The following is a 56,020-nucleotide window of genomic DNA, read 5'->3' on the forward strand; positions in this document are numbered from 1 at the left end:
AAAGGCTGAAGACTCACCTTAGCGACATTTGATGAGTCGGTAAACTATCTCAAAAGAAAAACAATGCTTGGCGCATAAGTGTGAAGGCGAATCGAGAATACACCACTCGTTCTGTTTGAGAGCGTATATACTGTTTTTAGAATCAATAATTTAAATGCAGTGGAAAATATGAAAGAACTCATTGTTCATACAGTTACGGTGTTTATGGGCTTCTTTGCCATCATGAACCCTATCGCCAATATTCCCATCTTTTTGAGTTTAACTGCTGATGAAGATAAAGAAACCATCCGTTCCATTGCGCTTCGCTCGGTTTTTATTGCATTTATTATCATCGCGATATTTTCTATTGCCGGTAAGTTAATTTTTGATTTGTTTGGTATCACGCTTTATGCATTGCGAATAACAGGCGGTATTTTGGTGTTTTTGATAGGTTTTAACATGCTTCAAGGTGATTCGACGCATCAGAAAACCAAAGAGAAGGCGTATTCACCAGCTCAGCAACGGGCGGCATTGAGTATTGCAGTGTCTCCACTGGCGATGCCAATATTAGCTGGGCCTGGAACGATTGCTACCGCGATGAACTTTGCGACAGCGGGTGGTTTCGATCAAACCATTATTACTATCGTTTCTTTCGCTGTCCTCTGTGTGATCACCTATGTACTGTTTTTATTTGGAGACAAATTGGTCAAAGCGGTTGGACCAAGTGCTCTAAATGTTGTGACTAAAATGATGGGCTTAATTCTAGCGGTTATTGGTACTCAAATGTTCATTGATGGCGCGGGCGAAGCCTATAAAACGGTTTTCTCCTAGATTTCTCTTAGACCTTGCCACCTTGGTTAAGCCCGCAATTACATTTCTAACGGGTACGGATTTTTTGAACTTTAGTTTTCATTTTCTAAGAGAGAAATAAATAGACTTCACCTATTTCAATAATCAGAATATTCAATTGTTGTGATTGCACGAATTTCATTACTCTTTTGGCAAGGAGAATGGGGGAAATATGGCAACAAAAGCAATTGTAGTAGAAGGTGGCGCGATGCGAGGCGTCTTCGCAAGCGGAGTGTTAGATGCGTTTTTAGAGCAGAGTTATAAACCGTTTGATTTTGCAATCGGTGTATCTGCTGGTGCATCAAATTTGATTGGGTATTTGACCGACTACCCGCATCGCAGTATTAACGTCATTACTAAGCTGGCCACAAGTAAACGCTTTTTTGACCCGACTCGCTTCGTTAAAGGTGGGGACCTCATCGATGTGAAGTGGTTGTTTGAAGAATCTAATCGCTTGTATCCCGTCGATGAAAATAAACTGTTTAATGGCGTTCCTTTTCTCGCAGCGACAACAAATGTAGATACAGGGCAGGCAGATTACTATCGCGTGACACGTGATAATTTTCACCATGCGATTGAAGCGACAACAGCATTACCGATTGCCTACAAGCATACCCCTTGTTTTTCTGGCGGTTGTTATACCGATGGTGGGGTCGCTGACTCTATACCAGTGCGTGAGGCTTATCGTCGAGGGGCTCGCGACATAACCGTAGTACTCTCTCACCCGCTGAATTATGCCAAAAAGCCAGTTAAGACCACATGGCTGATGAAGAAACTGTTTGCGGAGCACCCCAAAATGGCGGGTGCGATGTTAAGACGTGCAGATAACTATAATCAATCATTAGAGTTTATTCGTAACCCTCCACCAGGAACACATGTTAGGGTAATTGCCCCACCAGATAATTTTCATGTTCAGCGCTTATCAATGCGACAATCCGTTTTACTAGAAGGGTATGAAATGGGGCTGATTGAGGGGCGAGCGCATCTCACTAGTTTATCTGGTGTTCATGGTTTAGACCGGGAAAATTGTCATTTTTGCGTTTGATTATAAAAGAGCCTCATAGTGAGGCTCTTTTTACTTAACGTTCGAAGGGTGATTTAGTTGACTTTATCCCAAGCCATCTCCCAGTGTGAACCTATTCCAGGCTCGTAATGGTTTGCGCTTTCTTTCCACTGCATACAGTAACCAGAGTATGGGAAAGGTTTACATTGATAAATGCCCCCGTCGCTGGCAAGCACTTTTGTGCCCGCAGTGTAGCTAGATAGTCCTTCAGGGAAGACAAAATCGTACTCACCAGATGGTGGTGGAGTAACTGACTCTTCTTTTAAGTGAAAGTCGAGTGTTTGCTGATCCACCAAGTTGCCATCTTTGTCCTTAATACGTGTCACGAGCATATGGTGACCCGGCTCTGATTTACTTAAAGCGAGCGATATCGCCTCTACCGAGCCGTCTTTCATTTCGTTTGCCCAACTTGCAAGTGGTTCGCGATGGTGATTGTAAACGGTGAGTTCTGCATTTAAATCGCCTTCAGCAGTTAGTGTCAGATCCAACGTTGTCGGTGTTGACTCAATGATATACTCGTCTGCTAAGCCATCTACTGTGAGTGAGTATTCTGGGACAGGAGTTTCAATGTTATAACCGATCTCTACTCGCTCAAGGCCGCTATTTGCTTGCAGATACACCGGATTAGTACCATAAACAGGAGTGAATTTATCCTCTGCATACTGCCCGGCTTGCAGTTTTGCTTGTTCTTGGTTTAGCTTAGTCGCGAGTGCGTAAGACCAGTTTTTCGCTTGGCCCATTGCTGCATCGGTAATTTCTAGTTCAGTTCTATACGCCACGTTTTCACCTGCTTGATCAAATACGCGCGTATAAACCGAATCCCCAATATTTAAATCCATTGTAGGAATAATTTGACCGCCTTGCTTCCAATCTGGAATTACGGGACTGTCACCATCAAATTTCACATCGATCACGTTATAAAATGAGGCTGCAGTGTCGCCAACATCCCATACTGCCAGGATGACATGGTATCCCTCGCGAGTAGGCACATTACATTGATGGCTTACCTGTTTCGGGGGTTGAACCATATTGCCGTCGACGACACAGAAAGGAGTTAAATCAAAAGAGTCTCGTGATAGTGAAGCGTTTGGGTTCCAATCAGGCTTGGTGATGTAATATTTCCAGTCGCGCGTCACGTGGTTAGCGGTAAATGTCCATTCAAAAGTTTGTGTACCTGCTTGAATAGGGCGTTTTACCCAACGGTCGGCAGTTTGCTCATCAAGGGCAGCTGCTAAAGCGGTTTCGGCACTCGCTATTTTACCATCGCGAGGCCCTGTTTCGGGAAAGCCATCAGGGCCTTCAACGCTTTGCGGTTCATATTGAATCGCACCGCAGTTATTATTTTTTTCGTTAGTATCTGGCGTTGGATACTTACATAGTGCCGAGCGACTTGCAGCGACACCACCATTGGTTTCTGATACATAACCGTGAGCCGCAGTACCTGAGCTAATGCTTGCAAGTGCTAACGCGAGTACGGATTTGGTTGGAAATGATTTCATCACATGTCCTCTGTTATGGCTGACAAACTAGTGTCACACCCCGGCGCATGCTGAGCATAAAGCAACGCTACAGAAATTGGACTTCTGTAACACTGCGTCATGGTAACCCCGCTATCATGAGCATTCTTTTAGATTTTTAAATGCTGACAGACCGGAAGCTTTGCGTCCCACCCTTTCGAATGGTTTGCCGAAATGTGATTGAGCAGCCAAAATTTAGCTTAAGAATTTACATGTGGAAAAGTAAACGTCACTGACATGGAATCCTGTTCTCAAATTGAAAGATAACGATATCTTAACCTCGTCAATATTGTGCAGTGTCGTCTTGCAAGGTATTGATTTTAATTTTGTTTTTATCTTTTTTATAGTCATGGTGAATGTGTGGAGGTTTGTTGGGGATAAGTGGAGAGGAATCGTGCTAAGGGTGGAAGAAGTTCTGTCTAAAGGGCGGAGTGTACCGCCCTTTGAATGGTGTTATTTCGGCATGATGACAGTATCAATCACGTGAATGACACCGTTTTTAGCTTTCACATCGGTTGCAATGACATTTGCATCGTTAACCATGACTTTATCCCCCATGGTTTTAATCATCACATCTTGCCCCTGAACCGTAGTCGCTTTGTCTAGCTTAACAACATCGGCAGCCATCACTTTCCCCGGGACGACGTGATAAGTCAAAACAGATACTAACTTGTCTTTGTTTTCCGGCATTAAGAGCATGTCGACTGTGCCGTCTGGCAGTTTTGCAAAAGCGTCATCCGTTGGTGCAAAAACAGTAAATGGGCCTTCCCCTTTGAGAGTGTCAACCAAGCCCGCTGCTTTCACCGCAGCAACAAGCGTATTGAAAGAGCCGTCGTCAGCGGCAACGTCGACAATATCGGCTTTCATCATGCCATGCTCATGAGCCTTGACGGGAAGCATAAAAGATAATGTCGCCATCAGTGTCGCCGCGATAACTAAGATACGTTTGAACATAGTGTGTTCCTTACTAGTTGAGGGTACAGCGGGTTCCCTTGAGTGTGTTTGCATTTGTACGCATCGTGATTGAAAGATGATCATCGCGTCCTACTTTCTTTTGAGGGCCTAACATGTCGCGCAAGAATTCGTCTGCCTTCTTGTTTCACATCGGCTCGTTTCCGCCACGCCCATAAGCGCTCTCTTGCTGCCTTAGCTGTGTTGTCTGGTGCGATAATAGGTGCAAGGTAACGGCTATCTGGCTGCAACTGATACATGACAGCTTCCATCTGGGTCATTGTCCAGGGCTCGAATAAAAGAGGGGGAGGAACCATTTGTAACTCAGGCACCCACTTGTAGATGAACGTACCGTTAGGATCATGTTCTTGGGCTTGCTTGATCGGATTATAAATACGGATTGTGTTAGTCCCGGTTACTCCTGCTTGCATTTGGAATTGTGGGTAATGAATTCCAGGCTCAAAGTCGAGAAACAGTTGCGCTAAATGCGTTACACCTACTCGCCAATCCATGTTCATGTGGTGAGTAAGAAAGCTAACCAGCATGGCACGCATGCGAAAGTTAATGTAACCAGTGTGGTGCAAACAGCGCATGCAGGCATCAATCAAAGGTACGCCAGTATGCCCGGATTTCCATGCTGCTAACTTTTCTTCATCGAAAGTACTACTTTGTTTAATCAATGGTTCGTAAGCCCGATTAACGCAGTAAAACTCCATGTCGTATTCCGATTCGAATTTTTGGATGAAGTGACAGTGCCAATGAAGCCGTGAAGACAATGCAATTAAGCTGCGACGAAACCCAGCGACTTGCCAGTGTTTCAAAAGGTATTGATACACTTCACGCAAGGATATGTTACCCCAAGCGAGATATGGAGAAAGTCGAGTACAGGCTGTGCGTGAGGCTGTGGGACTAGAAATGCTTCGATAGTAATCACGACCTCGACGATGGAAAAAGTCCTCTAGTGTTTTCCAAGCGAGCCGGCTTCCTCCCGTTTGCATTCCTTTGCATTTTGATAGCCAGGATGATGGTGGCGAAAACGAACAGCCGAGAGCTTCTGCATCCAATGAATGCAATAAGTCGGTTTGGAGCTCAATAGGGCTTATTGAGGCTCTCATGACAGAGTCCCAATGTTTGTCCCAACCTTGCCGGTTTATTGCACCTCTGATTACAGCACCGTGTTCGAATTCAAACCAGTCGATGTTATGCTCATACAGCCAAGCGGCAACTTGTCGGTCTCGTTCAAAGGTGCAGTTGAGTCCTATTTCTTGGTGAGAAAAAACAGCGTTGATTTGATATTGCGCTTGAATTGATTGGAAACATGCTAAGGCATCGTCAAACAGCACCGTGATTCGATGCCCATACGCTTTGAGCGTTTCATCCATGTCTTGCAGTGATTGCCAAACAAATCGCCAGTGGCGCTCAGAATAGTGTGGGTTGTTCAATAGCAATGGTTCAACAATATACAAAAGCACAGTTGGGTGCTTTGTTGATAATGCTTGAGTTAGTGGTTGATGGTCAGTCAGCCTTAAATCTCGCTTTAACCACACGACATTGATTGTTTGCATCGGAATCCTCTTTGTTTCCGATGTTGTACGCAAGTAAACCGAAGAAATCTCATCCAATGATCGGTTTTATTCTACAAAACGTAGAGGTAACTTTCAGGGAGGTGACACATGGCAATACCATTGAGTAAGTTACAAAAATACTTCTATGTAGACAAATTGGTCATTCATTCGCTTGATCTCGCATTGTACCAGGCATCTGTCGTGATTGATGGAGAAGCGCAATTTATCACTGATGACAACGGTATCTTTTTGAGGGCTCATTCCCTGATCGAGATGCAAAAGAAGTGCAGGAATATCAAAGCAAATAAGCAGGTTCTAGTGCATCAAAGTGCTTATGATGAAATGGTGGGGCTACCCGAAGGCAAAAGAGACAATCAACTAGAGGTATTGGTGAGGGATACAAAATTGTATTGAAAGAGTATTGGTGCGTAGTAAAAGCGAGCCACCTTACGGCAGCTCGCTAAATATAAGGAGAGTTGGGCTTAGTCTTGTTTACGCTGCGCTTCTTTTTGCGCGTACTTAGCGGCACGTCGGGCTTCTCTTTGCTTGGCACTTTCACCACCAACATGCTGCTCGCCTCGCTGCTCTGCAAGAACAACTTGTTTTTCACGCTCGCGGAATCGAGCAATTTGTTCTTCTGAGTGTGTGCCGTGACATTTTGGACAGCTCACGCCTTGCTCGAACAATTCTGACTGTTTGTCTTCTTCAGTGATCGGTAGACGACAAGCGTTACATAAATCGTAATCTGCTTTTTCTAGCTGGTGGTTCACTGCAACACGACCGTCAAATACGTAACAATCGCCTTCCCACATGCTCTCTTCTTGAGGAACTTCTTCAAGATATTTAAGAATGCCGCCTTCTAGGTGGTAGACCTCATCAAAGCCCTGTTCTTTCATGTAAGCCGTTGATTTTTCGCAGCGGATACCACCGGTACAGAACATCGCAACTTTCTTGTGTTTTGCCGGGTCCATGTTTTCTTTTACATAGTCTGGGAATTCACGAAAGGTTTCAGTATTTGGGTTTACAGCGCCTTTGAATGTCCCGATCTCGATTTCGTAATCATTACGTGTATCGACAACAAACACTTCAGGATCAGCAATAAGATCGTTCCACTCTTGAGGTTTCACGTAAGTACCCACTACGTGGCGAGGGTCTATACCTTCAACACCTAATGTTACGATCTCTTTTTTCAGTTTCACTTTGGTGCGATTGAATGGCTGGGTCTCAGAATACGACTCTTTGTATACGGTGCCAGTCAAACGAGGTTCGTTGTTTAGCCACTCCAGTAGCGTATCAATACCTGCACGATCAGATGCAACAGTACCGTTGATACCTTCACTTGCCAGTAGTAATGTTCCGCGAATATGGTGTTTTTCCATCAACGCAAATAATGGCTCGCGTAGCTCTTGATAGTTATTCAGCTCAACAAACTTGTACAGCGCACAAACTACATACTGACTCATGAGGTTTCCTTTAAAAATACAGGTGGTCAACGACCTTAAAATTTTAGCGGCACGAAGTATACCTGACTAAACCAGTCGGAAATACGGACAAATTATACGGATATTATGAGTAGGCGGGGCCTGGCGGTCTTTGATAGGGGGAGCATGTCCGCAGGTGAAGCCGCTATGTGTTCAAATTATAAGCATTAATTATAGTGGGTTAGGTAGGTTGGGGCCGATACTTTTGGTTTAAATTTATGCTGTTATTCTGTTTTAGGCCCTTCAAAAAAGTTAGGCGCAAGAAGCACCAAATAATCACCGGAGTCATTGACAAGGAAAGGACATGTCGCAGTTTTATACATGAGGTGGTGAGGGATAAAGGTTTAGGGACAAAGAGTGAATGACTGATCGCCATTGTTCATAAACTGCTATAAACGCCTTTTCACCAAATACTGAAAAGGCGTTTTTCTAACGTCTGCCGTGCTTATTTCAACGTAGCTGCGGTCTGTTTGCCCATGGCTATGAGCCTGTCGAGAATACGTTCACCGTCGGCACGCAAACCGTTGTGCTCGTACTCGTTGGTGATCCACGCTTTTGAATTTGGGATTAACGCGAGCGTCTCTCGGCTGATATCCATTTCAACAAACATATCATCGGCGTAAACGGCGCAACTGACAGGCACTTTATTTTGAGCCAATTGTGTTTGATCGTACAGCGCAGCCCAATCTTCTTTCGCGGCCAATATTTCTGCGGCGTCTTTTAGTGGCTTGAGGTTAACGTATTGGTCGAACATCCATGGGAAGACCATTTCCCCCGTAAAGTAAAATGGCTTGCCAGATTCATAATTAAACTCTGATCGGGTTTGGCGAACGCGGTGCGCACTCCAATTCGACGCGAAGCTTTGACAGTAAATCGATTCATGCAAAATGGCGTAGATCGGGTTGGTTTGGAAGTTTTGCTGCGCCAACATATCGTTTAAGAACTCATAACGAAGTTGTGGTTTGCCGTTCACTTCAATCAACGCGCTTTCTAGCCAATAGTAAGTTGGTAAGAAAGTATCACTCACACCAAAGTTGATGCCGATTTGTTGAAATTGCTCCACCGTGAAGCGTTGACCATTTGGTAGGTACTCTTCATTTTCCAGCAAGTGATTCGCAATGTTTTGGCAAAGTTGTTGCGCACTTGGAAATTGTTGGAAGAACGCTTGGTTTTTCTCCATGGTGCGTTTGAAAGTGGCTTCATACACATCGTCGGCATGACGTGAGACTGATGGCACGCCACCTGTGATGTAGCTTTGTAGCAAGCTATCTGGGAACAAAGACAAATAGGTGAGGGAGCAAAACCCACCAAAGCTTTGACCTAAGATCGCCCATTTTTCGACGCCAAATTGCTCACGAATGTATTCCGCGTCGCGCACGATGTTATCCGCTCGGAAGTGGCTCAAGTAGTCTGCTTGTTGCTCTGGCGTGAGGTGAGCAAGCGTCTGGTGATTAATTACGCTGCTGTTGCCCGTACCGCGCTGGTCGAGAAGTAAAACTCGGTACTCTTGCAGGGCGCGTTTTACCCAGCCGTTATTGCCGTTTTGACGTGGAGAAGGAAAGCCAGGCCCGCCCTGAAAGTAAACCAACCAAGGTTTGGTCGATTCTTCATCGCCAACTAGGCAAACCGAACGGGCGAAGACTTCAATGGTGCCTTTGCTCGCGTCTTGGTAATCCAGAGGAACGGTAAAACTGTGGGGAGTGTAATGCAATCCTGCGTCGATAAATGATTGAGCGTTCATTGTTATCTTTATTTCCTTATTGAGGGGTAGCGCTACTTTACTGCGAATGGCGCGAAGAACCAATGCTATTTCCCAATTGCCTCTTCAGTTCTATACCTTGGTCAAATCAATGTAAGTTCAAGAAAATGAAACGATTAGCGACTGGTGCAACTGATTGAGTGAGCTATGCTCAATAGAGTTGCGACAAAGTAAGAGCATGGAGGAAGTCGGATGAAAGTGTCACTGGCTCGATGGACAATTGTGACTTGTTTAATAAGCGTACCTACTTTTGCCGTTGTTACGCCTAACCCACCTCAGTTACAGGCAAAAGGCTACGTATTAATGGACTTTCAATCCGGTGCCATTATTGCCGAGCATAACGGGCGAGCAGGCCTTGCTCCGGCGAGTTTAACCAAGTTGATGACCGCTTATGTAGTTGGACAAGAAATCAAAGCGGGGCGTTTGAATTGGGATGATGTTGTCACCGTGAGCGAAAACGCGTGGTCGGCCAAGTTTCCCGGTTCTTCTAAAATGTTCATCAAACCGAAAGATGAAATTAGTGTTGCGAACTTAATGCGCGGCGTGATCATCCAATCAGGAAATGACGCGTGCGTTGCACTGGCTGAGCACGTTGCAGGTAGTGAACGCGGCTTTGTCGCCTTGATGAATGGTTGGGCGGAGAAATTAGGACTTCAAGACACCTATTTTGTGAACTCTCATGGTCTTGATAGTGATGGCATCCAAACCTCACCAACCGATATGGCAAAACTCATGCAGTCGATCATCAGCGATGTTCCTGATGTGTACGCGCTATACAGCGAGAAAGTCTTCAAGTGGAACGACATTACGCAGTACAACCGCAATAAGTTGTTGTGGGACAATTCCATTGATGTCGACGGGGGCAAAACCGGCTACACCAGCAATGCCGGATACAGCTTGGTGAGCTCGGCCAAAGAAGGAAGAATGCGCCTTATTTCGGTGGTGATGGGCACGCCAAGTAAACAGGCTCGGATCAGCCAATCGAAGAATCTACTCAGCTATGGTTTTCGCTTTTATGACACCAAGCAAGTTGCTAAACAGGGAGAAGTTGAGTCTAAAGTTCGCGTTTGGAAGGGAAATGCTAATCAAGTTGAAGCGATCTTCGCTAAAGATGCCTATCTCACTCTACCTCGTTCAATGACGGCTGGGCTTGATAAGAGTGTGGTGTTAAATGAACCGTTGATTGCGCCGATCGCGCAAGGAGATGAGATTGGTAAGGTCGTTTGGAAAAGCGATGACAGTACCGTGGCGAGTTATCCCTTGGTCAGCAGCCAAGCGGTAGAAGAGGGCTCGTGGTTCGGTCAGCTTTGGGACAGTCTGGTGCTGTGGGTGAAATCGTTCTTTAACTAGAATAAAAACGAGCAGAAGTGTCTTTCTGCATTCTTTTGTTGATGGCCGCCCAGCTAAACGCTGGGCGGTGTCTTTTTTAACGGTTTATTCCGACAAGGTGATGATTGGTAAATCGTCCCAAATCTTACTTTCATCCGATGCGCCACCGGAGAAGTTCCAAGGGCCTTTGTCTTGCTCTAGCGGACGGTAAGTTGCTGAAAGACCGTCTAAGTCCCAAGTCGTCACATAGAAACGGATACCATCGAGCGAATCTGGGCGGCCTAGTGCATCGCTAGCAAAGTCCATTGAAATGGTGTTGTTGGCTTTGTCTACTGTCACTGTTGGTGCTGGCGTTACGGCTTCTCCCCATGTCGTCGCATTTGCTCCTTTGGTGTTGTAAATAGAGCTTTGCCAGCCAAAAACAACCGCATTGCGACTCCAGGTTCCGCTTGGCATAGAAGCGTTGATCTTCGGTAGCTCAGACAAGTTGGTTGCGGCTTCTTCAGGTAAATCAATGAAGATGGTGAAACCTACGTGGTCGAAGCCGTTTGGTGGTAACCAAGTGTCGGTGATTTTGTCCATAGTGAAGGTCAAACGTACGTTACTGCCAACGGTAAACACTTCTGCTTTATTGATTGCGAGTTGGCTGTTGTCTTTGTCGAACGTTGGATCAGTTGGTAGCGAGTAGTTACCATTAGGGCCGCCCATGCCGTCTTGTGCATCGCCTGCATCATCAATGGTGTCATCCGGTGTGTTTGACCAGCTTAGGTTAGAGACAAAATTCACGTCCTCGATGCCTGCTTTTTTCTCGGTGGAGTAAATCGCGAAGCGGTGTTGCTGTTCGCCAATTGCAAAGTGACGAGTCGACAGCGTGACGCTAAACTGACCATCAGCGCCTACAGTAATGGTTTGTGCTGTTTCCAAGTTACCATCGACGACAAGGTTCAACTTCTCGTTGGCGTTCGCACTACCCGCGATAACAATATCACCAGTGATGGTTTGTCCTTCCCAATCTTGCGCCAATTGGATGTTGAGGTCTGGGGTATCTACAGATTGATTGCTGCTTGTTTTTGAGTAAATCACTGCTGACTTGGCTGGCAACTCAAGGGTTACGTGACCATTTTCATCTGCGATTAACTGTTGTGGAGCTTCTGCCCAGTTCGACATGATTTGTTGTTGGAAGACGGTGCCGCCAACTTGTTCTACATCGAGTTGGTTCATCAACATCGGCGAGTTGGATGTATTCATCACAACCAAGACTTCGTCGTTATCCAACGTTCGGGTAAAGGCGAAGACGCCCGCGCCCGCTTTATCGCTGCCAATCACTTTTATTTCGCCACGTGTCATGACTTTGTTTTCAGTGCGTAGCTTAGCAAGCTCTTGGATGAACAAGTACATATCGCTGTTTTGGTCGAATGAGTCTACGTAGTTGCCATCTTCACGATACCCTCCGGCGAACATCGCATCACGCGCCGCTGACATTGCTTGCTCTGTACCTTGGTAAATCACAGGAATACCCGGAACGCTCATCATGGTGATCAGTGCTTGTTTCATGTCATTCACTCTACCTTGCGACAGAAAGCGCGGCATGTCGTGATTATCAATGAAGTTCGGCATGATGTATGGATTCGGGAACATCTCCATCATTTTCTCAAGACGGAAACGCAAATAGTCGGTCGGTTGCCCTGATGCAAATACGCGCGTCATGGTCGCTTGCAATGGGAAGTTCAGTACCGAGGTTAGCTGTTTCGGCGAGCCACTTTCACCGATGTAAGTCAACATCTTCTCTTCGCCTTCGGTGTGGTAAGGCGTCGATGTTTCGAATACTTCACCAAAAGTGAGGAAGTTGTCACGACCGGTATCAACCGCTTGCGTCATCACACCATCGTCGGCGTGTAGGAAGTCATTCCAGAAATCGTGTTCAACAAACTTCACCGTATCGATACGGAATCCGTCGACGCCGACTTCGCGAATCCATTTTCGGTAGCTCTCTTTTACGTAAGCGCGCACTTCGGGATCGGACGTATTAAGGTCATCCAAATCAGAGAGTTGCCAGGTTTTTTCTTGTACCGGATCGTTGTGGTCGGTGATGGTTGGCGTCCAGTGGTAGCTGCCTGTGCCGTCTATTTTACACTCGTTCATGTTGAGTGGGTATGGCAGTTCTTGCCCGGCGGGTAGTGCATTTTTAATCAAACGGAAGCCTTGGCAAGGTAGGCTTGGATCATAGCTGTAAGGATCATCGTAGGTAAAGAAGTTGCCTACATGGTTGGTCACGATGTCCTGAATTAAGAACATGTTACGCGCATGCACTTCGCGTGCTAACGCTTGGTAGCTTTCCATGTCACCAAAGTGCTCATCCACTTTTTGGAAGTCACGCGCCCAGTAACCGTGGTAGCCACCATAGTTTTGTTCTGCATCCCACCATTGGTTTGCCACTGGCGGAGTAATCCAGATCGATGTGGCACCGAGAGTTTCGATGTAGCTTAACTTATCACTCACGCCAACGAGGTCGCCGCCGCTGAACTTTTTATCCGAAGTCGGATCGAATTCGTTTTGCCCTTGATCATTAAGAGCGCTGTCGCCGTCGTTAAAACGGTCGATCATCAGGAAGTAAATGATTTGATCTTGCCAATCAGGAGATGCCACGTGGCTGCCTGTATCGACTGGTGCGGTTTCGTCGCTTCCACAGCCAGAAAGAGCTAGAGCGATCGATAAAGGAAGTATTTTTATTTTATTCATTGAGTTAGGTAGAGTTTCAAACACGGTCTTTGCCTCCGTTATGCAGCAATGCAGAAACGATAAAGCAAAGGTTTGAAATTGAGAGTGTCATTTCACGCCAAAAAAGACGTGATATGATGTCACGAAGAGACGATTTTGATCTGACCGACAGTTTTAATTGAGCGGTTGCACAATAGGATATTGTATCGGGTAATGCTCTTTCGCGAGCTCGTTGTCGGATTCATCATAAAGGCGGAAACGGCACTGCTTTGCAGTTTGAGTGAGCGATAATTGCAGCACCCAACAAGCATAATGTAGCGAGTGTTGGGTCAAGCGCATTGCGTGAGGTGTGGGGTCATCATCGACGTAACAGTCAATCCTCGAAACGTTTTCAAGTCGGCATGCCAGTTCGATAAAGAGTGTGTATTGCGCCTCAATATTAATAAGCTGCCGAGTCGGGACAATGTATTCCGTTGCGCCAATTAAAAGCCCCTTAGAAACCACATAATCACGCTGGTGGTTATTCTCAATGTAACGTTCCCCATCGACTTCATAACACAGGCGAAAGGTAAGGGGATGCGCTACCGGAAGTTCGGTCGTTGCCCAGAGTTCGGTGCCATGACTTAAAAAACGCTCGAAGAAGGCGGGGTAGCGCCGCCATGCGCCATCACGGTCACGGCATTCTACCGAGACCACTTTTTCAAACGCAATATTGTCCACTTCCATCCAGATTTTGCCAACAGGTTGGTCGATGTGGTTATCGTCGAAGGTATTGGCTTTGGCGTAGTATAAGCGGATCGGTTGTTGATTTAGTTGAGTTCGGTTATCCAAACATTGTTGGCGATATTGCATGGGTGAAAACGGATACCAACGACGAAAAGTGCGGTGAAAGTTCGAAGGTTCTTCATAACCAAGTTGATAGGCGATTTGCTGCGTTGTGAGTTGGGTGTCGGCAAGCAAAGTGAGTGCTTGCTTTCTTTTAGCGAAATCAACGCATTGAGAGTAGCTCATTTGCTTCTCTTGCAGTCGACGTTGCAAGGTGCGTTTGGAGACGCCCAGTTGCCTTGCCGCTTGCTCTAACTTGAGTGCGTAATTGCTGTTTTTGATGAACAAGGCGTTCAAAACACTCAGTAATTCTGGTTGCTCAATTGGCTGGTGAGAAAGCAGCAAATAAACATGTTTCACCAAGTCAAACACGCTTGAACTCGTTTTAGAATCTCGCGTTTCCTCTAGAAAAATATTGGCCGCGAGTGGATTGTTGGCGTGAACTTGTACCTGTATTGATTCGCTTAACTCAAGCATTTCCAACTGCATTTTGAGCAAGCCAAGCACCGACTCCGCCCAATTTGGCATATCGCCCGTTCTACATTCGACTTGCAGATGGATTTGGGCATCACCATGTTGCAATGTGACGTACAAACGGCGGTCGAATAATGAGACACTTTTACTCCACCAAAGCAGCCCTTCTTGGAGGTTAGGCGCTTCTTTCAACATCATGCATTGCAAGGCCACCAACTTCTCAATGTGCCAATATTCGCCGGCAATTCGAAGGTGATTGTGACCGAGCTTTTTGCACAGAAAGGATGTAATAACGTTATCTTGAGGCAGCATGAGTTGAGTTTGGTTGCGAGCAAACATGCATTATTGCCGAAAAGATGAAGAAGTTCAGTGAGAACGCTCAAAGCCTTTCTTATCGTTTTATTTTCAAATTTATTTTGAAAATGTTTTTAATCGAAATCGGTTTTTCCCTTTATCTCATGAGGTTATGCTGTTACTCAGCTTAAACTCATTAATTGGAGAGCCTCATGGATATCGTACAAGCTGCAAAATCTCGTTACTCAACGAAAGTGTTTGACCCAACGCGCAAGCTATCTCAAGAAAAAATCGATGCAGTTAAAGAGCTGATTCGTTTTAGTCCATCGAGTGTGAACTCTCAACCTTGGCATTTCATTCTGGCAAGCACAGAAGAAGGCAAACAGCGCATCGCTAAAGCGGCGCAAGAGAACTACGCATTTAACGCAGCGAAGATTCTCAACGCTTCTCACGTATTGGTGTTTTGTGCGAAAACAGGCATTGATAACGACTACATTGAAGCGCTAATGGTGCAAGAAGAAAAAGATGGTCGATTCCCAACTGAAGAAGCGAAAGCGGCTGTACGCGGTGGTCGTAGCTACTTTGTGAACATGCACCGTTTTGATCTGAAAGATGCAAACCATTGGATGGAGAAACAAGTTTACCTCAACGTGGGTACGTTGCTGTTGGGTGCTTCGACGTTAGAAATCGATGCAGTGCCAATTGAAGGGTTTGATCCCAAAGTGCTGGATGAAGAATTTGGCTTGCGTGAAAAAGGTTACACCAGCGTTGTAATCGTGCCGCTTGGCTACCACGCGGAAGATGACTTCAACGCGAAAACGCCAAAGTCTCGCTGGGACGCAGAAACCGTATTCACCGAGATCTAATTCGAGCTTACTTGCAGGTGACGTAGAACCTTGTAATCAATATATAAATCGGAAAAGAGTGATAAAACGATGATCCACTTAGTCGCAGAAGTGAAAGCCTATCCAGACAGTAAGGATCAGGTGGTGAATTTGCTTGCTGGTTTACTAGAGCCAACTCGCAAAGAAGAAGGCTGTTGCCAATACGAGTTGTATCTCGACGAAAAAGTTGATGGCCTATTTATGTTCCAAGAAATCTGGGCATCGCAAGAGGCCTTGGATAAGCATTTGCAAAGCCCGCATATGGCGACGTTTCTTGAAACATTGGAAGAGAACGATTGGGTTGAATATACCCAGATTCGTCCTCTTCGATTTATCGCCTAATGACAGAAGGTTGCCAGCACGTTGGCGCGTTGCTGGCAGCATTTTTGTTGGATAAAGTCGCGGAAAGTCCGAATCGTTGGCGTCAATAATCGACGATCGGCACATACCATGTAGAGCGGCACTGGGCCGCAATCCCACTCTGGTAACACTCGCACCAATCTTCCCTCGATTAAGTCTCGGCTGATGTCCATCAATGATTTATTCGCAATGCCTTTGCCTTTGATCGCTAACCGGTGTGGCAAGTCACTATCGTTGCTCAACAAGTTACCGCTGACCACGATTTGTTCTTTCTCGCTGCCACGCGTGAGCGTCCATTTGTTGTAGACCGAATCCGCGACCATGTAGCACAAGCAATTGTGTTGCGTTAAATCGGCAGGAGAGGTGAGTTCTGGATGTGTGGCTACGTACTCTGGCGATGCACATAAGATCCGCTCGTTTGCCCCACACAATGCCAACACGACCAGATTGGAGTCGGCCGGCTCGCCGTAGCGAATCGCAATATCGACAGGCTTGGTGTACATATCCGTCAAGCTATCGGACAGCTCTAGTTTTATGGAAACATTTGGGTAGAGATCGATGAACTCATCCACCCAATCGAGCAACATATTGCGACCAAAATCGGAGGGCGCAGTAATGTGCAGTTGACCAGATAACTCGCCACGCGCACTTGAGATCTGATCCAACCCCTCTTGCAATGTAGCCAATGCTTGCGTGGTTTTGTCTAAAAACAGTTCGCCCTCTGAGGTTAAACGCAGGCTTCGGGTGGAACGCACAAACAGTGGGAAACCGATTTGCCCTTCAAGACGCTTAATCGACGCACTAATGGCGGCAGGTGTCATGTCCATGCTGTTAGCGGCTTTTGAAAAGCTGCCTTGGCGCGCGGTTTCGACAAAAATATTGAGGTCGTTGAGGGCTTTCATCGTGAAAAGGATGTTTGTGAAGTTTGAGCTACTATAGGGGAGATGAGCAAAGTAATTCAAGCTAAACGCCTTTGAAGGTGAAAACATTAGGTTAAGTGGTCACTTTGAGTTAGATTAGCCCGCCACTTACATCGTTACTGGATCAACAACATGAGCAACGAACAGCCGAATAACCCTCTGCATGGGTTGAGTTTAGAAAAAATCGTCACCCGACTAGTTGAACACTTTGGTTGGAATGGCCTGTATGAGCGCATTCGAGTGAACTGTTTTAAGAAAGATCCGTCGATCAAATCTTCTCTGAAGTTTTTGCGTAAAACGCAATGGGCAAGAGACAAAGTCGAAGCGCTGTACATCGAGACATTCTGCTAACCGCTCTATAGTCTGCAGCAAGCGGCAAGTAGATTCTTAGTCTCGCTATGGCTCGCTAGAATGACGTAGCTTTTCTTATCGCGTAGGCTAGAAGAGTCGCTCTGCTGTTACGTTTAAAGCGTGATTCAGAATCTACCCTCAGGCTTGTATTGAGTCTATTCATAGCTCTATGGGCCTACAGCAGCGGTAAGTAGATTCTTAGTCTCGCCTTGGCTCGCTAGAATGACGCTAGTTCTCTTATCGCGTAGGTTGGAAGATTAGCCATACGTTATTCCCGACAGCGATGAAGAATCGCTGTCGGGAACCTCGCCTTTAATCTCTCATTTCTTGCTACTCTAAATGATGCGTGCTACCCACAGTTCCTTCCAAATCTAAAATCGACTGGCGAACGTGGTCTGGAATCGCCGCTTTTACGTTGTTCTTAAAATCAAACATCACACCAGTGGCGGTCGCGATGGTCACAATTTTACCCCACTTCTTACTCAGCACTTGGTACTCCATCGTGATGCGATCTTCTTGCATGTCGATTACGCGAGAACCGACTAATAGCGTGTCTGGGTAAGTAACAGGCAATTTGTAGCGGCATTGAGTCTCGCTCAGTACTGGCCCAATTTGCGAGGTCTGCAGGTCGACCAGCAGGTTAATTTTGTTGAAGTAATCTAAACGTGCGGTCTCGAAGTAGCGAAAATAGACCACGTTATTAACGTGTTGCAGAGCATCCATTTCACCCCATGCGACTTTTATCTCTGTGATAACGGGAAAGTCCTTTAACAGTGTGTCCATTTCTATTGCTCCTTTTTCATCTGCTTTGCCACAAATTGCGACGCGACTTATCACTTTGAGCATTTATTCTAGATGTAATCATTTAATATGTAATAAAATTGTTTTTAAAATGTGAAATGAAATAGTGGTTTGATTATGTAAACCAGAAACTTTACATAATCGAGTTGAAGGCGTAAGTTTAACTAAGAGTAACCAGATAGGAGGTGTCTCATGATTGAACTCAAAGGTTTCAACCTCGCAAGAGTTGAGAAACGCATCGATTGGACAGGTGAGCTGTTCAGTTTGAGAATATCTGGCGCGCCTCTTTCCTTTAAAGCTGGCCAATTCACCAAGCTTGCTTTGCTTGATGATGAAGGTAAGCCGATCAGCCGCGCTTACTCTGTGGTTAATGCGCCAAGCGAGCAATTCGATTGGTTGGAGTTTCTAATAGTAGCCGACCCTCAAGGACAACTTTCTCCACGGCTCCAAAAGCTTAAATCTGGTGATAGCATTTATGTCGGTACCACCGCACATGGCGATTTAATCCATGATTCTATTCCTAAACAGGCTCATGACCTGTGGCTGCTATCTACAGGTACGGGGATTGGACCGTTTTTGTCGCTGCTGGATGATATAAACTTACCGCCTCACAATGAGCGCATTATGCTGGTTCATGCCGTTCGTTTCGAAAAAGATCTGGTTTATAAATACCTAATTGAACAGCTTCAGCAACGATATGAAGGCAGATTAAAGTATATACCGATAGTCAGCAGGGAAGTGGTTGATGGTAAATTACAAGGCCGAATTCCTGAACTCATCGAATCGGGTTTACTGTCCAACGCCGCTGATGCGCCATTCTCAGCTCAGCGTAGCTTTGTCATGATGTGTGGGAATCCACAAATGATCAAAGATACCGTGCCCGTTTTACAAGAGCTAGGCTTGGAAAAGTATCGCCATCAAACTGGGGGAAATATCATTTACGAACGTTACTGGTAGCGTTTTGTTAAATTGATACGGTTATGCTCAAGATGTAATGATTACTTTTGAGATACGACCGCGATTTAGTATGTTCTTAGTTGAATATTATGTTGGCAATACCTAAACTGCGCTCACCATTGCGCGTCTGTACACTCAGTCATTCTCGCTTAACCAATTACATTGAGGTGACTGAAGTCCATGTATGCTTTTATCGCGAGCAAGCAACAGAGAATCATTGCTGGTTTTATCGACCTGCTCTTTACGATGGTGGTCGTGTTAATAATTGCATTGAGTATTAACTCTTTTCTTAACGACTTTCAGCTCTCTTTAGCAGATAACCTCACGCTTGTTCGTGAAACTCAGGCGTTTTACTTGCTTTCTTTACCAACGGTTTTAATGATCAACTGGAATGCATTGAGTCATGGGCAAACCATTGGTATGCGCATGATTGGTATTAAAGTTGTAATGAAAAATGATAGTAAGGCAACGAAAGTTACAGCAGGGTTAAGGCTTGTTATTAGCTACTTGCTGGAGATGCTCATTCCGGGGATCCCGTTGGTAAATTTGGCATTGTTGTTCTTTCATCCGGAGCGACGATTGTTGCATGACTTGATCGCCAATACTAAAGTTGTCCAAGCTTCCTAATTTTTGATCAAAAAAGCCACGTGAAGTGGCTTTTTTAATATCGATAAAGTTAACCAGATTTACTGTTGATTAACATATTTCTTAAAGCGAGCTTTGGTTTCTGCGTCTGCTTTTTGGTACCAGAAGTGCAGCATCTCTTCAGCTGTCGAATCCGCTTTAACCGCAGTTGCTCTCACTTGCTTCATATCCGCAGGAACCTTTGCAGGAAGCGTGACTGGCTGCATGGTTGCTGCGCCAGCAAAAGCCACGGCTGCTGCACCGCCAGCTTGGTTATAATCTTCGATTTCACGTACGTAATCACGACCGATTTGCATACCCGGTTTGAGCAACTTGTCTTGGTCAACCGCGATTGCGTTGCCAGAATCATCAACCAGTTTCCAATCTAAGTCTTTGATCTTCTCTTCCGCATCACGTAGGTTGCGGTATTCTGGCATTTGTAGAGTGAGTTCGGCATTGGTCGCGTCAAATCGTGTAACGATAACATCGCTTTCAACACTTAAACGGTCATTACCTTGGTTGAAGTAAGGGGCGAAACGAAATACGACTTGGTTAAGGCCATCAGGTAACGTCAGTGTTCTTTCAGAGGCGAAAAAACCACCCGAAAGATCTGCTTTTTCACCGTTAGCCGCTAATACTGAAACGTTGTCAGGAACACTCACGGTTACATCTGCGAATGCCATGCCACTCATTGCGAGAGCAAGCGCACAAGTTAAAGGCTTGATCAATTTCATTGTTTTTATCCTAAGCAAATTGGTGGTCATCGAGAGTGCATCGTTCATTGCCCGATTGCAACTCCCAAGTGTAATAAGTATGAAAATTTAACAAGAACGTCATTTTTATCGCATTTATTACGACGAAACTGTGATCCAAATAGAATCAAACCGCTGAAATGCAGCGGTTTGATATCATAAGTTATGGATTAAATTTCTTTCTAACTTATTGATTTATTAAATGCCAGCACCGTGTCCAGGTTCTGATTGGTCATCAGAAGCGTCTTGTTGTTCTGCCATTTCTTCTTGCTGTTGTGCTTTCTCAATGCTCAACCACCAAACAAATAACTCATACCAAATTGCTAGGATAACGGCACCTAAGAACAGACCAACGATGCCGTAGAAAAGCATACCACCGATGGCACCGAGCAGAATCACAGGCATTGGCACGTCGACGCCACGTCCCATTAACATTGGTTTGAACAGGTTTTCAGAAAGAGCAGCAACTACGACCCAAACAGTAAACATGGTTGCTGTTGAGGTGTCTTGGGTCATGTACATGAAGCCAATCACAGGTAGCACAGCGAGCAACGCCGGGAGCTGAGCGATACACAAGATCATTAGAAGCAGTGTGAGTAAACCTGCTGCGGGAACGCCAAATACGAAGAAACCAGCACCGATCAACAGTGCTTGAATCGCCGCTACACCGACTACGCCAAGCAGTACGCTTTTAATTGTCGCAGCGATAAGCGTGGTCCAGCTTTTTGCGTTTTCACCAGCGGTTCGAATCGCGATGGTTCTTAGGCCTGATGCTGCAGATTCAGAGTACGTCATGAAACCTGCTGCAATCGCAAGTGACAAGATTGAAAGCAGTAAACTTCCCAATACGCCCCCAAGTGTACCCAGTAAAGATGTGAGTCCTGCCTTTATTTGTGGCATAAAGGTTTGAATCGCTTGCTCAAGATTAGTAGCGAATAGGGTCCACACTTCGTAGAGCTTATCACCCACGATAGGCCAATCCGCTACGGAAGGTTTTGGCCCTGGTATTTTCACTTGTCCATTTTGTAGTACTTCAAGCGCGTGCGTTGCACCATCCACAATGGAGCCTGATACCATAACAAGTGGCGTGACAAGGAGGGCAATACCAAGTAAAGCAATGGTTGTGGCTGCCAGACCTCTGCGACCACCATATACACGCTGCAATTTTTGGGTAAGCGGCATTAAAGCGACGGCTATAATAGCGCCCCAAATAACCGGAAGGATGAAGGGTTTGATGATGTCGTACGTAAACATCAGCAAGACAAAGATCAAGCCAATGCGTATTGCCGATTCCACCATATTACTGATGAAAAGCTTACTGTCGATTTTTACCGATTGTTTATCCATTTTTGTTTACCTGATGATCAATGTTAGAACTGACGAGACTTGAAACAACAATCGCCATATAAAAAACACCTGTGATGGCCTCTAAATACACCACGACTTGAGCCAGTGGTGTTAGAGGACTAATGTCGCCATAACCGAGCGTGGTTAAGGTAACGAAACTGAAATACGCTGCATTGGAGAAGTTCTGCCCCCAAGAAATCGCTTCCATACCGGTAAAGGCTTCAGGCGAAAACTCAAGCAGAATGAGGTAGGCAATCGCCCACATCAGACCAAGCAGCAAGAAAAGCGCGACCGAGCCAATGACTTTGTTGCTGTTGACATGGCCGGTGAAAAGAATCTGTCTTGCGATGGATTTAAAAGTGCCGAAAAAGAACGCAAAGGTAAGGGCAAGCATCACCACATTCATCTCTCTGATGTCGAAAACGGTCTTGATCACAATCACAAGAACCCAAACACCAAACAGGCTGTAGAGGAAACGAGACCAGGTTTTGTCAAAGCGAAGGCTCGCAAAACAGACGATAAACGTCAGAACCGTGAAAGCCTGAAGTATGTGTTCAATCGTCCCTTCACCTACGACTTGTGCCATCGCACTTCCTAACAACAAAATCACTAGCGCTAAGGTTAGATAGAAGAAGTTGTTTTCTTCATTAATGTTTTTGAGGTTTTTACCAATGACCATGGCTCTTCTCACTTAGTTATTGTTTACTTTCTGCGGATGACTCTTTCATCACCATGATGGACGCAGAAAGCCCGAATCGAAGATCAACATCTTCAGGAAGTTCTTGTAGGGAGATTCGCACCGGAATACGTTGTGCTAAGCGAATCCACTGAAAAACAGGGTTTACGTTTGGAAGAAGGTTGTAGCCGACCGTGCCGTCTTTGGGCGCAATACCCCAACCAATCGAGTCAACCGTCGCGTCAATTGGCGTGTCTGGGTGAGACATCAAAGTGACACGCGCTTGGCTGCCAGGTTCGATTTGCGCAAGTTGGTTTTCACGGAAGAAACCAAATACCCAAAAGCTGTTTTTGTCGATCAGTGCGAGCAGTGGTTGGTTTGCGACCGCTTGCGTACCGTTTCTAATATCGAGGTTAGATACAAAACCATCGACGGTCGCATAAACTTTGGTAAAGCTGAGATTAAGGCGTGCTGATTTTAGTTGCTCTTCTGCAGATTTGATTTGCAGTAGCGACTCTTCGTAAGCGATTTCACGACGAATCAGATCCTTGTGAGAAACCGCGCCACGGTCTTTGGCACGAATGTCTTTTAAGCGGTCATATTCGATTTTTTTACCGCGAGAGCTAACAATGGAGCGCTCCAGTGCTACTTCGGCTTGAGATAACGCAACCTGGTAAGTCGCAGGGTCGATTTCAAACAGTAAATCCCCCGTTTTTACTTTTTGGTTGTCTTGCACTGCGACATTTACAATTGGGCCTGATACGCGAGGAGCCACTTTGATGACGTTAGCACGCACTTGCCCATCTCGTGTCCATGGGTTATTAAAGTATTCCTCAAACTTTTGATAGCCGAGCCAAGCTGCGCCACCAAGAATGACAAGATTGAGTGCGATTACGAATAGTTTTTTCATCTTGTTTGGCACCTAAAATTGAATATAAAAGCTGTCGATGGCCACCACATAACCGACCATGATGGCAATAAACGTCAGAGACGGAAAAGCGATGAAGCGAGACAAACGTGTCTTGTTCAATATCATCACCGTTATCCACGTGGCCGTGACGGCGAGAAAGAGCACCAGTAGCGTAGGAGAAAAGTAAACGTCTCCCCAAGAGAGTTCATGAGGCATTACCGATCCTCCGTTTTGTTTGCATCACTGGTCTCAGCCGGAGTTTCGAGTCGCAAAGGCGGCAATACGCGGTTTTCTTCATTTAAATAACTTCCCCAGTCAGTGCGCTCTGTCATCTGCGTGGCAATCGATTCACTGATGAAAGGTTTGCCTGTTTGGGTTTGCCAGCCTCCACCGAGGGCTTTATAGAGTGCAACAACTTGGTTCGCCACGTTCCCTTTGATCGTTGCGTAGCTGTCTTCTGCGCGGGTCATTTTTTCTACCGAGTTAAGCAGACGTTCGAATGAAATTTGTCCGTTTTCGTACTGTGTCATGGATATGTTGAACGCACGAATGGAAGAGTTGACCGATTGCAAGCGTAAATCTTTTTGTTGCAAATACAGGTCATACGCTTCGATTGCATTGGTGACTTCATTAACGGCTTGCAGTACCTTTTTGTTGTAGTTCGTCAGCGTTTCTTGGAAGCGAGCATCTTCGAAACGAATGTTATTTTTCACGCGTCCGTATTGGAAAATGTTCCAACTGAACGTTGGGCCAACCACCATGGTGAGCGAATCGCTAAAACTGAAACTGCTGCCATCGGGAACCGTACTGTCGATACCGATGGAACCGAACAACGAAAAGCTTGGGTACAGAGCGGTTTCTGCCACGCCAATCTGCGCACTTTGCGCGCGAGCTTGCATCTCAGAGACTTGCAAATCCGGACGTCGCATCACTAAGTTAGCATCCACTTGCGTATCCAAAAGCGGTGGACGTGGCACAATGGAACGCTCGTCGGTGCCCGATAGCGCCGATTTTCTGCCCGTCGATTTGAACTGGGCTTCGTACTCAGCGATTTGCTTGTGCATCCCATCTGACTGTAGCAGTCGATCTACTTCTTCTGGTAACAGACCCAGTAGCAAAGCCAACACAGTACGTGATTGCTTCATTGCCACTTCGAGGCTCGGTAACGCTGCTTTGGTGGTGTAGAGTTGGTTTTTAGCTTGTTGAACGTCCAATTCTGTAACGTTGCCAGAGTCGAACTGCACCTGAGTAATACGTACGACACGCTCTTGAATCTCTATGTTGCGGCGAGACAGCAAAATACGTTCTTGGAATGTGCGATAGTTGATGTAATTGCGCGCCACTTCGGCGGTTATGGTGACCATGATGTCGTGATACGATGCGATGGATGCGTAGTAACCCGCTTCTGCCGACTCAATACCGCGAGCATACTTGCCCCAAACATCCATTTCCCAAGCAGCATCAAACGACAAAGTGGCGTTATTCACGCCCTGATCATTTACGTAGGCACGCGCTAGGTTTCCTGACACGGTTTGAACTTGTGGGTATTGCAAGCCCGTCGAAATACCAAGCAATGAACGTGCTTGGACAATTCGTAGCCCTGCGGCTTCTAAATCGAGGTTTTGTTTGCTCGCCAACTCAACCAGCTGATTAAGAGTCGAGTCATTAAATTGCTGCCACCATTGTTGTAGCTGTTGCTCTGATTGCTGCGTATCTTTGGCTGCTTTTTGCACCGACCAGTCACTTGGCAGTGGCGCCTGCTTTGGATGAACATAATCTGGTCCTACCGTGGTACACGCACTGAGTCCGAGCAAAGAAAGTATGGCGAGGCTTGGTTTGGTTAGTTTTGGAAGCATCATATCCCCACCTTTAAAAACGCTTCTGTTGTAAGTTCACCCAATCGATATCCTCGTAGGTTTGCTTGCAATGCTTGATTGCTTCGAACACGTTCCGTTTTAAATTCAGCAAGATATAAAAACCGGCTATCTCTGAATAAGCGTAGTCAGATAAATCCAACTCACTAAAAAAATCTTCCAGTTTATCTTCGAATGTTTGGTAATCTTGACTGTATTGGTCGAATACGGAGTCGAGTTCTTGTGTTGCTTGATGGCTGGCTAAAGCGCCCGCCATCAAAGGAATGATGGAATCGCGGTGCTGTTGGCGAAGCTGAGTAATTAGTGGATTGGTCATCAACTTTTTCTCGGCGGCCATTAAGATGTTGATGTGATTACTGAGTACATCACACGCTTTGCTAAACGCGCCAATCGCTTCTGGCGTGGTTTTATCAAAGTGTTTGTGGTTGATTTTCGAACCCCAGACTTTGAGCTTTTTCGATGAGACATTGAGCGTCACCAAGTGCAAGGCCCGTTTGAGCGGCGTAATAACCGAGCTGGACTGCTGTTGATAGGTAGTGAACAGCTCTCGGGTATGTCGGAAGTAGCGTTCTTTTATGGTCAAAAAGAGGTGTTCTGGTCGTGAGCTAAACGGGAAGTAGTGCGCGAAAATAATCATGAACACCACCATGTAGAACAACAGCATGATCGTCATGAGGATCCCGAAGTGATAAAACATGTTGTTGTCTAAACCAAGAACAAACAAGCCAATCATATAGAAAATCGTCACTGGCCCGTTAAACAGATAAAAGCCGATAAAGGTGTAGATAAAGATGAACAGGCCAAGTTCTAACCCGAGATCCAATTGCGGAAGAATGAAGACGTAAGAAGGCACCGCGAACAAGAAGCCGAAAGTGAACAGCACAAGTAACAATATCGGGTGCACAGGCACGAACGACAGCAAAGACATAAACATGGTCGAGAAGACCACGAACGAGTAGCCGCCTGGTGGATTGAAATAAATCCAAATCAGTCCTGCAATCCAATAGGTAACAAAGGTTTTGACCGCAGTTTTAAAGTTTTCTGCGTCCCACCATAGAAACTTGCCTTTCGGTTTCGGCAGTGGCACGTCAAAGGAGACATTGTTCGTCACAGAGTCAATACAGCTAATGCTCTCCGCTAAACGCGACAAGTTTTGATGCATCAGTTCCAATAGGTGACCAAGCGTAAGCGCAGAGCCTTTCTCTAGGTGCGCTGCGTTTTCTAGCAACGCTTGGTTGTATTTGACTTTGAATTCCTGAGCACGATAAGCGGGTTCTTTTTCGTCCCAGACTTGTTGGCAGGTATCAAATAGCGCGTCAATTTCCGCCACGGCTTGATCAAAGTTGCTGATGCTTTCACGGTCTTGTTGGTGGCTAAAGTGGCTGTGCGCCGCAATGGTCAATTGTTGCGTTACTTGCTTGTTCAAATGAACCGCCAAGCGCCACTCTTTCATGTAGGCCGACACGTCGCTGCATTCCACACTGACTGTGGCAAAACGCTGTTCGAGCGCATTTTGGGCGGCAAACATCTGTTCGATGAGAGTGTCCACGCTAGGTTGTGGCTCTTCAGCTTCTGGATTTTCTTCTCCGCCTTCTTGAGGAGAGATTTGCCCTGCCGATTTTTGCTCGAAATTTTGCAAGATAGCGGTGAACAACGCGCGTTGTGCTTGGTTGAGTTGTTCGATGAGCTGTCTTAGGTTTTGTTCTGTTTTGGTCGGGAATAAGAAAGTCCCCACGAGTGTGTAAACCACCACCCCAAACACCGTCATATAGGCGCGGTCAACGCCATAAAGAAACGCACCTTCTGCGTCACCGCCATTGGACATCATCAACGTCATCACGCCGGTCAGCATGAGTAGCGTTGGATCTTTTTGATAGGCATTACGGAAGTAAAAAATGAAAGAGACCACAACCGACACGCTCAGCATGTACAGCAAGCGATCTTGAGCAAACAACCCCACCAGTAACAAGCCAACCACGGCACCAACCAATGTACCTAACACGCGTAAGGTACCTTTGGCGAGGGATTCACGACGACTGCCTGTGGATGCAATCAGCATCACTGTGGTTGCGGCCGTCGATGCTTGCGGCCAACCCATGGCAAACGGGATCAGATAAGCCAGAGTTAGGCTAAGCGATACTTTAATAGCGAATTTTATTTTGTCGTTCATAGTGTCAAAGTTTGCTCAGGCTTATCGTTATAAGTTGATGAATTTCTTATATGAATAATCAGAATCTTGTTCTGAATAAATTCGGGGGGCGGAATATAGCGGGTGAAAAAGTGTGCTTTGTAAACCCTTTGTCAAAACAAAAAGTGCGTATTTGGCTTGATCTCGTGCTAGCCCTTGGCGTTATTGGTGAAACGCCTAAAACGAGCAAATTCGCGATCTGTGATGATTCTCACTTTTGAAACAAAATCGCTGCATTGTGTGAGCCAATTCTCACCTTATATTCTTCGCCTGGTACCAAAGCAGACCACTTGTACCATCTGCAATGAGCTTTAATGCTTTAAAAAGCATAGATGATGAATGGGTACTTGAGAGGGAAAGTTATTACTTTTTATCGGCTTGCCGATTGTTCGTTTGTTTTTTTGGATCGAGATAAAAAAACCAAAGCGATCCCACCAAGAATGATGCCGCTGGTTAAAAGAATATGCAGTGAAAGAGGCTCGTGGAGTACGATGCTGCCGAGTAGCAAAGCAATGGCTGGCACGGAAAGTTGGCTGGCGGCGGCTTGAAGCAAAGAGAGCTTAAGTACGACTTGGTACCAAAGCGTATAACCAAGGCCAGAGGCAATGGCACCAGATGCGATAGCGAGCAACACTCCGCTCAAAGAAAGGTGGATTGAGGACAGCATCAATGGTGATAGGAGTATGCCAATTATAGATGCAGCGATGAATCCCCACGTGATGCCACTACTTGGAGAAGGCGCTTGTTTGCCGAGCGCAGTAAACGCAGCCCAGCAAACGCCAGAAATCAACATGAGAAGTGCAGAACTGATATCGGGGCGAGTGGCAGATGGCAACATTAACCAAACAAAGCCAACAATCGAAAGGCCGATACCGATGATTTCGAGAAACTGAAAGCGCTCACCTTGCCACCAATAGATTGCCAGTAACGTCAGTTGCACGGCACCAAACAAAAGCAAAGCACCGGTTCCTGTCGCCAGTTGTAAGTACGCGAAAGAGAAAAGGGCAGCGTAACCAAATAACGCCACGCCAGCAAAAAAGCGAAAGCGAGAAGTTGGCCGATCGGTTTTCCACTGGCCTCTCACGACAAGCATTGCGATTAAGGTAATCGCGCCAGATATCAATCGAACGAGCGTGAAGCTTCCTGCATCAATTAACCCTTCTGCCAAGGCAATTCGACACAATAATGAATTGGCAGCGAACGCCAGCATTGCAATGGCAGTGAGTAAAAAGGTCGACATCCTTGATCCTTAGCGTGTAAATGAACAGCTAGTGTAGATCCAAAAGAACATTTTTATTAGTTGATAAAGTGATTAGTTATAGCTATCAGAGCAAGAAAGTCATTAAAAATAACCAGAGAAAACCTGACCTTAGCCTGAGTCTTACTGTGGTTGGGAAGGTTGTTTGTACAATGACTTAATGGTGTTTTTCAACCATAGCAATTTGGGATTGTACGCATTGCGTTTATGCCAAATCATGGTAAATGGAATCAGTAACTTGTCTTGTTGAGCTTGGTCTAATGGAATTGGCAAGCACACCAAATCGAGATGCAGCTTTTCTGTGTAACTTTTGCAATAGTGCGGCGCGGTGGTGATCATGTCATGCGTCGGCTGCGCTGCCATAAAAAGAGATTGCTCAAAGTTGGACATCGTCAGCCCGATAGAGCGCTGTAGCCCTAGTTCCGTTAATACTTCATCCAACGCCCAAGTTTCACTTTTTTCCCAAACAATATTGATGTGTTGGTAGCTCAGAAAGGTCTCGAGATTCCACTCTTGCTGTAATGCCGGATGATCTTTATGTAAATACACCATCGGCAGGTCATAAAATAGAATCTCAAAATCCAAGAAATAAGGCAGAAGATCCAACGACTCTTTCGATCTAGGGTGGCTTTCTCGGCCGGTAAAACCGATATCCGCCTCGCCTCGAATGATGGCGTCGAGTGAGTCGTAATCCCAGTTACTGGTTTTTACTTTCGCTTCAGGGTATCGCTGGTGGATAGCGACGATGAGTCTGTCCAGCATTGTGAGCACTAATGGCGACTCAATCGTGATATCAAAACGCACTCCTTTAGGCGTAATATCGCTGCGTTTTTCTGCAATCTGGCAGCCAATTTGCAGCCATTCTGCAAGATCTTGCTCCATGCTTTGCGCCAAGGGCGTTGGCGCAAGACCTTTAGGTGTTTTGACAAACAAAGGATCATCGAACCAATGACGAAGTTTGTTGAGCGACTTACTTACGGTAGAGGGCGTAACGTTCAGCTTTTTCGAGGCTTTCGAGACGCTTTGCTCTTGCAACAATAATTGCAGAGTGAACAGTAAGTTTAAATCAAGTCGCGCTAGGGATTTCTTCATAATGGGTATCGTGAACAGGCTTTGGAATCAATAGTATTAGAGCAAGGCTGATTACGCTACCTAGCACTAAGATAAACACCAACATATTCAGTGCAGTAACGCCGATGAAACCCATAAACCAAATATAGAACGCGGAACTACAAACTTGAGCAATGCCCAGTAACGAGCTTGCCACGCCAGCTTGTTGAGAGAATGGGCTGAGCGCTTGGCTCATGGCCACGCCAAAGCCACAAGCGAAGCCTGCGCAAATCAGCCCAAGTCCGAAAACATAGTAAAAAGGTTGTCCATCATGGAAATGGGCTGCACTGAGCACGATGGCTGAACAAACGAGCAATCCTTGAGAGCTCATCATTAAGGTTCGCTGCTTGAAAATCCCCAATGCCAATGGCGCCGAGAACGAAATCAACATACTGATCGTCGCAGTCCCCGCCATGATGGAAGAATAGCCACCGCGATCAAAACCAAGCATACTCATCACAACAATTGGTGAAGCGTTAACAAAGGTCAGGATGGTGGTCACTCCAAGTGCAGTAATGATCAGCCTACTGATAAAAAATCGCTCGAAGAAAGTCTCTTGATGGCTCTCTGGCGTTGTCTGTTCTTCACATTGTTGGCTGGGTAGTGATTCCTTGAGAACAAAAATGGCCAATACACTGACGAGAATGCCCATTCCTGCCATCGTGGTAAACAAACTCGGCCAAGGAAATTTCAGCATAATCAAGTGACCAATCACGGGTGCGATCACTGGAATGATACAGGTGATGCCATTGAGCATCGACAATACTTTCGCGCGGCGTTCATCGTTTAACGTGTCGCGTAAAATCGCGAATGCGACGACATAGCAAGATCCAGCCCCGATGCCTTGGCAAAAGCGAGCAATCAAGAAAGTGTTTGGTTGCTCAGCCATCCCGCCGAGAAAAGACGCGAGCACGAAGATCATCGCGCCGACGACGGCAATAGGTTTTCGTCCCACAGAGTCTGCAATTTTCCCCGCGAATAACATGGTGGTAGCCATGCCAGCTAAATAGATCGAAAACGCAATATGCAACTGAGATTCACTGGCGTTGAGATCTGACGCAATTTGAGGCAAACCAACAAGGTACAAATCAATGGCAGTAGGGTAGAGTAAAACGAGTGCAAAACTACAAAGTAAAAAACGGGACATGGAAACCTCTCTATCGAATGGCGAGGATAATAGAGTGCTAAACGTTTGCCTGCGAGTGGGAAATACGACACTAGGTATTTCTATTTACGACATACCCTGTATGAATTGAGCATAAAAACAACAAGGAAGATTATGATTACTATTGAAAAGTATTCGCCTGAGCGACATGAACACACTTGCGAACTTAGCGTGCTAGAAGAGCAATCGCAGTTTACGGTCGCGGATGTGGGTGAAATGCTTACACGTCTTGAACCCACAGAGCTTCCGCATCTGATTCTGGCGGACGATGACGTGGTTGGCTTTTTTCTATTTGATGCAGCTTACAGCGAGAAATACGATTTTTGCCCGAAAAACAGTTTAGGCGTGCGTGCTTTGCTGGTGGATCACCGTCATCAAGGCAAAGGCATCGCCAAGCGAGCAATTCAACAGTTTGCCAATTTCGCCAAACGCCATTATCCCGAATTTGATGCGCTTTATCTCACTGTGAATTGCCGCAACATACCTGCTTATCAGTGCTATTTAAAATCAGGGTTTGAAGATACCAATGAGCTTTACCACGGCGGCCCAGTTGGACCGCAGCACATTATGAGACAGCCGCTTTAGCTATGAAAAACCAAGGATGGATATATGAGAATTGAAATCGACAATTTAGAACGGCCGCAAGTGATTGCGCTGTTGGAAGGACATTTACAGGACATGTACGCCACGTCACCACCAGAAAGCGTGCATGCGTTAGATTTAGATAAGCTCAAAGCGCCAGAAGTGACATTTTGGACCGGATGGAAAGGTGAGCAACTGCTTGGGTGTGCGGCGATTAAAGAGTTGGATGACCAACACGCGGAGCTGAAATCCATGCGTACCACGCCTACGGCAAGAAACCAAGGTGTGGCATCTCAATTATTGATTCATGTGATTGAGCAAGCGAAGCAAAAAGGTTTGCAGCGCTTGAGTTTAGAAACGGGCTCGATGGAGTTTTTTAAACCAGCGCGCCTGTTGTATGAAAAGCATGGCTTTGTGTACTGCGAGCCGTTCGGGGATTACGAACTCGATCCGAACAGTCAATTCATGACCCTAGAACTGAGCTAGGGCCATGAATTTTTAGAAGCTAAATCCAATCGATTTAGAAATTCAGATTCAAGTTGATGGTTGGCGACAAGAGGCTTGAACGCTCGTCAGCCAATCGCTTTCTCTTCTCTTTCAGTCTCTTGGCATTATCTTTGTCTGGATTGCCATCAAGCTGATTATCGATGACCGAGATTTCAGTATCGATTTGTTGGATGCGTTGCTGGCGTTGATATTCTTGATGACCTAACTGGTAGTTCTCAATAAACTCTTTGCTGCTGCATACACCGTAATATTCTTTGCCTTCGATACCGACAGTGTACCCATTGTCTGGTGAGCAATATTGGATAGTGCCTTTATCAAAGCCTTCTTTCCATTTCGCTCGGTCGGGTATCACACCCGCTTCACCACAGTCTTCGGTATAGCTATTGATAATGCTTGGATCGTTGCCGTCTCGGCCATCTTGATAACCTACGTTGTACCAGTTTGCCGTTTTGCACTCATCCGGAGACATGCTAGCGCAACCTGAGAGCAAAGTCAGTAAAGCCAGGGGGATTAGCGCTCTTTTCATCAGTGACTGTCCTTTAAATAAAATCGAATTGATAACTTGAGTTTAAAATGAACACTGTTCATATCAATGGTTGAAATCATTGTATCCACAATTGTGGTGACTCATTAATCTAAGTGATAAATTTATTATGCTGAATAGAAGTGTGTTTGATTAGTATTATCCACGAACTGCGCCTTTGCTGCATCAATCCACTAGCCTTGGCCCCAAATTAAGTGATAATACCAACATAAAGATAAACACCGTCAATGAGGCTAAGACATTGAGCGAACAACCCACCGTCCTTATTATCGAGGATGAATCTGCTATCGCAGAGAACCTGATTCATGTATTAGAGATGGATGGCTACCACGCAGAGTGGTTTGCAACGGCAGGAGAGGGCTTGGCCTTTTTGCAGCACAACTCCGCAGCGTTACTTGTCTTAGACGTAGGCTTACCGGATGGTAATGGTTTTGAATTGTGCAAAACCATCCGTGAGTTTTCTGATATTCCCATTATCTTTCTCACCGCAAGAAGCGATGAAATTGACCGCGTCGTGGGCTTGGAGATTGGCGCGGATGATTACGTGACTAAGCCATTTAGTCCGCGTGAAATGTTGGCTCGCATTAAACTTAGAATCAAAGCTAAAGCGCCAATGATGGAGCACAAACCAGAGCCTGTGGCTGTTCCAGAACAACCTCATTTGAACCATGATTTAGTTGCGCAGAACTTCGACTACGGTGTTGGCGGGCAAATGCTTGGGCTGACCGCGGTGGAGTTCAAGATCCTCGATAAACTGATTTCTGTCTCTTCCAATGTATTGAGCCGAGAGCAGCTCATGGTCGCTGCTGACATGGCGCCAGAGGCCGCATATGAGCGTAATATCGATACCCATATCAAAGCCATTCGCCATAAGTTGAGGCCGTTTGGGATGTCTGAACGTATCTGTACCAAGCGTGGCTTTGGTTACTTTTACTGCATTAAAGGTGAATGATGAATCGCTGGCCGAAGATCCCTCTTGGACTCAGACTGTTTTTTCTCTACTTCATCTTAGTCGGAATGACGGCTTACATGGTGAGCAAAACTGTCGTCCAAGAACTTAAGCCAACCGTGCGCCAAACCACCGAAGAAACGCTGGTGGATATGGCGAACTTGCTCGCGGTATTGGCAGAAGAAGATGTTGCGAACGGTAAGTTATCTGAGAGTCGCTTCTCCAAACTACTAGCGGCTTATGGTCAGCGAGAGCCTCAAGCACGCATTTGGGAAATTGGCAAAAAAGCGATTAACCATCGAATTTACATCACCGACAAACAAGGCATTGTGATTGCGGATTCTTGGCAGCAAGACGTTGGCAAAGACTATTCGCAATGGAACGATGTGTATCTCACGTTGCGTGGTCAATACGGCGCGCGCAGTACCATCGAAGACCCGAAAGATCCGCTCTCAACCGTTATGCACGTTGCTGCGCCCATTTACCACAAAGGCGAGATCATTGGCAGCGTGACGGTGGCAAAATCCAATCGCTCAGTACAACCTTTCATCGATCTTTCTAAACGCAATGTACTGTTTTGGATGGTGTGGATGAGTGGTTTAGTGCTATTGGCAGGGGCATTGTTTGCTTGGCGAATTCACTCGGCATTGAACAAGCTGGAAGACTACGCGACCAAAATGGGTGAGGGCGAAAAGGTCTCTAAGCCGACATTTCGTATCTTTTATGAGTACGGTACGTTAAGCGACGCATTGGAGAAAATGCGCAATCAGCTCGATGGTAAACAATATGTGGAAGAGTACGTACAGACGCTGACTCATGAGCTGAAAAGCCCGTTATCAGCGATTAAAGGCGCGAGTGAAATATTGCAAATGCCGTTGCCTGAAGAAAAGGTCGCGCGCTTTGCTGGTAACATTGAGCGAGAAAGCGATCGCATGCAATCATTGATTGATAAGTTGTTAGAACTTGCTCGTCTTGAAAAGCGCCCCGAGTTAGAACAAGTCGAAGCTGTCTCGCTAAAACAAATGGTCAATGAAGTGGTTGAATCGGCGGATGCGCGCTTGAGTGCTAAGTCGGTGATTGCCAACGTCCAAATTGATGACCATCTCGGCGTGCTTGGTGATGCCTTCTTACTGAAACAAGCTGTTTTTAACTTGATGGACAATGCGCTGGATTTTGCTGATTCAGAGGGACGCATTGAATGGAAATCGGAGGTTACGAAAGAGAAAGTGTGCTTGTCGATTTTCAATTCAGGTCCTCACATTCCCGACTATGCAATGCCTCGTTTAACCGAGCGCTTCTACTCCCTCGCTCGGAAAAATGGTGTTAAGAGCACTGGGCTCGGGCTGAATTTTGTTGAGCAAGTGATCAAACTGCACAAGGGTAAGTTGCAAGTCGAAAACGTCGATTCTGGCGTGAAAGTGACCCTGATTTTACCAACTCCATAGAAACTCCACATTAGCTCCATTCGTTCTCCAAATTGCTGATTTAGATTACTTCCATCAGCAAATGGAGAATGAAACATGAAAAAGATCCTCAACAACCAACTCGGCACGAAGTTCGCCTTCGTGCTGTTTTTGTTTGTCTTACTGCAAATCCCGCTTTCAATGGTCACTGGGCTGATCTCAGAACGCTCATATCGCCAAGATGAAGTCAGAAATGACATCGCACGCAGCAGCAGTGGCGAACAGCGCATCATTGGTCCATTCATCATGGTTAACTACACCGAAACCAGTTACCGAGATGACAAAGTACAGATTAAAGAGCGTCGTAAATTCCTCCTACCTAGCACTTTTGATATGAGCGCAAATCTGGACAGTTTTGAAAAGTACCGAGGCATTTACCCCGCGCGTTTATACAAAGCACAAGTGGCGCTGAAAGGCACTTTCGATGCAGACGATCTCGCGGCCTTGCAGGGGCTTGATATTGAAAACATGAGCCTAGTCGTTGGCATTGAAGACAGCCGCGGATTGATTCGTTTGGATGACATGACCATGGCGAGTGCTGACATCGAAGTCGCACCGGGAACGGGGTTAAATCAGTTGCCACAAGGCTTCCACAGTGCTCTGACACTCGCAGACCTAAACGCAGAGCAACCTTTGGCGTTCGATCTTAACTTCTTGCTGCAAGGGATGGGTCAGCTTCAAGTCACACCAATTGGTAGTCAAACAACAGTTGAGCTCTCTTCAACTTGGGCACATCCAAGCTTTATTGGTGATTACTTACCGGTGTCATCAGAAGTATCTGAAGATGGATTTAACGCGCAATGGGCGAGCAACAACTTCTCAACCAATATCGCGCAGCTGTTCCAAAGCTGTTTGTCATCGAATCACCCTTGTCACGAGCTTGAACAGCGACAAATGGGCGTAGATTTGATTGACCCCGTTGATCACTATTTGAAGTCTCACCGAGCCGTTAACTATTCACTGTTGGTTATCACATTAGTATTTGCGAGTTTCTTCTTACTGGAGCTGTTCCAAGCGCGTCCGGTGCACCCAGTGCAATACGGCTTTATTGGTCTGGCTTTAGCACTTTTCTATCTGTTGCTGATTTCGATGAGTGAACATCTGGGCTTTAACTGGGCGTATGTGGTGTCAGCAGTCGCATCGACGGGGCTTTTAAGTGTGTACGTGAGCGGTATGTTGAGCAACACCAAGCACGGCGCGATATTCGGAGCGTGTTTACTTACTCTCTACGGGTTATTGTTTGGCTTGCTACAAGCAGAAAGCTACGCATTGGTGATGGGGACATTACTTTGTTTCGCGATTTTGAGCTTCACTATGGTCATTACACGCAACATCGACTGGTACGCACGAAACAAGAAAGCAGAAGAAAGTGCAAAGGCGAATCATGAAGACGTTTAAGCGAGCAACTCTCACTGGTCAGCCAAGCGATATGGTGGAAGAGACGTCCGCTATCTACCTGCGATTATCTGCAAAAAATGGACTCAAAAGCTTGGTGTGTTTTATCGCATTGGTCATTATTGCGCTCTATGTTCGAGACAGCTTTATTCGTCCGACAGTTGGTGATGTTCTCGTTGTGGTTTGGCTCTACTACTTTCTTGCAAGTATGTTCTCTATGCCCGTTAACTGGCTGGTTTCATTGGTGGTGTTGATTGCGTTTGCTGTCGAGTTGGGGCAATTGCTTCAGGTCGCAGCTTGGCTTGGTATCGAATCTTCATCGCCTCTGGCTGTAATTTTGGGCGCCACATTTGATTGGAAAGATCTGCTGGCTTATTGCATCGGAGGTCTACTGTGTTGGTGGATGGAAAAGAAATGAAAACCGAGATGAAAGCTATTGCGCTACCAAACCGACTCCGCAATTCCAAACGAGGTATTCGTAAGAGGCTCAAAATCAGTTTACTCAAGCGCGTGTACCTTTGGTCACTGACTAATAGAGAACTGCTGTAAACCTCACCTCTTTATATGAAATACAAAAGGGAATTTTAAACTCACCGACGCACAGGGTGAGTTAAGATTCCCTTTATTATTCATTGAGACGTCTAGCTGCTACTTTTAATTAGCTTTCAAATGAAAGTTTATCGCCAAACGTCTCTTTCCAGTCTTTATCGAACTGTTCGACCGCCGGTTTGACTGCTGGGTGAGCGAACATTTGTGCCGCCACATCGGTTGGTAATGTAATGGCTTCGATACCCAGTTTCATCACGTCCATCGCTTGTTGAGTGTTCTTGAAGCTGGCTGCCAAAATCTTTGCTGGTAGTTGGTTCTGGTCGAGCAGTAATTGAAGATCCGCGACCACTTCAACACCGTTGCCGTTCATCGCATCAATGCGGTTTACGTAAGGTGCTAGATAGTCTGCACCGCACAGTGCTGCAAGGAACCCTTGTTGAGCTGAATAGATAGCGGTGGCAAGAACCTGAATTCCCTCTTTTTTCATTAGCTTAATTGCTGCTAAGCCAATTTCTGTTGCTGGCACTTTTACCACCATATCGTAAGGCAATTCATTCAGTTGGCGCGCTTCTGCCAGCATACCTTCGACGGTTGAACTCACGACTTGAGCGTGAAAGCGAGGTGTACCGTCAAGTGCTTCTTGCATGCCTGCTAGGGTTTCATTCAGTCCCTGTTTTGACTTCGCCAAAATGCTTGGGTTTGTCGTCACGCCTTTTAGCGGTAGGCACTGGTTAAAGCGTTTTACTTCTGCCACATCAGCAGTATCTAAATAAAGTTCAATCATGGTTTCTACCTTAAACAAAATCTTCGTTTTGATGATGGGATCACTATAGATCTGACAATCGAACGAGATCTTGACTTTGATCAATTGAAATTTCATTTGAAACTATAATAATTTCATTAAATGAAAGTTAAATGAAACTTGTAAACGCTCAAATGAAGCTTTCAGTTCGAACAAAGAAAAGCCGCTGATAAGACTTAACCAGCAAGAAACGAATTAGGTACACAGCGGTAGCACAGACCAAGAGGCAAGCAGAGATGTATTTCAATATTCAACGATTCTCTACCCATGATGGTGATGGCATTCGTTCCATTCTTTTTCTTAAAGGATGCAGCTTGTCTTGCCCTTGGTGTCAAAACCCAGAAAGCCGCAGCGAAAAGCATTCACTGTTGTTTGATCAGCGAAGCTGCATGGAAGATTGCCAGCTGTGCGTTTCTGCTTATCAAGCTACAACTCAATCTACTGCGGGTAGTGAAACGGTGAGCGATGGTATTCAACGCATCGACAACCAGATCATCATCAATCGCAAAGCCATCAAAGAAGACCAACTGATCGCGCTGCGAAACGTCTGTCCTACGCAAGCACTGACCGTCTGCGGTGACGAAGCAAAATCAGACATGCTGTTTGACACCTTAATGAAAGACAAACCTTTCTACGACCAAAGCCAAGGTGGCGTGACCTTCTCCGGTGGTGAGCCACTCATGCAAGCGGATTTGGTGGCAGAACTCGCACAGCGTCTGCATGACAACCAAGTCTCTACCGCTATTGAATCGTGTATGCATGTGCCGTGGAAGAACGTCGAAAAAGCCGCGCCGCATATTGATTGCTGGTTGGCGGATTTAAAACACACCGATGAAGAAAAGTTTCTCAGCTGGGCGAAAGGTTCACTAAAACGCATCAAAGACAATTTCCGAAAACTGGCACCTATCGCGAAGCGCATTGTGATTCGTGTTCCCGTCGTGCCGGGGTTCAATGACACCATCGAAGAGTTGAAAGACATCATCGATTTTGCGGCTTCATTAGAGAGCTGCCAAGAACTTCACTTGCTGCCGTACCACACGCTCGGCATCAATAAATACCGTTTGCTCGATATGCCTTACGAGTGTTCTGACAAGCCATTAAACAAACCAGAACTGCTAGAAAGCGCCATGCAATACGCAAGCGAAAACACCCAACTTAACGTGATTGTAAGAGGTTAACTATGGACCTGAATTACCTTCCTGAGCGTATCAAAGCGCACAAATCGGCACTGGTAAATATCGTAACGCCACCTGTCTGTACCGAGCGTGCAGAGGCATACACTCGTGCTTATCAAGCAAACGAAGACAAACCTGTGATTGTCCAACGTGCGCTAGCACTGCAAGAGCATTTACGCACTCGTACTATTTGGATTAAACACGATGAGTTGATCGTCGGTAACCAAGCGAGCAAAGTGCGCGCTGCACCTATTTTCCCAGAATACACTGTACGTTGGATTGAAGCGGAAATTGATGATCTAGCCGACCGCCCAGGTGCAGGCTTTGCCGTTACCGAAGAAGATAAGCAAAGCATTCACAGCATCACACCGTATTGGCGTGGTAAAACCGTTCAAGACCGTTGTTACGGCTTGTTCACTGATGAGCAGCAAGAAATCTTAGCCAGCACCATCATTAAAGCTGAAGGCAACATGACTTCGGGTGACGCGCACCTTGCGGTGGATAACGAAAAAATCTTGAAGCTAGGCATGAACGGTTTGTTAGAGGATGTTCGTCAGCACCGTGTTAACAATGATGTTTCGACCTTTGAAGGCTTGAAGAAAGAGCAGTTCTACAAGTCGGTCGAAATCGTGCTGCTTGCGATTCAAGACCACATAGTGAGCTACTCTGAATTGGCGGCAAAAATGGCGTTAGAAGAGACGCGCCCGCTACGCAAAGCTGAGTTAGAAAGCATTGCGGCAAACTGTCGTCATGTCGCGAGCCACGCACCAGAAAACTTCTGGCAAGCACTGCAATTGAGCTACTTCGTTCAATTGATGCTACAAATCGAATCGAATGGTCACTCGGTTTCTTTCGGTCGTATGGACCAGTTCCTAAACGAATTTTATGTTCGTGATATCGAAAACGGCACAATTGAGAAAGACTTTGCATTAGAGCTTTTACAAAGCTGTTGGTTGAAGCTGCTTGAAGTTAACAAGATTCGCTCTGGTGCGCACTCTAAAGCCTCCGCAGGTTCTCCGCTGTACCAAAACGTGTGTATCGGCGGTCAGAAGTTGAATGAAAAGGGTGAGCCTGAAGACGCTGTGAATCCCCTTTCTTGGGCGATTCTGGAATCTTGTGGTCAGTTACGTTCGACGCAACCTAACTTGAGTGTGCGTTACCATGAAGGCTTAAACCAAGAATTCCTGATGGGCTGTGTTGAAGTGATTAAATGTGGCTTCGGCATGCCTGCTTTCAACAACGATGAGATTGTCATTCCTGAATTCATCAAGCTTGGCGTAGAGAAAGAAGACGCTTACAACTACGCATCTATCGGCTGTATCGAGACGGCGGTTCCGGGCAAATGGGGTTACCGTTGCACAGGCATGAGCTTCATTAACTTCGCTCGTATCTTGCTCGCTTCATTGAACGAAGGTGTGGATGCAACAACGGGTAAAGCTTTCTTGCCACACGATAAGTCATTAGCAAAAGGCAACTTTGAGAACTTTGAGCAAGTGACAGCTTCTTGGGCAGAGCAAATCCGCTACTACACCCGTAAATCGATTGAGATTGATACAGTCGTCGACAGCGTGCTTGAACAGCAGGCACAAGACATTTTCTGTTCAACGCTGGTGGATGATTGTTTAGCTCGCGGTAAAACCGTGAAAGAAGGTGGCGCGAAATACGATTGGGTATCTGGCTTGCAAGTCGGTATCGCGAACTTGGGTAACAGCCTAGCTGCCATCAAGCACCTCGTTTTCGATGATGCGCAAATCACCCAGCCCCTTATCTCACAACAACAGCTAGCAAAAGCATTGGCTGAAGATTTCGACGGAATGGAGAACGAACAACTTCGCCAACGTCTTATCAACTTTGCACCAAAATACGGTAACGATGATGACGCAGTAGACCAACTACTGGCAGACGCGTACCAAGTGTACATTGATGAGTTAGAGCAGTTTGTTAATACGCGTCATGGGCGTGGTCCAATTGGTGGCGGTTACTACGCAGGTACATCAAGTATCTCGGCAAACGTCCCATTCGGTGCTTCAACCATGGCAACGCCAGACGGTCGTAAAGCGAAAACGCCATTAGCAGAAGGTGCAAGCCCGTCGTCTGGCTCAGACCGTTTAGGTCCAACCGCAGTGTATAACTCAGTGGGTAAGATCCAAGCGAATAAGATCTTGGGTGGCGTGCTGCTTAACCAGAAGTTAAGCCCGGCAGCGGTTGAGTCTGAAGGGGATAAACTCAAGCTTTCTATGTTGATTCGTACCTTCTTCAACCACCACAAAGGTTGGCACGTGCAGTACAACATCGTCTCTCGTGAGACCTTGCTAGCTGCGAAGAAGAATCCTGAACAATATCGTGATCTTGTCGTGCGAGTTGCAGGCTACTCAGCGTTTTTCACCGCGCTATCACCAGACGCGCAAGACGACATCATCGCACGTACCGAGCACGAGTTGTAAGTACACTCACTAAGTAAAACAAAAGGCACCGATAGGTGCCTTTGGTTTGAATACTTAATTCGCGAATGACTATACCTGACCGCATTACAGCTTGTGCAAAATGGTCACGCATTTCTTCGTGACGTTGTCGTATTCTTTCGTCATGTAAGCGGTAGTGATCGCGCCCTCTTTCATGAAGCAAATGGCATCGAGTAATGAAGCGTTGTCTGATTTGAGATAGCGTTGAATTAGCTCTCTGACTTGCTGCTTATGGTAGCGGCAATACGTTGCGATCTCGCCACTGTCGTCACTGAATTCCGCGGACGTATTGATGAAAAAGCAACCGCGAAACTCGCCCAACTTTTCTTCAGAGCCATGAAACCAGCCGTTGAGTGCTGTAAATAACTGATCGATCACTTCCGCGCACGTTTGTGCTGAAGAAAGCTTTTCCTCCAACCATTCCATAAATATTTCGTGGCGTTGTTCTAATGCGGAGATGATAAGTGCTTCTTTGCTCTCAAAATGGTTATATAGCGTGCGTTTAGCCACGCCGGAAACATTGAGGACTTCATTGATGCCAATAGAGTTTATGCCTTGTTTGTAAAACAGTGACAAAGCTGTGTCGATCAATAACTGTTTCTTTTTGTTCATAACTACGTCCTCAAAAAGTTCCATAAACACATATTGACAAAGGTAGACAGGTTTGTCTATTTTATTTTGTAGACAATTCGGTCTACTTTGAGGTATTTATGAATAATTTAATTTTATCGTTGGTTGCCGGGCTTGGCGCTACGTTGGCTATTGGTGTGTTGTCTTACGCCGAGGTATCTCTTACTGAGGTAGTACTTCTCATGGCGCCATTTGGTGCTACGGCGGTGTTGGTGTTTGGGGTGCCTAGCAGCCCTCTCGCTCAACCCAAAAACGTGATCATTGGTCACTTCATCACGGCCTCTATCGGTATTGCGTTTAGCCAGTATGTTGACGTCACGCCGGTCACGCTCGCGATTGCGACGGGGCTAGGTGTGTCTGCGATGCTGATTACGAAGACCACTCATCCACCTGCGGGTGCAAATCCAATTTTGATCATGGCGTCTGGGCAGGGATGGAGTTTTCTCTTCACGCCTGTCCTGATTGGAGCGATAGTGATTGTTCTGGTCGGTAAAGGGTTACAGTTGCTACAAAGTCAGTACCTAAACCCTCGACTGAATGGTCAGAAGACCTAGTCGGATTGTAGTTAGAGCCGCGAAAGGGAGTGATCTCTTTTGCGGTTTTATCTTTTGTCGGTTTGCAAAAACAAAATCTGATTCTCTCTTGGTATTCAGTCGTATACATCAACATGGTAGTTAAATTGGTACAATGCGATGAACAGAATCCACCCTAAGAAACTATTGCACAGTAAATGGACGGCAATTTCACCTAAAAACAAAGAGAAGCATTTTGTCGTGACAGAAATGGAACTAGATGAAGATGGTAACGTTGTGAGATGTGTCATCGAGGCAGTCATGAGTAAACGCGACCGAGAGATGAACTGGCAAGACCTAAAAGACTCTGAGCAATGGATGCAAGGGTGGAAGTGAGTGACGCTTCGTTGTTGGGCGAATCAAGCAGAAACGTGCGTTGCGAGTAGGCAAAAGTGGTGCTATCTGATACGTTGATAATTCGTTCTAACGCCCACTCAAAGGATTAATTATGATTGATTTCGACAATTCCTCTGTATTTAAGCTTAAGCCGATTGACGTTTCTAATGCCAGAGAAGACTTCCTTAAGTTCTTGATTGATGGTGAGACTATTTTCGCTGCTTTTAAAACAGTTCGTGACCAAGTGGTGTTTACGAACAAGCGAGTGATAGCGGCAAATGTGCAAGGGATTACCGGCTCAAAAGTGGATTACACTTCTTTGCCTTACAGTAAGATCAATGCATTTTCTATCGAGACCTCTGGTACTTTTGATTTGGATTGTGAAATCGAGTTCTTCATGAGTGAGGTGGGAAGAGTGCGTTTTGAAATTAAAGGCTCGTTTGATTTGATTTCTTTCAACCGTATGGTTAGTGAGTATGTACTAGGTTAAGGGATTAGAAATGAGAGCTTCGCTGAGAGACAAAATTATAGAGGTCTGTGACAAAAAGATCGCGAGTAAAGGTGAATTGGTTGGTCTCTCATTTTATGCGTTTTTCGCTAATAAAAATGACGACCCAGAGCTGTTGATGGAAGCGGCTACGTGGTGGATTCAGACTCATCAGCTCGACCACTTCGAAAAAGCAGTAAAAATAAAATCAATGGTCGAGTCGGGGAGCTAAATTAAAAAAAAGAAGTAAAGAAAGCAGACAAATGCTAATAACGTTGCGGACAAAACAGGGTAGATAATGTAAGAGTCCTGCTTGTTGGTTCGTTGAAAGCATAGCGAAACAAGTAAGACGTTATAAACAACAAGTAACAAGCTGATCATGGTTCCGCTGTTTAGTGTCATACTTGATAGCTGAGTTAAGAAAAACGCCAATAAAAGGTAATCGAAGACAATGAGCCATAAAAAGGCTTTCTTCAGTAAGTCGCTTTTTCTTTTTTCGGATGATGTTATGTGCATATAGAACTCAACTAAAAAGTCACAGTAACAGAGGCTTTGGTTAGAGAGGTCACCATCAGAGTGGTGACCTTTTAAGATTATAATTCTTGAATTTTTACTTCGCTGGTGGCGGTATCGCCGGAGTAATTGATGACTTCTTGACGAATGACTGGTTGGTTAAATTCAGCCTTATCTTTCGCTTTTTGCAGTTCACTTTCTTGGTGGTTGCCAAAAAGGGTCTCAAGCACTTTAGCGGCAGGAGTCGTTAAAACAAACAGCTCAATACGACGGTTTTCGCTAGAATCTGGCTCATCAGGATTAAGCAGCGCTCTATCTGACATACCCGTTACCTGCATTACTCTATCGTCCGGCATACCGCCTTCAACTAACGTATTTCTTGCTACGTCTGCTCGAGAGGCTGATAACGCCCAGTTAGATTGACGACCAAAACGCTTTTTAAATGGAATTGCATCTGTGTGTCCGCTGATGATCAGAGGGTTGTTAACACGATGAAATACAGGTGCTAGTGCGAGCAGTAAATCTTCAAAAAAAGGAGTAAGTTCTGCACCACCACGGCTGAACATATGCTGTTTGTAATCATCTTGAAGGACGATACGCAAACCTTGTGGTGTCACCGTGACGTTTACATTTCCCTGCGCATTAATTTGGGCAGTCATTTGCTCAATTACTTTCGCTAGTGCGGCAAGTTGCTCTTGAGTATCGAAGTTACCAGGAATCAAAGAATCAATTTCTGGTCCATCCCCATCACCTTTAAAGTAAGAGCTTACTACATGGTTGGAGTTGTGTTTACTTGGCACAGAAGAGTCCTGTGCCAAGTCGATAGGAGAAATACTTTGTGACGTATCAAATGGGTTGCCGTAACTCTTATCGAATACGCTTGAACTATGCAAGTGGGCAACAATCGCTTTACGCTCTTCTTTGTCTACCACCTGCATAACCCAAAGTACAAGAAACAGCGCCATTAGGGCGATCATGAAGTCAGCAAACGCGACTTTCCACGCGCCGCCATGAGACGACTCATCATGGCTGTATACTTTGGCACGTTTGAACACTACATGCTCTTGTTTTTGCATTATCCCTCCTGTTCAGCTAACCACTTCTCCATTTGGTTGAATGTTGGTTTGATGTCTAGCTGAATATGTTTACGACCAGCGTCAATGGCGAGCAATGTCGGCTTTTTCGCTACGTAGGCAACCAAGGTTGCACGAACGCACTCAAAAGCAGTCATATTACGTTTTACTCGCTGAGCCATGGCGTTACTTAGTGGATCTAAGCCACAGTAACAACCGAAAATACCAATGAATGTACCAACGAGAGCTGCCGCAACGTGATAACCAATCATAGCGATTGAGCCATCAATAGCTTGCATGGTGATAATGATGCCACCAACTGCTGCAAGAATACCGAAGCCAGGTAGTGCTTCTGCTGTACGCTGTAGTGAGCGTGAAGGTAAAAGCATTTCGTTCTGTATTGCTTCGATTTCTTGCTCTAGCAGTCCCTCTAATTCATGAGGCGACATCTGTCCCATTGCCATTAAACGTAAATTGTCAGTAATGAAAGAAATTAGGCGATGATCTTCTGCGATCGTCGGGTAAGCGAGGAACATAGAGCTTTGCTCCGGAGCCTCAATATGAGAATCCAGAAACTTGTATCCGCGGTTTCTCGCTGTCTCTAGCAAGTTGTTGAGTAGTGCCATTAATTCCATGTAGTACTCATGCTCTTCTGTTGGACCTTTAATGGTCGCTGGCACTTGGCGACGCATTTCTTTCAGTACATGAGGCGGATTACCGATGATCAGAGAACCAGCAGCGGCGCCAATAATGATAAGGAATTCGGCTGGCTGCCAGATAGCACCTAAGCTACCACCGGCCCACATATATCCACCGAAGACGCACACCAGGATAGTGAGCACTCCAAAAAACTTTTGCATCTTGTGACTCCTAAGAGGACATTAATTGGTTGAGTTGTTTCAGCGCTTGTTTGTGAAGCTGACATATACGAGGTGGTGTCAGATCCAATACCAGAGCTATTTCGTGTAAGTTGAGTTCATGTTGATAGAACAGAGTCAGGAGCAGTTGATCGCGCTTAGGTAACTTACCCAAAGCACTGTCTAAACTACGACGAATATGTTCATGTTCCATGCCATCGTATTGCCCGCCAATGTAGCTATCACCGCTGCTCTCCATCAGTTGGTCAAGGCTTTGCATCTCGCCTGCGAGAGCGGCATTTTGGCGGTTGTAATAATCTTGCTCATTCGTCCCTAAAGCCTGGATGATTTCGGCATCCGTTGGCATTCGACCTAACGTTCGAGTGAGATCTCGAGTCACGTCGTTGAGCTCGTGGGCTTGTTGACGAGTCTTACGTGAACGCCAATCTAGTCGGCGTAATTCGTCTAAAATAGCTCCCCGAACTCGACAAACGGCGAAAGCAGGAAAGTGAGGATCGTCAACATCGCCATATCGGCGTCCAGCCTCGACTAGAGCGATAAGGCCTATCTGCTGCATATCTTCAATACTACAGTGAGAAGTGGCATGAACGCGCAGCTGGTTAACTACGCGTTTTACCATGACCTGATGACGTTGTAGCAATGCGTTTTCATCAATTGGTCGTGACGGTGTTGTCACTTCCTCTTCTGTGGTGTAAGTGTCTTGTACATTCATGTCTAACATGGTTGTGCTCCGTTATTGCACAACATATTTAGTCAACAAAACATCGTCGATTTCTCGGACGATGTCTGTTTTGGCAAAAGCGAGTAGAAGCGTTTGCTTCACTTCGTCTTGCAGAATATCGATGGCACCCGCTTGCTGTAACTGATCAAACGTTTTGTCGCTAAACAGTTTTAATAGAGAGTTTTGTACCATAGGCATGTATTCATCGATCTCTTTGATACGCTCTGGACGGCGTGTCTCAATTGCCAGTTCTAGCATCACAAAGTGAGTCTGTTTCTTGCCTTTAACGGTCAAAACGACTTTGTCCAAAGGATGGAAGCTAGGACCTTTACTTGTCGGTTGTTCTGTGACCAAAAAAGACAGTGGAGAGTCTTCGATCAGTGAACCAGAGTCAGGTGACTCTTGAGCGTGTTTGTTTAAGTACCAGATTCCGCCCATAATTGTGACGGCCGAAACGAGGGCACTGGTGATGATCATGGCGATAAACAGGGCGATCATTTGTTGTTTGGTCATAACCTTTTTCCTCGAAGATTTACTAAGCTTGAGTGCTTAGCCAGTGTTCTGAATAGTTAGTTGTTGTCGTGGTTTGGAATGCACCAGATTCTCGTGCGGCGAAAATATTGGCGTCTTCTTCGTTTGCATGTGGGTCATTTCGACCTTGGTTTTGATCAGAGCCAACATTGACATCGACATGAACGAAGTTTTGCTCTTGTAACTCAGTACGCAATCGTTCCGAAACTTGCATTAAAGCTTCTCGTGTTGCTGCGGCATTGGCGTTGATGTGGACACTCAATCGGTCACCTTCAACACGTACAAGTAAATCCAATTTCCCTAAGTCTGGTGGGTCTAGGCGGATTTTTGCTTCTTGTACATTTTGTTGAGCTTGGAGCGTCACGCGATCATGTAATACTTGCATCATTTGCTCCCCCCACTTTCCGGCAGTGGTATCAACACGCACCGCTGCCCACTCAGAGCCTTGAGCTTGAACATGACTCGTCGCAACCGGTGAATGTGCAGATTGTGTTGTAGGAGCTTGTGCTTGAAGTAGAGATGCGGTTGGTTGCCCTTGAACAGGTTGATTCAAAAGAGTTTGAAACTCAGCACCGGAGATAGGCAAACGCGAACTCGATGAAGTCGGCAGACTTTGCTTCACATCTTGTTTTGATGATGTGTTTAACATAGCGTTAGACGAATCTTGAGTAACAGACTTAACTTCGCTCGCAGTCATTAAAGATGACGCTTTTCCTAGTTTCTCAGCCTGCTTCTCTGCCATGGTAATCATACCCTGGGTTAAAGCTTGAGCTTGCGCTGCAAGATCAGTCGATTCTGTTAACCCTGGTGTACTGGTCAAGTTGGCATCCGGATCTGAAGCTGAGCGGTCATCAGTATCAAAACCATGACTTTGTACTTTGTTTGCGTTGTTCAAAGTAGAGGCCGTAAGGTGAAAACTCGGTACCGCTGACGCAGAGTTAAAGTCTTGCTCACCATTCTGCTTGTTCCCTGATTTAAAACCATGAGAAAAGCCGTGTACCGAGTTCGCTTGCTTGATGTGACCCTCATTGTTAGCTGGCGAATTACCCGAGTGCTGAGTTGAAGAAGGTATGATCATTGAGTTAGCTCCATGGTCATTGCTAATTGATAGGCCATAGCGCGTTCTTGATGGTCATTGACCATGTTCATCTCTTTTTTCAACTCGTTGGTCGACTTCTCTAATACTGCGAAGGCATTAGCGTGCACTGTTTTCGCTCGCTGGATTTCAGGTGCAAGCTTAGGATCTTTCAAAAAAGGCTTGTGACTGATCAAAAGCTCTCGCAACTGCAAGTCGTACCGCTTGAGCGCATGCCAATCGGCCGTTTTTGCGGCGAACTGGATGAGCTGAGATAAATGACGGAATCGCTCTGGCGATACTTTATGCTTGTTGTCCAAAATTCATCCAACCTTCACGAATGTTACCCATTACACGCTCAACGTTAACCAAGCGATTTGCATCGTTTTGCACGCTAGCGTAATAAAGTTCGACTTGGCAGAAGTCATAAAGCTGGCGTAGGTTTTCCGCAATTTCACCGCCGTTTTCATCATCTAGAGCACTTGTTAGTCCAATCAAGATGTTCATGCATTTGTTGATTCCATTCCCTTTCTCGGCCAAACGATTTGCGGCTAGGTGGCCGCGAATACGTTCAACTTCATCGAGTAGGCCATCGATTAACATGATGACTAATTGGTGTGGATTTGCTGCTGCCGCTTGAGCGTCGAGATCGACTTGTTGGTACGAATCGTAACCAGAATCCATAAGCATGAATATTTCTCCTAAATTTGGAACCAAATGTCTTATTTTTGAGCATTAAACATGGACATGGTTTGGTTCATTTGGGTCATAATTGAATTCATTTGAGTGAATTGTTTGAGATAGCGGTTGTACGACATTTCGTACTTACGCTCTAAATTGGTTTGTTTATCTTTGATTCGGTCTAAGCTTGACTGTATTGCGTCTTTACGCGTGCTGAAGGTACCTGATGAGAACTTCAAGAAAGGCTCTACCATCGCGTCAAGAGAATCTAGCAAAGCGTCATCCCCATTAAACAACGCCTCTAAGCCTGCGCTGTTTGTTTGTTGAGCTTCTTTGAACTTTTCTTGATCAACTTTCATTTTACCGTTGCGGTCTAGGCTCACGCCGATTTCGCTTAGGCGCATACCATTGTGTTCACCTCGGATTAACCCCGTTAACTGACTCTCAATAGAACGCAATGTCGAGTCGCTAGCGAGCACGCCGCGTTTCTGATCTTCACCGCCAATTTGGGTGTACTGATCGATAGTCGAAACAAGGGCATTGTAGGTTTCCACAAACTTATCTAGTTGTTCTTTAGTGCCTTCGCTATCAGCTCCAATTTTTAAACCGATTGGCGAATCTCCCGCGGCTTGCGGTTTAGATACGGTAATGTCAACACCGTCGATGACACCTTCAAAAGTATTACTTGCGTTGGTTAGTTTCAGGCCTGAGTCTTTTGCACCTAGCCACATAACCGCATCTTGCGGAGCGTTGATTTGCTTGAGGCTGGTGAAGGCGTCTTCAAACCACGCTTGGCCAGTACCCGATGCAGATACGTTGATCTTATTTTCGACACCAGTCTCAGTGCTCGATAGCATAAAGTGTGTTTGACCATTCGAGCGAACTAGAGTGGCGTTAACGCCAGGGTTATCCGTGTGATTGTTAATCGCACTGGCTAAATCGCTGATCGTTGCAGTGCCGTCACCATTAACATCAACGGAGGACAAGTCTAGAGTCATTGTTTCACCGTTGATGGTGAATTCTAAAGATCCAGTTGTTGGTACTTCTGTCGTTGCCTCAAGGTCTGCAGGCATACCTGTAGATACTTGATGCGCCGTTGCCACTTTTTCTACAAAAATCTGATAGTTACCCGTTAGCGCTTTAGCATCCGCGTTTGCAGTAAAGTTACCTTCTTGAGAGAGTGTCGCACTGTTTTTGATGATGCTGTTTGTGCTGTTATTCATCTCTTTCATTGCAGTACGAAAATCACGTAGTGCGCTTTCAACTTTATTAAAAGCTGACAGTTGTGACTGGTACACATTAGCTTGCGCTTGGTAACGGTTTTTGAATGGGTTTGTGTCCAATTGTGCGAATTGGGTTGCCATTTTTACTGGGTCTAAAGAACTCATGAGGTGTGCTCCTCTCATCTCTTATTGGCTTGAATACTTTGAATGCTACGCCTTAGTTTAATTATCAGTGGCAAGATACGTGCCGTATATTAAATTCAATTAAAACAAAGGTTTAAAGCTATTTTGTTTTCTTGGGAGGAAGTGGTGTTTCCACCTTGTTTGTTCCGCCTTCCTCCATGGAAAAAGTAATTTCCTTATAAGAAAAGGCGACCTAAACAAAGAAAATATTTAATTGTATTGACGGTTCTAATTAGGAGAGATGTTTTAATTAGACGTTATATTCAGCCTTTACTTCAGCTTGATTCAGATAATTCTTACAGAGTAAATTAATTACGTTTTGATATTATTTTTGATAGTGTGACGTGCAAGTGTTCTCACTAAAAATTAAATTTTTTACGTTTCAAAGAATGTCAGTTATGAATGAATTTGCGTTACGATTGATGAAGTGTGCTCGTGCATATGAAGAGTTCATTAACAAAAAACTATTAAGTAAACAGAGCATCAATTCTGATGAGATAGCTAGTATCTTAAAGGAAGCTAAGTTCAATTTTCCTGAACTTAGAGATAGTAAAATAGGAAGCAAATTAGAGACGATAGAATTAGAACTGTTTAATAAGGTTTTATTTAATATTATGTTGAAATTCGGATTCAGAGTGCCTGAATCTCACAAAGATAATACGAGCTCTATTTATATTCGTAGATAAAAATAAAGCCTTCCATAGGAAGGCTTTATAATTAAGACGATTTAAATTAAGCGCACTATTAACTAAGTAATTAGCGTAGTAGTGACATTGCCATGCTTGGAAGCTGGTTAGTTTGAGACAGAACAGTTGTACCTGCTTGCATCAACATTTGGTTCTTAGTCATGTTTGAAGACTCTACTGCAAAGTCTGTATCCATGATACGACCTTTAGATGCTGTAACGTTTTCTACCATGTTACCAAGGTTAGCCATAGTGTGCTCAAGACGGTTGATGTTCGCACCGAAGTCTGCACGAGAGCTACCAATTTTTTCTACTAGACCGTCAGCGCCGCTGATTTTGTCTAGTGCTGCTTTTGCTTTAGTCGCGTCATCGATACCATCTGTAATTGCTGCATCAGCAAGAATAGTAGTGATTTCACCGATACCTGCGCTTGCGCTTACAGTCAATGTTTCAGCAGAAGATGCACCGATTTGGAATGTTACGTCACCTGCACCGAAGCCGCCGCCTTTAAGAAGGTTTTGACCACCGAACTTAGTGTTGTCTACGATGTTGTTTAGTTCTGCAGTAAGCTGTGTGAACTCTTTGTTAAGAGACGCACGGTCTGTTGCACTGTTTGAACCGTTCAACGATTGTGTAGCAAGGTCGTTCATACGGTAAACGATGTTTGTCATTTCATCCATCGCACCTTCAGCAGTTTGCATCATAGAGATGCCGTCTTGTGCGTTACGCATTGCTACTGACATGCCGCGTGTTTGCGCTTCTAGACGGTTAGCAATTTGAAGACCAGCAGCGTCATCAGCAGCTGAGTTCACACGGTAGCCTGTGCTTAGACGTTCCATTGCTGTGTTTAGAAGTCCGCTTGTTGTGTTCATTGTGTTTTGAGTTACAAGCGAAGCGTAGTTAGTGTGCATTGATAAAGCCATCTTAGTCTCCTTAGTTAGTCACTATATCTTTCAGGCCTCGGGATATTCCCTTGTCACTAACTAGAGGCGGTCGGTCGGCTTTAATGATTAATTTGAAAATTAAAAAATTTCTAAAAAAGATAAAAATTGATGATTTTTAGTGATTTGTATTCCATGAAAACCGGGAAAATCATCATATAAGCCTAAATTTTTTAGTTAAGTTAAAGAAACTATTACCCAATGATCTTGTGGTTATCCGTTATAAATAAAAAAACAGCACGAATAAATCGTGCTGTTTTAAATATAAATGGTTGAGTTTCAACTATTCCTCATCAAAAGACTGAAAGGAGAGAGAGGTTGGGATATCGCTGAAATAACCAAAATAATAACTGGCACCCAATAAACGATAGCGGTTAAGTTCCGTTTGACTCGCTACACGTCCGGCAACCCAAGTATATTTATGCTTTCTTAAGAACTTAGCAATAGGTAGGAAAGCGTGTCTTTCTTCTTTATCCTCTAGTGTGACTGACAATTTGATCATATCGGGACTAAAGTCTGCGACGCGCTCGAAGTTCACTTGCGATGTCGCGACTTCAAACCAAAGTGAATATGCATTCTCTTTTAACTTTTTGGTGAGTGTGGCGACTTTATCACTATCACATAACGTTTCATCAGCTTGAAGAGAAGGAATCACATGTTGAAAAGCAGAAGAGTGGAATTGAATCGTCTGTTCGAGAAAATAAACCCCAGGCTCCCAAAGTAATGCATCCACGCGAATCGGCACGACAACATTACTAATCAAGTCGTGATGAAAGGCTTCTAACTGAAATTGTGTTTGTCTTAGTGCAAGGTAAAGACTGAACAAATCCAGGCAGTACTGCATTTGTTCAGAGAGTTTGAATTGATAGACACTTTGTTCTCCACGCATACCAAATCTCAACGTCAGGTGTTGGAATTCTACTTCCCCTGATTGAGCTTCCCTAATTGCTTGGCATGCGTGTTGGACATCATTGTGTTTTAAAGCATCAAAGACTAATTGATCGTCATCCGTGACGATGTGTTGTACTGCGAGACCAACCAAATGTTCGTACATCGCATGTGTTGAAATAAGATTAACCAAGGTTTCCTACCACATTGATTTGTTTGTTTTCTGGGATTTCGTTGTAAGACAATACTGCCAGCCCTTGTGTAAATGTGCGAGCGTAACGCGCTAGAAGAGGGCGCAGCTGTGGCATAACGAGAAGGATCGGAGGTAGCCCCTGTTGTTTAAGCTGTTGTCTAATCAATGGCAAGTTTTGTTGGAACTGACCAAGAATGTTTGGCTCAATTGGGAAGCTATCTAGTGTTACCGTACCAGAAGATTGTGCTTGTTGCAGTGAATTTAGTAGCATTTGTTCTAACTCATCAGACAGTGCGTAGACATTTAACTCGTTCTTTTGTCCTGCAATTAAGTTAACAAGCGTACGCTTTAGTGCACAGCGCACATCAGATGCAAGTAGGATCGGGTCCTTTGTATTTTCCGCGGATTCCAACATTGTGTTGGCAATCGTGCGAATATCTTTTAGTGGCACTTGGTCTAATAAAAGCTGACGATATACTTTCAGCTGCTGCGCTGGATTAAGTGCTGCTGCTAATGCTTCTGCTAGTTTCGGGGCTTGTTGTGTCAAACGCTGGGTTATTGCTTCCACATCGTCGTGCGTAAACAATTCTGCAAGGTTTGTCTTCATGATTTTACTAATATGAGTGGCAATAACAGTGCCATCATCGACAACTTGGTAACCCATATTAAGTGCTTTTGCTTTATCTTGATGCTCAATCCACACAGCTGGCAACTGATAAGCAGGATCGCTACCCAAAATGCCATCTACCTCACCGTAAGTTTCGCCAACCGCTATCGCCATTAAACGCTCTGGTTCAATAAAACCTTGCTCAATGACTTCGCCATTTAGAGAAATTGTGTATTGGTTTGGCTTGAGGCTCAGATTGTCACGAATACGAACTTCAGGTAATAAAAAGCCAACTTGTTCAGAAAGGTTTCGACGCACACCGCGAATTCGTTGTGATAAAGGTGCCCCTTGTTCTTTGTTGACTAGATGGACGAGTCGGTAACCAAGCGCAAGTGATAATGTTTGGACGTGAGGAATATCATCCCATGTCAGCGGTGTATCATCGTCTTGCATTGCTTGTGAAAGTGCTTCGACCTCTTCAATCTGGGAGTCTTGCACTGGCTTCTTGGTTTGACGCCACCCTGCGAACGCTAATGCGCCAGCAAACGCAAAAAAGGCTAGGTGTGGCATACCCGGTACCATACCGATTACCGCCATAATACCTGCGACAGTAAATAGCGTTGCAGGAGTTGCCAGTAATTGCTTTTGCATGGTTTCCGACATGCCATTATCGCTATCATTAATTCGCGTAACGATAATCGCGGCAGCCGTTGCCAATAGTAGTGAAGGAATTTGAGCAACTAGACCATCACCGATTGTGAGTAGGGCATAAGTTTTAAAGGCGTCAGACGCAGCGAGTCCATGCTCGAAGACACCAATACTGATACCACCAATGATATTGATAAACAGAATCAACAAACCTGCGATGGCATCGCCACGCACAAACTTTGATGCACCATCCATCGAACCATGAAAATCGGCTTCGTTGGCGACTTCTTTACGGCGTAAGCGAGCCGTTTCCTGATCGATAAGGCCAGCGTTTAAGTCGGCATCAATTGCCATTTGTTTGCCTGGTAAAGCATCCAACGTAAAGCGGGCTGAAACCTCAGAAATACGTTCACCACCTTTGGTGATTACGACGAAGTTGATGATCATCAAGATGACGAACACCACCATACCAACGACGTAGTTACCGCCAATGACGACTTCACCGAATGCTTGAATGACCTTACCCGCTGCGTCACCACCATTATGTCCTTCTAGGAGTACAATTCGCGTAGAAGCCACGTTCAATGTGAGACGTAATAATGTTGCGACCAGCAAAATAGTTGGAAAAACAGAGAAATCTAATGGTCGCTTTGCGGTTGTGCTGACCAGCAATACTAGGATTGCTAAGACGATATTAAAGGTAAACAGCGCATCCAGTAGCAGAGGAGGCAAAGGAAGAATCACCATTGCTAATATCATTAGCAAGACGATTGGAATGCCAACGTAGCCTTTGGTTGATGTTTGAAGTTGTTTTAACCGGTTAAGCATACTTTCGTGTCCTTGGATAAACGCGGGTTAATCAGTGCTGCAAATGTTTTGGAATCGAAAAATGAGGTAAAGGAATTGGCTCTTTTCCCTCACCTTTACGAAAGGCTTTCAATTGCAAAACGTAAGTAAGAATATGTGCCACTGCGATGTACAGTTGGCTTGGGATTGCTTGTTCAATCGCCGTCGTGTGATAAATCGAACGGGTAAGTGGCGGGGAGTTAATGATTTCCACTTTGTTTTCTCGGGCGATACGTTGAATGTGCATAGCAGTTTCGTCTACGCCTTTTGCGACGACAAAGGGCGCGTCAGAAAGCGAAGGCTCGTATTTCAGTGCGACTGCGTAGTGCGTTGGGTTTGTGATGATCACGTCAGCCGTCGGCACCATTTTATCGATCTTACGGCGCGCAAACTGTTGCTGTATTTGACGAATACGTTGTTTTACTTCCGGACGACCTTCATTATTTTTAAATTCCTCTTTCAATTCTTGTTTCGTCATGCGGAGTTCTTTTAGGTGTTCCCAACGCTGATAAGGAATGTCGATAACCCCAAATAACAACAAGGCGAAGCCCATTAAGAGTAAGCCTTCAAACAGAATTGACATTACTAGAGAAAAACCTTGGCTGAGTGGGAGGTTTTGCATGCCAAGTAATGGCTGTAAGTGGTTGTCTAAATAGCCATATAAGATGCCGAAGATCACGGCTACTTTGAACGTCGACTTTAAGAGCTCAACCACTGAGCGGGTCGAAAAAATGCGCTTTATCCCGCTCAAAGGATTAATTTTGCTGAGCTTTGGCATCACGTTCGCGGGACGGAACATCCAGCCGCCTAGCACAAGGCTACTACCACAGGTCACGATAATAATGACGGTAAACAATGGTAATAGCATGTCGATGATGACTGCTAAACTTTGTCCCAATT

At 45.4% G+C, this 56,020-nt stretch carries 57 protein-coding genes and 1 riboswitch (1 of these 58 running past the window's edge); of the genes, 22 read left to right on the forward strand and 35 right to left on the reverse strand.

What is annotated here, in order from left to right; genetic code table 11:
* The first annotated feature begins 168 nt into the window (after nucleotides 1-168).
* Both R7093_RS06565 and R7093_RS06570 read left to right on the forward strand, forming a co-directional pair.
* The gene (locus R7093_RS06565) at nucleotides 169-810 is read left to right on the forward strand and encodes a MarC family protein (protein ID WP_005374889.1); all 642 of its coding nucleotides are present in this window, start codon (nucleotides 169-171) and stop codon (nucleotides 808-810) included.
* A 190-nt stretch (nucleotides 811-1,000) separates the two neighbouring features.
* Nucleotides 1,001-1,873, forward strand: coding sequence for a patatin family protein (locus tag R7093_RS06570; protein WP_047102402.1), 873 nt, complete (start codon nucleotides 1,001-1,003; stop codon nucleotides 1,871-1,873).
* A 53-nt stretch (nucleotides 1,874-1,926) separates the two neighbouring features.
* Here R7093_RS06570 and gbpA read toward each other — a convergent pair whose 3' ends face one another.
* The 3 genes from gbpA to R7093_RS06585 form a co-directional block, all read right to left on the reverse strand.
* Nucleotides 1,927-3,390 (reverse strand): N-acetylglucosamine-binding protein GbpA, encoded by a 1,464-nt coding sequence (gbpA, locus tag R7093_RS06575; protein ID WP_047102401.1) that lies wholly within the window; start codon nucleotides 3,388-3,390, stop codon nucleotides 1,927-1,929.
* A 98-nt stretch (nucleotides 3,391-3,488) separates the two neighbouring features.
* Nucleotides 3,489-3,589: riboswitch (cyclic di-GMP riboswitch) on the reverse strand.
* Nucleotides 3,590-3,861: 272 nt separating this feature from the next.
* Entirely contained in the window at nucleotides 3,862-4,362 is a 501-nt protein-coding gene (locus tag R7093_RS06580) for a fasciclin domain-containing protein (protein WP_047102400.1), read from the reverse strand.
* 80 nt (nucleotides 4,363-4,442) lie between these two features.
* Complete coding sequence (locus R7093_RS06585) at nucleotides 4,443-5,924, reverse strand: cryptochrome/deoxyribodipyrimidine photo-lyase family protein (RefSeq protein ID WP_047102399.1); 1,482 nt, start codon at nucleotides 5,922-5,924, stop codon at nucleotides 4,443-4,445.
* Nucleotides 5,925-6,032: 108 nt separating this feature from the next.
* Here R7093_RS06585 and R7093_RS06590 point away from each other — a divergent pair, with 108 nt between their 5' ends.
* Nucleotides 6,033-6,338, forward strand: a complete 306-nt coding sequence (locus tag R7093_RS06590; RefSeq protein ID WP_005374898.1) for a DUF6482 family protein — start codon at nucleotides 6,033-6,035, stop codon at nucleotides 6,336-6,338.
* A 68-nt stretch (nucleotides 6,339-6,406) separates the two neighbouring features.
* Here the strand turns inward: R7093_RS06590 and R7093_RS06595 are convergent, their stop codons facing one another.
* Both R7093_RS06595 and R7093_RS06600 read right to left on the reverse strand, forming a co-directional pair.
* Nucleotides 6,407-7,387: a rhodanese-related sulfurtransferase gene (locus R7093_RS06595; RefSeq protein ID WP_047102398.1), complete on the reverse strand. Its 981-nt coding sequence runs from the start codon at nucleotides 7,385-7,387 to the stop codon at nucleotides 6,407-6,409.
* Between the two features lie 463 nt (nucleotides 7,388-7,850).
* Complete coding sequence (locus R7093_RS06600) at nucleotides 7,851-9,146, reverse strand: alpha/beta fold hydrolase (RefSeq protein ID WP_047102397.1); 1,296 nt, start codon at nucleotides 9,144-9,146, stop codon at nucleotides 7,851-7,853.
* Between the two features lie 210 nt (nucleotides 9,147-9,356).
* Here R7093_RS06600 and R7093_RS06605 point away from each other — a divergent pair, with 210 nt between their 5' ends.
* Nucleotides 9,357-10,514, forward strand: a complete 1,158-nt coding sequence (locus R7093_RS06605) for a D-alanyl-D-alanine carboxypeptidase family protein (protein ID WP_047102396.1) — start codon at nucleotides 9,357-9,359, stop codon at nucleotides 10,512-10,514.
* Nucleotides 10,515-10,598: 84 nt separating this feature from the next.
* On the opposite strand, the gene R7093_RS06610 is transcribed toward R7093_RS06605, so the two are convergent.
* Nucleotides 10,599-13,256 carry an alpha-amylase family glycosyl hydrolase gene (locus tag R7093_RS06610; RefSeq protein ID WP_047102395.1) on the reverse strand — a complete coding sequence of 886 codons (2,658 nt, stop codon included), beginning with the start codon at nucleotides 13,254-13,256 and terminating at the stop codon, nucleotides 10,599-10,601.
* A gap of 129 nt (nucleotides 13,257-13,385) precedes the next feature.
* A complete protein-coding gene (locus R7093_RS06615) occupies nucleotides 13,386-14,849 on the reverse strand; it encodes a helix-turn-helix domain-containing protein (protein WP_200900898.1) in 1,464 nt (487 codons plus the stop codon).
* A 167-nt stretch (nucleotides 14,850-15,016) separates the two neighbouring features.
* On the opposite strand from R7093_RS06615, the gene R7093_RS06620 reads away from it, so the two are divergent.
* Both R7093_RS06620 and R7093_RS06625 read left to right on the forward strand, forming a co-directional pair.
* Nucleotides 15,017-15,670: an oxygen-insensitive NAD(P)H-dependent nitroreductase NfsB gene (locus R7093_RS06620; RefSeq protein WP_005384588.1), complete on the forward strand. Its 654-nt coding sequence runs from the start codon at nucleotides 15,017-15,019 to the stop codon at nucleotides 15,668-15,670.
* A gap of 69 nt (nucleotides 15,671-15,739) precedes the next feature.
* On the forward strand, nucleotides 15,740-16,030 hold the full coding sequence (locus R7093_RS06625) for a putative quinol monooxygenase (RefSeq protein ID WP_005374925.1): 291 nt from the start codon (nucleotides 15,740-15,742) through the stop codon (nucleotides 16,028-16,030).
* On the opposite strand, the gene R7093_RS06630 is transcribed toward R7093_RS06625, so the two are convergent.
* Nucleotides 16,027-16,950 (reverse strand): LysR family transcriptional regulator, encoded by a 924-nt coding sequence (locus tag R7093_RS06630; RefSeq protein ID WP_047102394.1) that lies wholly within the window; start codon nucleotides 16,948-16,950, stop codon nucleotides 16,027-16,029. The genes R7093_RS06625 and R7093_RS06630 overlap by 4 nt on opposite strands.
* Before the next feature lie 150 nt (nucleotides 16,951-17,100).
* Between R7093_RS06630 and R7093_RS06635 the strand changes: the two genes are divergently transcribed.
* Entirely contained in the window at nucleotides 17,101-17,319 is a 219-nt protein-coding gene (locus R7093_RS06635) for a VF530 family DNA-binding protein (protein WP_064369600.1), read from the forward strand.
* Between the two features lie 330 nt (nucleotides 17,320-17,649).
* Here R7093_RS06635 and R7093_RS06640 read toward each other — a convergent pair whose 3' ends face one another.
* A complete protein-coding gene (locus R7093_RS06640) occupies nucleotides 17,650-18,102 on the reverse strand; it encodes an acyl-CoA thioesterase (protein WP_258674724.1) in 453 nt (150 codons plus the stop codon).
* 210 nt (nucleotides 18,103-18,312) lie between these two features.
* Between R7093_RS06640 and R7093_RS06645 the strand changes: the two genes are divergently transcribed.
* Nucleotides 18,313-19,077 (forward strand): ferredoxin--NADP reductase, encoded by a 765-nt coding sequence (locus R7093_RS06645; RefSeq protein WP_318146572.1) that lies wholly within the window; start codon nucleotides 18,313-18,315, stop codon nucleotides 19,075-19,077.
* Between the two features lie 180 nt (nucleotides 19,078-19,257).
* Nucleotides 19,258-19,704, forward strand: coding sequence for an RDD family protein (locus tag R7093_RS06650; RefSeq protein WP_047102393.1), 447 nt, complete (start codon nucleotides 19,258-19,260; stop codon nucleotides 19,702-19,704).
* Between the two features lie 59 nt (nucleotides 19,705-19,763).
* Here the strand turns inward: R7093_RS06650 and R7093_RS06655 are convergent, their stop codons facing one another.
* The 10 genes from R7093_RS06655 to R7093_RS06700 form a co-directional block, all read right to left on the reverse strand.
* Nucleotides 19,764-20,435: a DUF2057 domain-containing protein gene (locus R7093_RS06655; RefSeq protein WP_017634411.1), complete on the reverse strand. Its 672-nt coding sequence runs from the start codon at nucleotides 20,433-20,435 to the stop codon at nucleotides 19,764-19,766.
* 216 nt (nucleotides 20,436-20,651) lie between these two features.
* Nucleotides 20,652-21,800 carry an AI-2E family transporter gene (locus R7093_RS06660; protein WP_005386936.1) on the reverse strand — a complete coding sequence of 383 codons (1,149 nt, stop codon included), beginning with the start codon at nucleotides 21,798-21,800 and terminating at the stop codon, nucleotides 20,652-20,654.
* Nucleotides 21,793-22,479, reverse strand: coding sequence for a potassium channel family protein (locus R7093_RS06665; protein WP_017634413.1), 687 nt, complete (start codon nucleotides 22,477-22,479; stop codon nucleotides 21,793-21,795). Before R7093_RS06665 ends, R7093_RS06660 begins: the two co-directional genes overlap by 8 nt.
* Before the next feature lie 16 nt (nucleotides 22,480-22,495).
* Complete coding sequence (locus R7093_RS06670; RefSeq protein ID WP_017634414.1) at nucleotides 22,496-23,386, reverse strand: HlyD family secretion protein; 891 nt, start codon at nucleotides 23,384-23,386, stop codon at nucleotides 22,496-22,498.
* 12 nt (nucleotides 23,387-23,398) lie between these two features.
* Entirely contained in the window at nucleotides 23,399-23,602 is a 204-nt protein-coding gene (locus R7093_RS06675; RefSeq protein ID WP_005374946.1) for a DUF1656 domain-containing protein, read from the reverse strand.
* Nucleotides 23,602-25,245: a TolC family protein gene (locus tag R7093_RS06680; RefSeq protein WP_258626770.1), complete on the reverse strand. Its 1,644-nt coding sequence runs from the start codon at nucleotides 25,243-25,245 to the stop codon at nucleotides 23,602-23,604. The genes R7093_RS06675 and R7093_RS06680 overlap by 1 nt, the downstream gene beginning before the upstream one ends.
* A 10-nt stretch (nucleotides 25,246-25,255) precedes the next feature.
* Entirely contained in the window at nucleotides 25,256-27,430 is a 2,175-nt protein-coding gene (locus tag R7093_RS06685; RefSeq protein ID WP_047102390.1) for an FUSC family protein, read from the reverse strand.
* Between the two features lie 388 nt (nucleotides 27,431-27,818).
* Nucleotides 27,819-28,688, reverse strand: coding sequence for a DMT family transporter (locus R7093_RS06690; protein WP_047102389.1), 870 nt, complete (start codon nucleotides 28,686-28,688; stop codon nucleotides 27,819-27,821).
* Between the two features lie 141 nt (nucleotides 28,689-28,829).
* Nucleotides 28,830-29,798, reverse strand: coding sequence for an HTH-type transcriptional regulator YidZ (yidZ, locus tag R7093_RS06695; protein WP_047102388.1), 969 nt, complete (start codon nucleotides 29,796-29,798; stop codon nucleotides 28,830-28,832).
* Complete coding sequence (locus R7093_RS06700) at nucleotides 29,773-30,963, reverse strand: MFS transporter (RefSeq protein WP_047102387.1); 1,191 nt, start codon at nucleotides 30,961-30,963, stop codon at nucleotides 29,773-29,775. Before R7093_RS06700 ends, yidZ begins: the two co-directional genes overlap by 26 nt.
* A 132-nt stretch (nucleotides 30,964-31,095) precedes the next feature.
* Here R7093_RS06700 and R7093_RS06705 point away from each other — a divergent pair, with 132 nt between their 5' ends.
* The gene (locus R7093_RS06705) at nucleotides 31,096-31,566 is read left to right on the forward strand and encodes a GNAT family N-acetyltransferase (RefSeq protein ID WP_017634420.1); all 471 of its coding nucleotides are present in this window, start codon (nucleotides 31,096-31,098) and stop codon (nucleotides 31,564-31,566) included.
* Nucleotides 31,567-31,590: 24 nt separating this feature from the next.
* Nucleotides 31,591-32,049, forward strand: a complete 459-nt coding sequence (locus R7093_RS06710) for a GNAT family N-acetyltransferase (RefSeq protein WP_005386911.1) — start codon at nucleotides 31,591-31,593, stop codon at nucleotides 32,047-32,049.
* Nucleotides 32,050-32,083: 34 nt separating this feature from the next.
* Here R7093_RS06710 and R7093_RS06715 read toward each other — a convergent pair whose 3' ends face one another.
* On the reverse strand, nucleotides 32,084-32,596 hold the full coding sequence (locus R7093_RS06715) for a DUF2799 domain-containing protein (protein ID WP_017634421.1): 513 nt from the start codon (nucleotides 32,594-32,596) through the stop codon (nucleotides 32,084-32,086).
* A gap of 259 nt (nucleotides 32,597-32,855) precedes the next feature.
* Between R7093_RS06715 and R7093_RS06720 the strand changes: the two genes are divergently transcribed.
* The 4 genes from R7093_RS06720 (at nucleotide 32,856) to R7093_RS06735 (ending at nucleotide 36,839) form a co-directional block, all read left to right on the forward strand.
* Nucleotides 32,856-33,566 carry a response regulator gene (locus tag R7093_RS06720; protein WP_017634422.1) on the forward strand — a complete coding sequence of 237 codons (711 nt, stop codon included), beginning with the start codon at nucleotides 32,856-32,858 and terminating at the stop codon, nucleotides 33,564-33,566.
* Nucleotides 33,566-35,008, forward strand: a complete 1,443-nt coding sequence (gene creC / locus R7093_RS06725; RefSeq protein ID WP_047102386.1) for a two-component system sensor histidine kinase CreC — start codon at nucleotides 33,566-33,568, stop codon at nucleotides 35,006-35,008. The genes R7093_RS06720 and creC overlap by 1 nt, the downstream gene beginning before the upstream one ends.
* A gap of 75 nt (nucleotides 35,009-35,083) precedes the next feature.
* A complete protein-coding gene (creD, locus tag R7093_RS06730) occupies nucleotides 35,084-36,424 on the forward strand; it encodes a cell envelope integrity protein CreD (protein ID WP_047102385.1) in 1,341 nt (446 codons plus the stop codon).
* A complete protein-coding gene (locus R7093_RS06735) occupies nucleotides 36,411-36,839 on the forward strand; it encodes a DUF2809 domain-containing protein (RefSeq protein ID WP_047102384.1) in 429 nt (142 codons plus the stop codon). The genes creD and R7093_RS06735 overlap by 14 nt, the downstream gene beginning before the upstream one ends.
* A gap of 240 nt (nucleotides 36,840-37,079) precedes the next feature.
* On the opposite strand, the gene R7093_RS06740 is transcribed toward R7093_RS06735, so the two are convergent.
* Nucleotides 37,080-37,754: a fructose-6-phosphate aldolase gene (locus tag R7093_RS06740; RefSeq protein WP_047102522.1), complete on the reverse strand. Its 675-nt coding sequence runs from the start codon at nucleotides 37,752-37,754 to the stop codon at nucleotides 37,080-37,082.
* Nucleotides 37,755-38,008: 254 nt separating this feature from the next.
* Here R7093_RS06740 and R7093_RS06745 point away from each other — a divergent pair, with 254 nt between their 5' ends.
* Nucleotides 38,009-38,950 (forward strand): glycyl-radical enzyme activating protein, encoded by a 942-nt coding sequence (locus R7093_RS06745; protein WP_047102383.1) that lies wholly within the window; start codon nucleotides 38,009-38,011, stop codon nucleotides 38,948-38,950.
* Between the two features lie 2 nt (nucleotides 38,951-38,952).
* The gene (locus R7093_RS06750) at nucleotides 38,953-41,391 is read left to right on the forward strand and encodes a formate C-acetyltransferase/glycerol dehydratase family glycyl radical enzyme (protein ID WP_047102382.1); all 2,439 of its coding nucleotides are present in this window, start codon (nucleotides 38,953-38,955) and stop codon (nucleotides 41,389-41,391) included.
* An 84-nt stretch (nucleotides 41,392-41,475) separates the two neighbouring features.
* Here R7093_RS06750 and R7093_RS06755 read toward each other — a convergent pair whose 3' ends face one another.
* Nucleotides 41,476-42,021: a TetR/AcrR family transcriptional regulator gene (locus tag R7093_RS06755; protein WP_017634429.1), complete on the reverse strand. Its 546-nt coding sequence runs from the start codon at nucleotides 42,019-42,021 to the stop codon at nucleotides 41,476-41,478.
* Nucleotides 42,022-42,119: 98 nt separating this feature from the next.
* Between R7093_RS06755 and R7093_RS06760 the strand changes: the two genes are divergently transcribed.
* From R7093_RS06760 to R7093_RS06775, 4 genes are all read left to right on the forward strand, one after another.
* Nucleotides 42,120-42,593, forward strand: coding sequence for an HPP family protein (locus R7093_RS06760; protein WP_017634430.1), 474 nt, complete (start codon nucleotides 42,120-42,122; stop codon nucleotides 42,591-42,593).
* A gap of 138 nt (nucleotides 42,594-42,731) precedes the next feature.
* Nucleotides 42,732-42,947: a TIGR02450 family Trp-rich protein gene (locus tag R7093_RS06765; protein ID WP_005374999.1), complete on the forward strand. Its 216-nt coding sequence runs from the start codon at nucleotides 42,732-42,734 to the stop codon at nucleotides 42,945-42,947.
* Between the two features lie 112 nt (nucleotides 42,948-43,059).
* Nucleotides 43,060-43,437, forward strand: coding sequence for a PH domain-containing protein (locus tag R7093_RS06770; RefSeq protein ID WP_005386881.1), 378 nt, complete (start codon nucleotides 43,060-43,062; stop codon nucleotides 43,435-43,437).
* Between the two features lie 10 nt (nucleotides 43,438-43,447).
* Nucleotides 43,448-43,666: a DUF6500 family protein gene (locus tag R7093_RS06775; protein ID WP_017634431.1), complete on the forward strand. Its 219-nt coding sequence runs from the start codon at nucleotides 43,448-43,450 to the stop codon at nucleotides 43,664-43,666.
* Here the strand turns inward: R7093_RS06775 and R7093_RS06780 are convergent.
* From R7093_RS06780 to fliD, 9 genes are all read right to left on the reverse strand, one after another.
* A complete protein-coding gene (locus R7093_RS06780) occupies nucleotides 43,663-43,950 on the reverse strand; it encodes a hypothetical protein (protein ID WP_005375002.1) in 288 nt (95 codons plus the stop codon). The two genes, R7093_RS06775 and R7093_RS06780, sit on opposite strands and share 4 nt — an antisense overlap.
* 77 nt (nucleotides 43,951-44,027) lie before the next feature.
* A complete protein-coding gene (locus tag R7093_RS06785; protein WP_005375003.1) occupies nucleotides 44,028-45,023 on the reverse strand; it encodes a flagellar motor protein MotB in 996 nt (331 codons plus the stop codon).
* Complete coding sequence (gene motA, locus R7093_RS06790) at nucleotides 45,023-45,880, reverse strand: flagellar motor stator protein MotA (RefSeq protein WP_005375006.1); 858 nt, start codon at nucleotides 45,878-45,880, stop codon at nucleotides 45,023-45,025. The genes R7093_RS06785 and motA overlap by 1 nt, the downstream gene beginning before the upstream one ends.
* 10 nt (nucleotides 45,881-45,890) lie before the next feature.
* Complete coding sequence (locus R7093_RS06795) at nucleotides 45,891-46,619, reverse strand: FliA/WhiG family RNA polymerase sigma factor (protein WP_005375008.1); 729 nt, start codon at nucleotides 46,617-46,619, stop codon at nucleotides 45,891-45,893.
* A 12-nt stretch (nucleotides 46,620-46,631) separates the two neighbouring features.
* Complete coding sequence (gene fliL / locus R7093_RS06800) at nucleotides 46,632-47,132, reverse strand: flagellar basal body-associated protein FliL (protein WP_005375011.1); 501 nt, start codon at nucleotides 47,130-47,132, stop codon at nucleotides 46,632-46,634.
* A gap of 22 nt (nucleotides 47,133-47,154) precedes the next feature.
* A complete protein-coding gene (locus R7093_RS06805; protein WP_017634432.1) occupies nucleotides 47,155-48,228 on the reverse strand; it encodes a flagellar hook-length control protein FliK in 1,074 nt (357 codons plus the stop codon).
* Complete coding sequence (locus R7093_RS06810) at nucleotides 48,225-48,545, reverse strand: hypothetical protein (protein ID WP_005375013.1); 321 nt, start codon at nucleotides 48,543-48,545, stop codon at nucleotides 48,225-48,227. The genes R7093_RS06805 and R7093_RS06810 overlap by 4 nt, the downstream gene beginning before the upstream one ends.
* A complete protein-coding gene (gene fliS, locus R7093_RS06815) occupies nucleotides 48,529-48,915 on the reverse strand; it encodes a flagellar export chaperone FliS (RefSeq protein ID WP_005375014.1) in 387 nt (128 codons plus the stop codon). Before fliS ends, R7093_RS06810 begins: the two co-directional genes overlap by 17 nt.
* A gap of 32 nt (nucleotides 48,916-48,947) precedes the next feature.
* Nucleotides 48,948-50,294, reverse strand: coding sequence for a flagellar filament capping protein FliD (gene fliD, locus R7093_RS06820; protein WP_017634433.1), 1,347 nt, complete (start codon nucleotides 50,292-50,294; stop codon nucleotides 48,948-48,950).
* Nucleotides 50,295-50,710: 416 nt separating this feature from the next.
* On the opposite strand from fliD, the gene R7093_RS06825 reads away from it, so the two are divergent.
* Nucleotides 50,711-50,998, forward strand: a complete 288-nt coding sequence (locus R7093_RS06825) for a hypothetical protein (protein WP_005375016.1) — start codon at nucleotides 50,711-50,713, stop codon at nucleotides 50,996-50,998.
* A 70-nt stretch (nucleotides 50,999-51,068) separates the two neighbouring features.
* Here the strand turns inward: R7093_RS06825 and lafA are convergent, their stop codons facing one another.
* From lafA to flhB, 4 genes are all read right to left on the reverse strand, one after another.
* A complete protein-coding gene (lafA, locus tag R7093_RS06830; protein ID WP_005375019.1) occupies nucleotides 51,069-51,920 on the reverse strand; it encodes a lateral flagellin LafA in 852 nt (283 codons plus the stop codon).
* Between the two features lie 301 nt (nucleotides 51,921-52,221).
* Nucleotides 52,222-52,992, reverse strand: coding sequence for an EAL domain-containing protein (locus R7093_RS06835; RefSeq protein WP_017633491.1), 771 nt, complete (start codon nucleotides 52,990-52,992; stop codon nucleotides 52,222-52,224).
* A 19-nt stretch (nucleotides 52,993-53,011) separates the two neighbouring features.
* A complete protein-coding gene (gene flhA / locus R7093_RS06840) occupies nucleotides 53,012-55,102 on the reverse strand; it encodes a flagellar biosynthesis protein FlhA (RefSeq protein ID WP_017633492.1) in 2,091 nt (696 codons plus the stop codon).
* 31 nt (nucleotides 55,103-55,133) lie between these two features.
* Nucleotides 55,134-56,020, reverse strand: the 3' portion of a protein-coding gene (gene flhB / locus R7093_RS06845) for a flagellar biosynthesis protein FlhB (RefSeq protein ID WP_005375025.1). It continues 241 nt past the right edge of the window; 887 of the gene's 1,128 nt are visible here — the last part of the coding sequence; the start codon falls outside the window, past its right edge; it ends in the stop codon at nucleotides 55,134-55,136.

It is taken from the genome of Vibrio sp. 1580, assembly GCF_033340055.1.

What these genes read in the sequence shown, in the direction of transcription:
- R7093_RS06825 (WP_005375016.1), top strand. Translation starts at nt 50,711, where the DNA reads ATGAATGAATTTGCGTTACGATTGATGAAGTGTGCTCGTGCATATGAA.
- R7093_RS06745 (WP_047102383.1), top strand. Translation starts at nt 38,009, where the DNA reads ATGTATTTCAATATTCAACGATTCTCTACCCATGATGGTGATGGCATT.
- R7093_RS06690 (WP_047102389.1), bottom strand. Translation starts at nt 28,688, where the DNA reads ATGTCGACCTTTTTACTCACTGCCATTGCAATGCTGGCGTTCGCTGCC.
- R7093_RS06775 (WP_017634431.1), top strand. Translation starts at nt 43,448, where the DNA reads ATGAGAGCTTCGCTGAGAGACAAAATTATAGAGGTCTGTGACAAAAAG.
- R7093_RS06585 (WP_047102399.1), bottom strand. Translation starts at nt 5,924, where the DNA reads ATGCAAACAATCAATGTCGTGTGGTTAAAGCGAGATTTAAGGCTGACT.
- R7093_RS06750 (WP_047102382.1), top strand. Translation starts at nt 38,953, where the DNA reads ATGGACCTGAATTACCTTCCTGAGCGTATCAAAGCGCACAAATCGGCA.
- R7093_RS06565 (WP_005374889.1), top strand. Translation starts at nt 169, where the DNA reads ATGAAAGAACTCATTGTTCATACAGTTACGGTGTTTATGGGCTTCTTT.
- R7093_RS06795 (WP_005375008.1), bottom strand. Translation starts at nt 46,619, where the DNA reads ATGTTAGACATGAATGTACAAGACACTTACACCACAGAAGAGGAAGTG.
- fliL (WP_005375011.1), bottom strand. Translation starts at nt 47,132, where the DNA reads ATGACCAAACAACAAATGATCGCCCTGTTTATCGCCATGATCATCACC.
- R7093_RS06740 (WP_047102522.1), bottom strand. Translation starts at nt 37,754, where the DNA reads ATGATTGAACTTTATTTAGATACTGCTGATGTGGCAGAAGTAAAACGC.
- R7093_RS06780 (WP_005375002.1), bottom strand. Translation starts at nt 43,950, where the DNA reads ATGCACATAACATCATCCGAAAAAAGAAAAAGCGACTTACTGAAGAAA.
- motA (WP_005375006.1), bottom strand. Translation starts at nt 45,880, where the DNA reads ATGCAAAAGTTTTTTGGAGTGCTCACTATCCTGGTGTGCGTCTTCGGT.
- R7093_RS06630 (WP_047102394.1), bottom strand. Translation starts at nt 16,950, where the DNA reads ATGAAAGCCCTCAACGACCTCAATATTTTTGTCGAAACCGCGCGCCAA.
- R7093_RS06600 (WP_047102397.1), bottom strand. Translation starts at nt 9,146, where the DNA reads ATGAACGCTCAATCATTTATCGACGCAGGATTGCATTACACTCCCCAC.
- flhA (WP_017633492.1), bottom strand. Translation starts at nt 55,102, where the DNA reads ATGCTTAACCGGTTAAAACAACTTCAAACATCAACCAAAGGCTACGTT.
- R7093_RS06785 (WP_005375003.1), bottom strand. Translation starts at nt 45,023, where the DNA reads ATGCAAAAACAAGAGCATGTAGTGTTCAAACGTGCCAAAGTATACAGC.
- R7093_RS06625 (WP_005374925.1), top strand. Translation starts at nt 15,740, where the DNA reads ATGATCCACTTAGTCGCAGAAGTGAAAGCCTATCCAGACAGTAAGGAT.
- R7093_RS06700 (WP_047102387.1), bottom strand. Translation starts at nt 30,963, where the DNA reads ATGTCCCGTTTTTTACTTTGTAGTTTTGCACTCGTTTTACTCTACCCT.
- creC (WP_047102386.1), top strand. Translation starts at nt 33,566, where the DNA reads ATGAATCGCTGGCCGAAGATCCCTCTTGGACTCAGACTGTTTTTTCTC.
- gbpA (WP_047102401.1), bottom strand. Translation starts at nt 3,390, where the DNA reads ATGAAATCATTTCCAACCAAATCCGTACTCGCGTTAGCACTTGCAAGC.
- R7093_RS06670 (WP_017634414.1), bottom strand. Translation starts at nt 23,386, where the DNA reads ATGAAAAAACTATTCGTAATCGCACTCAATCTTGTCATTCTTGGTGGC.
- creD (WP_047102385.1), top strand. Translation starts at nt 35,084, where the DNA reads ATGAAAAAGATCCTCAACAACCAACTCGGCACGAAGTTCGCCTTCGTG.
- R7093_RS06705 (WP_017634420.1), top strand. Translation starts at nt 31,096, where the DNA reads ATGATTACTATTGAAAAGTATTCGCCTGAGCGACATGAACACACTTGC.
- R7093_RS06655 (WP_017634411.1), bottom strand. Translation starts at nt 20,435, where the DNA reads ATGAAATTGATCAAGCCTTTAACTTGTGCGCTTGCTCTCGCAATGAGT.
- R7093_RS06635 (WP_064369600.1), top strand. Translation starts at nt 17,101, where the DNA reads ATGAGCAACGAACAGCCGAATAACCCTCTGCATGGGTTGAGTTTAGAA.
- R7093_RS06735 (WP_047102384.1), top strand. Translation starts at nt 36,411, where the DNA reads ATGAAGACGTTTAAGCGAGCAACTCTCACTGGTCAGCCAAGCGATATG.
- R7093_RS06645 (WP_318146572.1), top strand. Translation starts at nt 18,313, where the DNA reads ATGATTGAACTCAAAGGTTTCAACCTCGCAAGAGTTGAGAAACGCATC.
- R7093_RS06710 (WP_005386911.1), top strand. Translation starts at nt 31,591, where the DNA reads ATGAGAATTGAAATCGACAATTTAGAACGGCCGCAAGTGATTGCGCTG.
- fliD (WP_017634433.1), bottom strand. Translation starts at nt 50,294, where the DNA reads ATGAGTTCTTTAGACCCAGTAAAAATGGCAACCCAATTCGCACAATTG.
- R7093_RS06715 (WP_017634421.1), bottom strand. Translation starts at nt 32,596, where the DNA reads ATGAAAAGAGCGCTAATCCCCCTGGCTTTACTGACTTTGCTCTCAGGT.
- R7093_RS06590 (WP_005374898.1), top strand. Translation starts at nt 6,033, where the DNA reads ATGGCAATACCATTGAGTAAGTTACAAAAATACTTCTATGTAGACAAA.
- R7093_RS06765 (WP_005374999.1), top strand. Translation starts at nt 42,732, where the DNA reads ATGAACAGAATCCACCCTAAGAAACTATTGCACAGTAAATGGACGGCA.
- R7093_RS06595 (WP_047102398.1), bottom strand. Translation starts at nt 7,387, where the DNA reads ATGAGTCAGTATGTAGTTTGTGCGCTGTACAAGTTTGTTGAGCTGAAT.
- yidZ (WP_047102388.1), bottom strand. Translation starts at nt 29,798, where the DNA reads ATGAAGAAATCCCTAGCGCGACTTGATTTAAACTTACTGTTCACTCTG.
- R7093_RS06615 (WP_200900898.1), bottom strand. Translation starts at nt 14,849, where the DNA reads ATGTTTGCTCGCAACCAAACTCAACTCATGCTGCCTCAAGATAACGTT.
- R7093_RS06685 (WP_047102390.1), bottom strand. Translation starts at nt 27,430, where the DNA reads ATGAACGACAAAATAAAATTCGCTATTAAAGTATCGCTTAGCCTAACT.
- R7093_RS06805 (WP_017634432.1), bottom strand. Translation starts at nt 48,228, where the DNA reads ATGATCATACCTTCTTCAACTCAGCACTCGGGTAATTCGCCAGCTAAC.
- R7093_RS06675 (WP_005374946.1), bottom strand. Translation starts at nt 23,602, where the DNA reads ATGCCTCATGAACTCTCTTGGGGAGACGTTTACTTTTCTCCTACGCTA.
- R7093_RS06580 (WP_047102400.1), bottom strand. Translation starts at nt 4,362, where the DNA reads ATGTTCAAACGTATCTTAGTTATCGCGGCGACACTGATGGCGACATTA.
- R7093_RS06665 (WP_017634413.1), bottom strand. Translation starts at nt 22,479, where the DNA reads ATGGTCATTGGTAAAAACCTCAAAAACATTAATGAAGAAAACAACTTC.
- R7093_RS06650 (WP_047102393.1), top strand. Translation starts at nt 19,258, where the DNA reads ATGTATGCTTTTATCGCGAGCAAGCAACAGAGAATCATTGCTGGTTTT.
- R7093_RS06620 (WP_005384588.1), top strand. Translation starts at nt 15,017, where the DNA reads ATGGATATCGTACAAGCTGCAAAATCTCGTTACTCAACGAAAGTGTTT.
- lafA (WP_005375019.1), bottom strand. Translation starts at nt 51,920, where the DNA reads ATGGCTTTATCAATGCACACTAACTACGCTTCGCTTGTAACTCAAAAC.
- R7093_RS06570 (WP_047102402.1), top strand. Translation starts at nt 1,001, where the DNA reads ATGGCAACAAAAGCAATTGTAGTAGAAGGTGGCGCGATGCGAGGCGTC.
- fliS (WP_005375014.1), bottom strand. Translation starts at nt 48,915, where the DNA reads ATGCTTATGGATTCTGGTTACGATTCGTACCAACAAGTCGATCTCGAC.
- R7093_RS06660 (WP_005386936.1), bottom strand. Translation starts at nt 21,800, where the DNA reads ATGGATAAACAATCGGTAAAAATCGACAGTAAGCTTTTCATCAGTAAT.
- R7093_RS06640 (WP_258674724.1), bottom strand. Translation starts at nt 18,102, where the DNA reads ATGGACACACTGTTAAAGGACTTTCCCGTTATCACAGAGATAAAAGTC.
- R7093_RS06680 (WP_258626770.1), bottom strand. Translation starts at nt 25,245, where the DNA reads ATGATGCTTCCAAAACTAACCAAACCAAGCCTCGCCATACTTTCTTTG.
- R7093_RS06755 (WP_017634429.1), bottom strand. Translation starts at nt 42,021, where the DNA reads ATGAACAAAAAGAAACAGTTATTGATCGACACAGCTTTGTCACTGTTT.
- R7093_RS06770 (WP_005386881.1), top strand. Translation starts at nt 43,060, where the DNA reads ATGATTGATTTCGACAATTCCTCTGTATTTAAGCTTAAGCCGATTGAC.
- R7093_RS06835 (WP_017633491.1), bottom strand. Translation starts at nt 52,992, where the DNA reads ATGTACGAACATTTGGTTGGTCTCGCAGTACAACACATCGTCACGGAT.
- R7093_RS06605 (WP_047102396.1), top strand. Translation starts at nt 9,357, where the DNA reads ATGAAAGTGTCACTGGCTCGATGGACAATTGTGACTTGTTTAATAAGC.
- R7093_RS06760 (WP_017634430.1), top strand. Translation starts at nt 42,120, where the DNA reads ATGAATAATTTAATTTTATCGTTGGTTGCCGGGCTTGGCGCTACGTTG.